We start from the raw sequence: 57,671 nt of genomic DNA, 5'->3' as shown, positions 1-57,671 counted from the left end.
GTTAGATGAGGAAGTTAACCAATTCCAAATGGAAAGCTTTTTCCACGTGGAACCAGGTGATAACTTGATAAGCAAACTACAAGTAGAAGTTGTGCTACGTGATGGTGTTGTAGAAGAAATTCGCGGCGATATTTAAATTTGATTTAAATTTGTCCAAAGTCTAATTGTCCTTGGTTCTTACCAATGATTCATGACTAGTACAATTGTTACAAGGCGCAAGTGTTAATCACATAAGCTTTTTGTGTCTTTTTAACAGTTGGATGATTTCCAAGCCCGCTGCACTAGTGACAAATAACTACTGACAGGTTTGGGTTGGCTGTTTTGTGCTGACGCTACTTCCAGGTATACATTGTACCTGGGAGCCAGCCCAAACAATTTGCCACACACGAGGCGAGTTCATCAAAAGCGATCGCCCAAAGGTTGCTAGTTCCACTCGATATTTAACTGCTTTGAGAGAATTGTTTGCTGGCTCTATTTGTGTAATCGTCACAAATGCTTGATTTGGCAGCGGATAAAATACTTCAACCCTGCGAGTTGCTCGCGTTGAGCCCACCTCATCAAAGGCATTAAGGGCAAGATTAGCAGGATCGCTGCCTTGCAGAGGAGAGTTGATTTTTTCTAGAGGTACAGGATTATAATTGGCTCGCTCCGGGTTGACAATCTCCTCTGTTAGGTTCACATCGGAAAACTGCGGCGGTTGTCCATTGCTCGTATCAGAAACCGCTTCAGTCGTTTGACGCTGGGTGATGTAAACACCAGTGGCAGCGGTGGCAAATATACTAACTACCACAATCAGAAACCACTTCAACTTTGGCGACATAAAATTTAACAGTTAATTGAAACAGGCTAAATATCAATTTTGAATTTTAGATTGAGGTAGCGTCCTTCATCTTCTTGCTTTTGAGTGGAATTCAAAATTTGATCAGCCGTGATCAGCAATACAAACTTATAGACCTTGTGGTCTTAATATAGTTCCTCGCATCTAGGTAAATTAGGGGTAAGGATGTAGGGGTGTCAGGGTATCAGGAAAAATAAGAATGTCATTTACTATTTTCTTTTCAAAATTTAAAAATTATTGCCCTACATCCTACACCTTTGTTCCTCGATACCCTCCCCCGAAGGGAGCTAGGTCAAGATACAATGCAATCTGACACTAGCTGTAAAAGTCCATTAATTCTCGATTCACCAAACCACCCATATGAGCATTTACGAAGTATTTATGCCGGCGCTAAGTTCCACCATGACCGAAGGTAAAATCGTCTCCTGGGTAAAATCACCTGGAGACAAAGTGGAAAAAGGCGAAACAGTGGTGGTTGTCGAGTCAGATAAGGCAGATATGGATGTGGAATCCTTTTATGAAGGATATGTTGCCACAATCCTTGTGCAAGCTGGTGAAACAGCCTCCGTTGGAGCTGCGATCGCCTTGTTAGCAGAAACCGAAGCTGAAATCGAAACTGCGATCCAACAAGCCAATTCTGGAAGTAGTCCTGCTCAACAACAAGCAACTGCTGCCACTTCTGGAAAAATAGCAGAAACAACCACAGTCGCAACCCCTGCTGCTTCTCAAAACGGAACGAGCCGTACAAATGGGCGGCTTGTAGCTTCACCCCGCGCCCGCAAGTTAGCCAAGGAACTGAAAGTTGATTTGAGTGGCATTTCTGGTAGTGGTCCCTACGGTCGCATTGTCGCCGAAGATGTAGAAGCAGCTGCTGGAAAATCTAGCAAACAACCTGCCACAGTTACCCCAGTGGCATCTCCACAACCAGCACCAACTATTACCCCAGTTGCACCTACACCTACAAAAGTTGCTCCAGCACCAGCACCCGCGCCAGTCACCACCGCAGTTCCGGGTCAAATAGTGCCTTTAACGACCTTGCAAAATGCCGTAGCGCGGAACATGGTAGCCAGCCTTTCCGTGCCTGTAATTCATATAGGTTACACAATTACCACAGATGCGCTAGACAAGCTTTATAAACAGATTAAGTCTAAAGGCGTGACGATGACAGCGCTACTTGCAAAAGCGGTAGCGGTGACGTTGCAAAAACATCCCCTGCTTAATGCCAGTTACTCAGAACAAGGAATTGTCTACCACTCTAATATTAATGTTGCCGTGGCAGTGGCAATGGATGATGGAGGATTGATCACACCAGTGTTGCAGAATGCAGACAATATGGATATATATTCTCTGTCGCGCGATTGGAAGTCCTTAGTTGAGCGCGCCAGAGCCAAAAAGCTGCAACCAGAAGAGTACAACAGCGGCACCTTTACAGTAACAAACTTGGGAATGTTCGGCGTAGATAGATTTGATGCAATTCTACCACCCGGACAAGGTTCGATTTTGGCAATTGGGGCATCTCGTCCGCAAGTCGTCGCCACAGCCGATGGTCTATTTGGCGTCAAGCAACAGATGCAGGTCAATATTACCTGTGACCACCGGATTATTTACGGTGCTCATGCGGCGGCGTTCTTGCAGGATTTAGCGAAGTTGATTGAGACAGATGCTCAATCTTTGACGCTGTAGCCTTCCTTCATCAGCTTTAGCAGCTTGAGACTTGGAGTCATGATGCTCCAAGTCTTTTTATCTGCAGCGGACAATGACTCAATTACTCCCTTCCCGGTCTAAGATAACCTATAATAATTTACTCCTGTCTCTGTGTCCTCTCTTGCCTCGTGCGGTTAAAAAATAGGTATTCTTCTGACGCGAAGGGTTGGTGTTTGACCAAGAACTCATTCGTCAGCTTTTTAGGAGAGAAGACATGAGAGAATCTGTGATCTATCAAGAAATTCTCCAAGAAGGGAGAGAGAAAGGAAGGCAATCAGAACTGAGGCTAGTTATGCGTCAACTAACTCGTCGGCTTGGCACTGTTACCCCTGAGTTACAGTCTCAAATTCAGGAGTTGTCGCTTGCACAGTTGGAGGACTTGGGTGAAGCTTTGCTAGATTTTACAACTGAGGCTGATTTGGTTAATTGGCTTAATAGATTGGGAAGTTAGATTGTAGTTTATCCTCACTTCCTAGCCAGCACAAAAAATGTTGTAATATCCAGCAAAACACCTTGCTCTGTTGCTAAAACTTCAACTTCTTTTGCATATTCAGCCTTAATTTCTTCCATTTTCTCGGTTGATAATTCCAACAATGGATTCTTGGGGTGAAGCCAGCCACCATTCCACCACTTTTTCGCATCATCAACGCTAAGATATTTACCTAACTGTTCAGTTTTAACTTCGATATTTTGAAACCCAGGCTGTTGTAACAGCTTTTCACACCTTTGGGGTGTACCAAGTGGTTCATGGATATTTGGTAGTGAAACTCCATATTTAGCGCAGGCTTTAATAATTACGGGTGTCATAAAAGAAGTTTCCCCCCAAGCATGAAAAGCAACAATTCCACCGGGTTTAAGCCAGCGATACCATTTGTGAAAAATTGCAGGAATATCAGTAAACAATACAATCGCTGAAGAACAAAAGATTGCATCAAAGCTATTCTCGTCAAAATTGATATATTCTGCATCTGCCTCAATTAATTCGATATTTTTTAACCCTGCTGCTTCTATCTTTTGTTGTGCTTGATTCAAAAAAACTGACGCAATATCTACACCGATAACTTTGCCTTCATTCCCCACGATTTCAGCGGCAGCTATAGCGACAATACCCGTGCCAGTGGCGACATCTAATATTTTTTGTCCTTTTTGTAGTTGAGCTAATTCGACTAAAGGAATAGCGCGTCTATAGGCTAATTCACTACTGTCATAGTCAGTTCTATTATTGTAAAAATCAGCTACTTGCTGTTTGTAATCGTCGAGCTTTGGTTTATCTGGCATTTAAATTATTCTCCTATTTTATGTTCTTATTTTTTATACTTATTTATCTTCACAAATTATTTCGTAGTGAGCGCTTAAGCGCTTACTACAAACCTCTCACTTGTAAGCAGTTACGAAAAAAGTCATATTTTCATACCAAATACCTTCCTCGGTTGTCATCGCCTCAATTTGTTGACGGTACTCGGCTTTCAATTCTTCCATTTGCTTTGATGACACCTGTGACAAGGGATTTTCTCTAGGATGAAACCATCCTCCATTCCATTCTCTCGCTTGCTCAAGGCTACGGTAAAAACCAAGTTGTTGAGACTTCACTTCAATATCTTGAAACCCAGCTTCTTTTAGCATATTTTGACACTTTTGGGGAGTACCTGTTGGCTCGTTGATGTTGACAATAGAAATACCATATTTGGCACAAGTTGCAATGATGAGTGGTGCTTCACAAGATTCCTGAGAGCAACAAGAAAATCCCAAAACTCCCCCTTTCTTGAGAAAACGATACCACTTGTGTAGAGTAGCAGGAATATCTGTGAAATAAACTATCGCTGTGGAACAAAGAATTACATCAAAACTCTCATCATCAAAGTCTATATACTCTGCGTCTGCTTCAATTAGCTCGATATTTTGTAAGCCTAATTCCTCAATTTTATGTTGTGCTTGCTTGAGCATTCCTGAAGAAAAATCCACTCCAATTACTTTTCCTTCAGAGCCGAGAATTTGTGCAGCCGCAATAGCAATGATACCTGTGCCAGTTGCCAAATCTAATACTTTTTGTCCCTTTTGTAGAGGAACTAGCTCTAGTAGCGGAACAGCGCGACGAATGGTGTAATCGTTGTCGTAGCTTGTTCTGCTGTTAAAGAAATCAATGACTTCTTTTTTGTATTGTTGCTCGTATTGGCTGTTATGCATAAGATTTTTATTGCCCGAATTGCATGGTTTTGGACAAAGACCCAGGTAACTGATGGCAAGCCAACTTGAACAAGCAAGCGCACCAAGGGTTTTCGTTAGTCGGCTTTAACAAAGTGTTAGGTTGCGCTTTCGCCACTGTTTAAGGTTTCGGTTTCTGGTTTTCGACCCAGGATATACCAGCTAGTGAGTTCATCCCACACTCCTTGTTCGGTTTGGAGTGCCTCTAATTTTGCCTCAAATTCAGCTTTAGCTTTTACTAACTGCTCTGAGGAAAGCTTTGAGGAGAGATTTCGATATTTTGCAAGGGGTGGACGAGAAATTCCTTCCCATGTTGCTTTTGCCTGTTCTAAATTAATGTAGTTACCATGCTGCTCAGTCTTGATTTCTATCACTTCAAAGCCAGCGTCCACGAATAGACTTTGACACATTTCAAGTGTGCCGATTCGATTACTAGCCTCTAGCAAAACACCGTACTTTTCAAAGACCTCCCGCAAAACAACGTATCCGACATACGTAGTATCCGCAGGTGTATGAATGCCAATTACCCCACCAGGTTTGAGAAATAAATGCCAAATATGCAATGTGGCTTCTTTGTCCTCTATCCAAAGAAATGTATTTGCACACAAAATTTGGTCAAAACTATTGGCAGAAAAATTGAGCGATTCAGCATCGGCTAGTAGAAACTTAACATTGCTTAGACCTAATGCTTCAACCTTACATCTCGCCAACTCCAACATTCCGCTAGAAATATCTACACCAATAACTCGACCACCATCTCCAACGATTCGAGCTGCTTCAATTGCAAGGTGACCTGTACCCGTTCCAATATCCAAAATATGCTGTCCGGAACTGACGTGGGAATATTCAAGGAGATGTTGACAAATTCGCAAATGCCACTCGCTATCATCATAAGTTTGGCTTCTGCGGTTGTATAAATCTGCTATTCCCTGTTTGTAATCATTTAAGTCAAGTTGTTTGGTCATTAGGGTTTCTCTCACCAAGAGTCGTTATACCAATTCAAAATTCAAAATTCAAAATTTAAAATTAAGAAAGTCAGATGCCATCTAAATTTTAAGGTTTGCATCTGTTGCTTGATTTTGGCGAATTGGTATTAGTTCATCGCTAGCCTGAGGATAAGTTGCGAGTAAGCCTCTTGTCTTCTGAAAACTTGCGCTCTTTAATGTTGAAATCTTGCAAACTAGCAAAATTACAGTTCGTAATAAGCGCTCTTCGCCCTTACTAAAAACTATCTTCAGTTTTAGAAAGCCGACTTACAATATTTCTCTGTATGCCTTGGGTGTAATTCCTACCAGCTTGCGAAACAAAGCTGTAAAATTGCTTTGGCTAGAACAGCCAACGTAAAGGGCAATTTCAACAATAGGTAACTGAGTATAAGTGAGTAAAAATTTGGCACGCTCGATGCGACGTTGAATTATATATTGATGTGGAGTCAGCCCCATTGAGCGTTTGAACCAACGACAGAATGAATAGGAACTCATGTTCACCAGCACAGCCAATTCTGGCAGAGTTAAATCCAGTGCTAGGTTGTCATAAATATAATCGATTACCTGTCGCAGTTGTCGCTCAGAAAGATTAAGCTCAGGTGGAATGAGTTGCGGTGATACAGAATAGGTTTTGAGGAGATGAGCTGCAACAGCTGTAGCAACGGATTCACCGTAAAGTTTACCAGATGGACATCCTGCTTCCAGTTCCGCTTTCAGCGCCATTCCCAGGTGAAAAATTTGCGGGTCGCTTACTCCCCGGTGTGGTATGAGTTCAACATCAACCACATCATCTGCTACTCTCTTAAATAGACTGGAATTGACAGACACCAGAAGAAATTCGACATCCTGATACCAGCGAGCTTGTGTCTGAAAGCCTTTTGGAGTGATACCAATTTCACCTCTTCTCATCTGGGCGCTGTGTAACCGTCCGCCTGCTAGTCGCCAGTCAATTTGATATTCATGACCAAGCATGATACTGATGCTGTGCTGCTGCAAGCAAAGCTCTGGAGTCTCAGCGGGTGGTAAATGATGATATTCAACCACAATACCGTCCCAGTTTGTTCTGATACTAGACAAAATTGGTGGCTTGCAGGCGATCGGAACAAGTTTTCCGCTTGCCAGATTAATGGCTGAGAGTCGTTCAGATTTCATGCTACTTTTTGACTTTGCAGCTACTACAAAAAAATGCTCCTAAGATGCACATTTTATAACCCTTATATAGCAAGCATTTCACAAAGCTAATAAAAATGTGCTTCTTTCAAAAGTTGCGAGGAGGCTTAATACTTTTGACTTCTTACCTTATGGTTTTGACTTCCCCCTCGTGGGGCGCTCGCATCACACAAAGCACAAAAGCCCAGCTTTTTTGTATTCCAAGTGACAAAAGGTCACTGGGCTTTTGTTGCTAATGGCTCATTGCTAATTGCTGTACTGCCATGAACCATTAACTATTAGCAACTAACAGACGGCTTTGTCGATTCAGCTTGAACTACTAGAATTCAGGCGTAAGTCGGAAAATCAGTGTAGCCTTCTTTGTCAAAAGAATACCAGATACTTGGATCGGGTGGTGGATTTAGAGGCCAGCCATTGGTAAAACGCTCAACTAAATCCGGATTGCTAATTATGGGTCGCCCAAAGGCAATCAAATCAGCACTACCATCCTTGATTGCGGCTTCGGCGGTTTCTTGTGTATAGCCACAGTTACCTATAAGCGGACCTGTAAACACAGAGCGAAATTCAGCCAACGTCATCGGCTCTCCCAACTCGTGAAAGCCAAATCCTAGTCCATCTACTATATGCAAGTAAGCTAGACCGTAAGCATTCAACTGCTGGGCGACATAAAGAAAGGTTTCCCGGAAATCTGGTGAACCCATGTCATTATAATTGCCATTTGGAGACAGCTTCACTCCTACTCGGTTAGCAGGCCATACAGTCAAGATAGCCTCCACAATTTCTTTGAGAAAACGATAGCGATTCTCAAGGCTACCACCATATTGGTCTGTCCGATGGTTGGTCTTAGATTGCAGAAACTGATCGATTAAATAGCCGTTAGCTGCATGAATTTCCACTCCATCAAAACCAGCATCTTTTGCGCGCTGGGCTGCGCGACGATAATCCTCCACCACTAGAGGGATTTCGTTCGTCTCTAAGGCTCGGGGAGTTTCGTAGGGTTGTTTGCCAATCGGAGTGTGAATGTAATCTCCATTCAGCTTCACAGCAGAAGCGGAAACCGGTAGTTGACCATTTTCCTGAAAACTACTGTGACTAGCTCGCCCCATATGCCAAAGCTGTAGAAAAAACGGCGTCATGCGAGTATGCACTGCATCCACAACCTGCTTCCAGGCTTGCGCTTGTTCGTCTGAATAAATACCAGGGCTATTTACCCAACCATTAGCCTGTTTCGAGATTACGGTAGCTTCCGCAATCATCAAACCTACTGTTGCCCGTTGAGCGTAATACTCCGCCATCAGGGCGTTGGGTATACGCTCCTTGCCTGCGCGAGCTCGAGTCAGGGGAGCCATTACCACTCTGTTTTTGAGGGTCAACCCTCCCAAATCAAAAGGGCTAAGCAGGGTTGTAGAGAGGGTTTGAGTAGTCATTCAAGTTTTCGCTATGAACTTATGGAATCATGTACTAAGATAAGTCTGCCACCAATGATTTGCATTTCACATAAAGCACAAAGACCCAGCTTTTTTGTATTCCCGCTGACAGGCTGACTCAACAGTACAGCATCTCCTTTAGGCAGAGGTTTCCCGAAAGCAGTGACGTTATCCTCAAATCTATATCGAACAGTGTATGGGCGGAAGTACCCGGCAAAATAGCTAAGAACTGGGGTATTAAAATGGCTATTAAAGAATTTTTAAACAAAATCTCTGACACAATCTGGGAAATTCCGGTTTCCTATAAACAAGGGATGCGCGTTCCCGCCCGAATTTATGCAACAGAAAAGTTAATTGAGGATTTGGACGAAGCTGTTTATGACCAAGTAACCAACGTAGCGACACTTCCAGGGATAACCAAGTATGCCTTATGTATGCCTGACGGACACTTTGGTTATGGTTTTCCCATCGGTGGCGTGGCGGCGATGGATATAGAGGAAGGGGGAGTCATTTCTCCTGGCGGTATCGGTTTCGATATCAATTGCGGTATGCGCTTGTTGGTCACCAACCTGACTTACGATGAAGTGAAACCCGATATCAAAAAGCTTGTAGAGAAGCTTTATCAAAGAGTTCCCGCCGGGGTAGGAAGCACTGGTTTTGTGAAACTTTCACGGAATGATTTTCGCGAAGTGGCTGAAGGGGGCGCACAATGGTGTATCCGCAATGGCTATGGTTGGGAAGAAGATTTGGCACTGATGGAAGAAAACGGATGTCTTAAAGGTGCTGACTCTTCCAAAATTAGTGAAAAGGCGATTGACCGAGGGTTTAACCAAATCGGCACTTTGGGGTCTGGTAACCATTATCTAGAAATTCAAGTTGCTCGACCAGAAAACATTTTTGATAAGGAATTAGCCGCGAGTATGGGAATTACCATGCCAAATCAGGTGGTGGTGATGTTCCACTGCGGTAGTCGAGGTTTTGGTCATCAAGTCGCAACTGACTATCTGCAAGCCTTTTTGAGAGTTATGGAAAGTAAATACGGCATCAAAATTCTCGACCGAGAATTAGCCTGTGCGCCTTTCAACTCTCCTGAAGGTCAGGCATATTTTTCGGCGATGAAGTGCGGTATTAATATGTCTTTTGCCAATCGTCAAGTCATCTTGCACCGCGTCCGGGAGGTGTTTTCGGAAATTTTTGGATACTCGGCAGAGGAATTGGGTATGCGGATGGTTTATGATGTGGCACACAATACCGCGAAATTAGAGCGTCATATTATAGATGGCAAAGAGCGATCGCTCCTTGTACACCGTAAGGGTGCAACTCGCGCCTTCGGTCCTGGGATGGGAGATGTTCCTGAACGGTATAAGAGTATTGGTCAGCCGGTAATTATTGGCGGTAGTATGGAAACCGGCTCATATTTATTAGTCGGTGTACCCAGCGGTGATCAGACTTTCTTCAGCACTGCTCATGGTAGTGGACGCACAATGAGTCGGGCAAAAGCACGAAAAACCTATCGTGGGGAAACCCTCAAGAAAGATATGGAAAGTCGGGGCATTTATGTCCGCAGTAACTCTTACCAAGGATTGGCGGAGGAAGCCGGTGCAGCATACAAGAATGTAGATGATGTTATCGAAGCGGCTGAGTTAGCTGGGATTAGCAAACGCGTGGTACGCTTCACTCCGATTGGGAATATTAAGGGGTAGGTTATGCTGAGCAAGGAGGTCCTGCTTGAACACTAAGGTATCATTCTGGCTTATTCCCTCGGCAGAAGACAAAGCATTTTTCCAAAAAATTATAGATACTCTTGCACAAGAGTATGACGCTCCAACTTTCACCCCTCATGTCACTATCTACTCTGGTGAATACGCCCTCGATGAATCTCCTTCTGAACTTATAGAAAAGGCAACACAGAAAGTTCAAAGTTTTAGTTTAAAAGTCGATAAGCTCTTATATACAGAGGAATTTACTAAGACTCTCTTCGTACAATTTCACCAGAATTCAATTCTTACTAGGATATCAGAAACCATACGTTGCAGTTCACAAAAACAATCTAACTTTGCTCTTAATCCCCACTTGAGCTTAATTTACAAACATTTAAGTGAGGAAATAAAGAAAGATTTAACAACTTCGATTCGTCTGCCAAATTCTGAAGTGTTTTTTGATGAAGTTCAAGCTATTGCGACTTCGGAGGAAGTACAAAACCGAAATGATGTTGAAAGCTGGACAGTCAGTTGTACAAGAAAACTTCAATCTTAGAACAAAAATAGAGAACAAATAAGTTATGGCAGTACGCACACCACTTACAGTGATTACAGGACCGTTAGGAAGCGGCAAAACAACGCTGCTGCGTCACATCCTCGAAACTGTCCCCAAAAAAATCGCGATTTTAATGAACGAATTTGGCGAAATAGCGATTGATGCCAAAATCATTCAAGGCAAAAATGTCGAGATGGCGGATCTGGGTGGCGGTTGCGTGTGTTGTTCTCTGCTGGGCGAGTTTGAAGCTGCTGTCAATGAAATTATTGATACAGTTGATCCAGACCAGATGGTGGTGGAAACAACCGGAGTTGCAGAACCAGATGCACTGGTTTTTGATATTCAAGAAAGTTTACAAAGAGTGCGGCTGGATGGGGTAGTTACAGTTATTGACGCTGATGCAATGGTGAAATATCCGTCTGTAGGTCATACAACTCGGATACAAATTGAAGCAGCAGATACCATCCTCCTAAACAAGGTAGATTTAGTTTCTGAAAGCGAGTTGCAAGCAATAGAAAAAAAGTTAAATTCCATTAACGAAATTGCTTCGATTTTACATAGTGTGCGGGGTAAAGTAGATCCGGATTTGCTTTTTGGTATCGGGCGCGATCGCGTGCAACCACCACCGCACCACGTTCACCAACTGGAATTTGATTCGTTTAGCTACACAACTTCTGCTACTTTGAATCGTCAATGTTTTGCGGAATTTGCTGATAGTTTGGAAATAGACGTATTTCGGGCAAAAGGATTTGTTCGCTTTTCTGAAGGAATTTATCTGTTTAATTTTGTGGCTGGTCGTTGGGAATTGGAACCATTTGAACAAGACGCGACGGAACTGGTTTTTATTGGTAAACAGTTGAACGAACGAAAAGCAGAAATTCTCGGTCGGTTAAAGAAGTGTGAGCAGTAGATCCCCCCAACCCCCCTTTTTAAGGGGGGCTATGAGAGAACAGATATGTAGATTTACTTAAAGAAATTGTTATTTATGTCATATGAATTTTTGGAAGATGTTGCCACCGCTGATATTGCCTTTCGCGCTTGGGGAAAGGATTTACAGGAGGTTTTCAAAGCTGCGGGCGATGCAACAATTAACACTATGATTGAAGATTTGGACTCGATAGAACTTAAGGAAACGCGCACCTTTAGTTTAGAAGATGACCAATTAGACCTTTTGCTGTTCAATTTTTTGCAAGAATTAGTTTACTACAAAGACAGCGAACTCCTGCTGCTGCGATCGCAGCAAATTGAGTTTGAGGAGAAAGAAGGAAAACACTACCTAACCGCTGTACTCCAAGGAGAAAAGCTGGATCGCGATCGCCACGAACAACGGGTAGATGTCAAAGCTGTGACTTTACACCTTTTCCAATTGGAAAAAACGAATGACGGTTGGACGGCTATGGTAATTCTTGATATTTAGACCAACTTTATAAATGACCTCTAAAAGCAAGATTTGACCCCTTTTGGCAAGAATTGACGAGACAGCCCCAACAGTTGTGTCCTAAATTTAGAAGTCGCAATGGAGATTAATACTCAGTCGCTCCTTGCAAGGGCTATTAAAAACCAGGAGACATCATGGGAAACTTATCAGGAAAAGTGGCGATCATTACAGGCGCATCTGTTGGCATTGGCAGAGCCGTTGCTCAACGCCTAGCCAAGGAAGGCGCATCCGTTGTCATAACCTATGCCCACAAGGCAGATGAAGCAGAGGAACTTGTTGGCGAAATCCATAACTTGGGTGGACAAGCACTTGCCCTCCAAACCGACTTCACAAAACTGGCTGACATTCGCCAACTGTTTACCAAGACGATTGAGCAGTTTAACAGACTCGATATTCTCGTAATTAGTGGTAGCGCACCGAGAGTTGTAAAACCTGTTGCTGAAGTTACGGAACAAGAGTTTGATTATGTCTTCGCCTTTAATGCCAAAGGCAACTTCTTTGCAATGCAGGAAGCGGCAAAACACATGGCGCAGGGCGGACGAATTGTCACGTTCTCAACCCCCTACACAGTGCAACCGCAACCGAATTTAGCTGTTACAGCCGGTAGTAAAGCGGCGATTGAGCAGTTTACGTTTGCGTTGGCAAAAGAGTTAGGCGAGCGTGGTATTACTGTGAATTCCGTCATGCCTGGACCAACAACAACGGAAAACTTCAAAGGCACAATTTCATCTGAAGATCAAGCACAGTTGGCGCAGATGTCGCCGCTGCGACGATTGGCAGAACCGGGCGAGGTTGCAGATGTAGTGATGTTTTTGGTCAGTGATAAGGCAAGCTATGTGACTGGGCACAACCTTCATGCTACAGGTGGTTTACCCTAGTGCTGGCTCATTGCTTAAGTAAACTATTTTATCTTCCCCAAAAGCGTAGTTATGGAATCATCTGTAGTTCTGATTAATGTATTCTCTGTGCCACAAGGCAGCGAAGAGCAGTTCATCCAAGTCTGGACTGAAGCGCTCGAATTCATGAAGAATGAACCAGGTTTTATCGACGCAAAACTTCATCGCAGCCTTGATCCAAATGCGCGATTCCAATTTATTAATGTTGCCCATTGGGAGAGTTCAGAAGCCTGGAAAACCGCATTTTCAAAACCTCAACTCAAAGCGCTCGGCTCTCAAGCAGTGTTTGAACAAAATCCTGCGCTTTACACCGTTGCGGTACAAACCTAATCTGCCAAGGAACAGAGAAAAGTCGAGCGGTGCCGATCACAGATTGCTCTACAGGTTGCTTTGGTACTTCTTAGGTGTTGTGCCTGTGAACTGTCGAAATGCTTTTGAGAAGTGACGCTGGTTTGCAAAACCGCATTCCAGGGCAATATCGGCAATAGCTACTCCCTGTTTCAACAACTCCTTTGCCCGTTCGATTCGCTGCTGCATGAGGTATCGGTAGGGAGCAATGCCCATTGATTGCTTGAATAGACGGCAGAAGTAGTACTGGCTCATGCCAAGTTCATTTGCGATCGCCTCCAATCCCAACTTTCGATTGAGGTTGTCGTTGATATAGTCAATCGCCTGTCGCAGCTTGTATGGAGGCAGACCATCTGAGTAAGCTGCAATGCGTGGGGTACAGGTGGAGTACTTTCGTAATAGATGAAGCGCCAGCATTGTTTTGAGTTGATCCACATATAAACTGCCCCAAGTGCTTTGAGATTCCAATTCCTGCCTCAACCCTTGCAAAACTCCGCAAATTAGGGAGTCTCGTACTGTAGCAAAGTGAGGGATGAGTTCGATACAATCTGGATTGACGATTTCCTGTCCTACTTTTGCCAAGAATGTAGGTTCGAGTGCTACAAACATGAACTGAGCTTCTTGTTGCCACTGGCAATAATGGAGTGTGCCAGCAGGAATGATGCAAGTGTCACCTGAGGTTCGGAATTCTTGCTGAAAGCGTCCCTCTATCCATCGTTCTGATAGGAAAGAGCAGAGGGCAGAAACAAGAATATGCATCGTGTTACGATGCTCGGCAGTACCATGTTCGGGCTGCTGATGAAGCTCAAAACGGATGTCTGTCCATGTGACGTTGGAACTCGATAGCAATGCTGGCTTGGGAAATAGCAAATTTGACGCTTTCTCCTGTCTGAAATTAATCAGTTGAATCCGTTCGTTGGGCATTTCTCCCGTCCCTTCTTTCTCACCTTTTGCTCTTTAATTTTCTCCAAGAACTGGTCTACTACAAAGACAGCGAACAATTGCTGCTGCTAAGGGCACAGCAAATTGAGTTTGAACACAAAGATAGCAAACACCAGCTAACCGCAATTACTCAAGGAGAAACGCTTGAGGGCGATCGCCACCAACAACGAGTAGATGTCAAAGCTGTTACACTACACCCTTTCCAATTAGAAAAAATGAATGACGGTTGGACAGCGATGGTCATTCTTGATATTTAACTGATGGGGAGTTTGAGGGGCTATAAATCCCGCACTATAACGGTACTCCGTGAGCGTGCACCCCACCCGTGCGATCGCTAACCCTCCCCAAGGCATTGGGGAAGGTTAGCGAGGGGTGTATTCTATGCAGATGCAATTAAAGCATATCTAGATCGAACTCTGCCCAAACAGCTGCGTGGTCAGATGCTGCGGTTGAACGGTCTTTTACTGTTGGGAAGGACTGTTCTCGTCCATTTGTTAATTGAGAAAGATTGAACATACCACGCCGTTCAACAGAAGCTTTGACTAAAGCTTCTCTCAACGGCTGGGATACAAGTAAATAATCAATTTGATCTAGCTGCTTACCAAAGGCGTGCGTCCATCTATCTGCTGTATCGGGAAACCATATTTCCAAAACATCATAAAGATTTTCTGTATTAAGTAGTTTCGCAAGTGTAGAACTGTTAGGTGTATCATTTAAATCACCAGCAACAACGACTAAGTCTTGAGATAAATCAAAGTTGGATACAATTTCACTGACGCGATTTGCCTGCTCTTGACGCCGTGGTGCGCTGTCATTTCTTTTACTTTTTAAGTGATTGCATAAGATAGTGAGCTTTCTGTCACCAGGAAGCAGAACTTCCACTTCAAGACAGTCTCGATCAAAAAGAGGTTCACCACGGGAGTCTTTATCGAAGATGTGAGTTCTGATATTTCCAATCGGGAACCGACTTAACAAACCAACATCAATTCCCCGCTTGTCGTTACCGTCAATCGCCATTGAATATTCAAAACGAGAATTGAGAAATTCGTCGGAAAACTCTTTGAGTATTAGACGGTTCTCAATTTCCACAAGGCACTGCACATCTGCTGCAATTTCATTGATGACCCTTGCCGTATTAGACCGGGTTTCCTCGGAAAATTTAGCACGCTTAAAAACTATACGACCGTCCCACGAGTCTACTCCGTTTGCTCTCACCCCGACAATTGCACCTGAGTCGCGATCGCGTTCAAATAAACTTCCCCTATCTTCCGCGATTTCAATATATTCTTCTAAACTTTTAAACAGAGAGAAAATTTTCTGCTTATTGTAAGCTTCTTGTTCTAGTTGACGTTGCAGTTCAGCAAGGTCATTTAGTAGCTTTTGATTCTCTACACCGTCCTTAATATCAAAGATGGCGGCACGATCAAAGAGATTCTGTGCGTTGAAAGTAGCGATACGTAAAGGACTACTCATACGAATGAAAGCTTACAATGAATGACGTTAAATAAGTAACATAAATGTGATCTATTTGACAGAAAAATTAGATTAATTTCATTTTCTACAAAAATCCTCGTCCATGAGCGGGACGAGGAGCTTCAAATTACTACAAACTACCAACGATATGCGGTTAGCTTGCTCCGACAGAAGCCCGACACTGTACCTGGGACAGGTCAGTGTTGGGATGAATGGCTTTCTCGGTGAGGAGTCCCACTCCCGACCAATAGCGGCTACCACTCGTTAAGGGAGTGGAGTGGGCGACTCTTCGCCAATCTCTGTGTTTGTTTGCTACAATGTATATGGTTTGCTTCACCCGTATTGGTGTCTGATAAGCCTCTGTCCAGTAGCCGAAGCGATTATTGGTAAGCGACTCCGTTGCACAGCATAGAAGTAAGTAGGCACATCTTGATTAATGCAAATTACCGATTGGTTTGTCCGATAGCGCAAATAAGCCAGCATCTCATCCAGGACAGTAAAATTTGTAGGGTACAAGGTAAGAAATTCTAGTCTGCGGTAGGGCATTCCGTGGACTTAAAACAAAGCTCAGCGCCTCCTAAGCAATAGCTGGATTGGCTGAGAAGCCCACACTGTACTGCTTGCAGTCAGTGTGGGAGTATGTCACCCAACCAGTTCCTTCACCTTGTTGATGATGCCTTCAGGGTCGATTCCCTGATGGGGGAACTGTTCCCATAAACCGCCACAGCCTTCTCTGTGAGTGCCGAGGTGGGCGAACTTTGGTGTCAGTCCGCGCTCAAGTAACCAAGTACCAAAGCGGCTACCCAATCCCGTACGGCGGTTAAATGATTCAACGACCAATACAAAGGGCGCTTTACCAACCTTCGCGAGCGTTTCTTCGTCAATGACGTTGAGTGTTGGCTTATTGATTAAGCCGACGTCAATTCCTTGCTGTTTGAGGCGTTCTACGGCATCCAGCGCGCGGTATAATGCCTCACCAAAGCTAACGATGTAACCAGCAGTGCCTTCACGCACCACTTCATCTTTGCCAGGAACAAAGGTGTAACCTTCGCCGTAGAGGTTTTTACCATTGACATCAACAATGTTTGGAGTCTTGGAACGGGTGGAGAAAATAAACCGTAGTCCTGGATCAAAGAAAATTGCTTCAACGCAAGCTTTCATTTGCGCGGCGTCTGCGGGGAAGTACAACCGCGTTTCGTAACCGTCATCCAACCCGTTATCGGCAAACATATTGTTTATACCGAAGTGACAGGTATTATCCGCCATGTCATCTACGCCAGAGTGAGAGAAGTGACACAGGACGTTGGAGTAGTTCAGCCGCGCCATCGTGATTTCTGAAATGCACATTTCCAAGAAGGCGCTGAAGGTGCCGAAGATCCCTTGCTTGCCTTTTTCCATGCCAAATCCGGCCGCGGCAGAGAAATTACCTCTCTCCATAATGCCAGAACTGATGAAGATTTCTGGATAGGCGTCATGAATCTTCTTCAGTCCGCAAGAGCCTTCGAGGTCACTATCGATACATATTACCTTTTCCTTGCGCTCTGTTTCACTCATGCGGCTGAGGACGGATACCACCGCATCACCAAACACGTTGCGGTTAGAATCCCATTTGTCACCGGAACCTGTGAAGGTGTAGTTATTCTTGGGCTTTTGAATGCTCTTGAGATATCTGACGGCATCGGTGAGTCCACGCTTTTCCAAGTAGGCGATCGCCTTGTCCACTGGGATAACATCATGACCATGCGTTGAACCTTCTATGCCTTCAATCCCTACAGCCATTTTCCGCTTGTTAACCAAGGCGACGGGTCCGTTAGTCGTTACTGCTTGACTGATCCGACGATACAAATCATCCAAGTCCTCGCCATCTCCCTCATTGACATTCAGCCCGTGACCTGCCAGTGTTTTGGCAACGCTGAAACCTGGCAGATAATCAGAAGGATGTCCGGCGATCGTAACATCATTATCATCGATAATCAGCTTCACATTCAGATTCTTGGCAACCGCCAAACGTGCTGCTTCTGCATCATTGCCTTCCTGCTGCGAACCATCAGATCCAAGGCAGATAACCACCTTATTCGGATTTGCCAGTGCCACACCATTAATGTAGGGCCATACATGTCCCAGCCGTCCAGAACTGAACTTCACTCCGGGCGTCAGTCCGAGTTCAGGATGTCCAGGCAGTTTTGCACCAGCTTCGCGGTAATGAACAAGACTCTCAGCAGATAACTCACCGTGCAAGACAGCCATGAGGTATTGCGTGGCAACGCGGTGTCCCGCCTCATCAAAGAAAATCGGCACGAATTTATCTGGTGCGCCCCGAAAAAATGCATCGAGGATGACTACCTCTGGCACTGTGTCGTAAGCACCACCGGTGTGACCGCCCAGACCTTTGGCAGCACCTGTAGCGGTGAAGAAAACGATCGCATCGCGGCACAGCTCAATGTTAGCTTTTAGTGTCTCCCGCTGCTCCCAAGTGAGGTTCGGATTGGTAGGGTCTAGTGCCAGTGGCTTGTATGCACCAAGGTTAATAGAAAAGCTAGCTGTAGCAATAGTCATGGCTGATATTCCTGTATGTAAATCATTAACACGGGAGAGAACCGTCCTCTTTGACGGTACACTGCAACGGGAATCTATATTGTTATGGTGGATTGCAATCAACTCACCGCACGTTTATTTTCTTACCCAGTTTTCCCAAGAGAGTTTTTATCCTCACATCGTTATTTGCATCAGAACTGTAGCCATTGTTAGCCGTCTTTAGACAGCTTGAAATGGCATGAAACGCTGCACTTTCGACTCTATTGAATGGCAACGATTATAGATAAGTATAAATGCTTATGGACATAATGAGCAAGATAAATGTTGAAGATTAAGACATTTGTGCTGTTGAACACAGCAGTAAGGGTGCTGCTTGTGCTGCTCGAAAAACCCTTTGTTGCTTATGGCCCAATTGCCTGCGACTGTAATATCAAATGTGGCATCCGAGGAAAGGACGACAAACTCAAAGTTTCCCTCCTTTGCTTAATGTCCCCTTCACGAAGTCCATACCTTAAGTCCAAACTACAGTCAATCAGGTTAAGTGACTGATTTTAAGAATTTCTTATAAAGATTTTACGAAAAAATATAAAAGCTTCATGAAGTTCGGAACAAATTGATCTTATGGGTAGAAAAAGATGTAAATAATATTAAAGGTGCATAACGACTCAAATGATTAGAGCTTTTAAGGCTTGATGTGAGTCAGACGATGTAAGTTAGAATGAAGGATGTTTTTTGACAGTATCAGGTGAGAAGTTAAAAAACTTGCTTGCCCAGAGTAAATCGACTGAATAGCGGGTATCTACCGCCAGCCAAAGCTTAAAAAGCTTTTTAAGAGCTGGAATTCTAACGCCATGTAAAGACGCTTACTGTTGCTTCGTCAAGTGTCTCTACAGCTAACCCGTAATCACAAGAATTTACTATGTACAACCAAACGTTTCGGGCTTTCACTAGCATGAGCCCAGTTTTCATTGATTCTGAACTAGCAGAGATCGCTTTCGTGAGTAAAGGCGTTACACCAAAAGCCAAGGTGATTGTCCTCGACACTACAGAGAACAAAAACGCACAAATTACCAAAGTCTTCAATCCACATCTCAATATCTCTAGGGTCCCTATCTCCCACCAACAATCGGAAAGTCTGCAATTAGGGAGAACCTAACGAGGGCAAACAAAACCTAAATAAAAACCACACTGTCTCTTAACAAGAGTAGGTAAGAGCATCAACTAGAGATGGTAATACCGAGCTTTATGGTGGCTTTGGCTATGCTAAGGGCGACTAGAGCCGCCTTTAAGCAGGCCTTAGCACGAGCTAAGTAGTGGTCTGTCGCATTAGTTTTGATAGGAACGCACGTGAGCGATTTATCGCTCAATTGCCTTGGGCTAAAGCCCTTACTACGAAATTTCACAACCTATCAAAACTAATGACATGAAACACTAGTACTCCACCAGACAAACTTTGTGGGTTTGTAGTGAGCGATTTATCGCTCAAGCAAGCACTCTTCCTGCTTACTAAATACACCTCAGGCTTTGCCTTGGCGGACTACTAGAGCTGAGACCGCAACTATCTGTGATGCATATAATCGGCACGAGTCTATGTGTGCAACTCATATGATCATGACCTGATAGGCATGGTCAGAAGCTTGTTGCCCATCGGTACTTCATCGAGCGTGATCGCTACTTTACCTATCTCTAGACCACTTTGTTGGTCATTGTTCATGAGTTATTGGTCAAGACAAACAACAAACAAGGATTGATTCAACATGAGTACTATTACCGTTTCGTCTACTGCTGACAATGGAGCTGGTTCTCTTAGAGATGCGATCGCTCAGGCACAATCAGGCGATACCATTCAATTTGACCCCAGCCTTGCCGATAAAACCATTACCCTCACTTCAGATCAACTCACAATTAACAAAGACCTGACAATTGATGGTGCAGGTGCTAGTGGTCTAACCATTAGTGGCAATAATGCGCACCGGATTTTTGATGTACCAGAAGGTGGCTCCACTTTTACTTTGCGAAATTTGACCCTTGCCGATGGAAAAGCCACTGGTGACTGGGAAGATGGTGCTGGAGGCGCAATTCGCACAGTTAGTAGTGATAAGCGCACTACTCTCAACGTAGAGAACAGCAAATTTGTGAATAACAGCGCTTCGGGCGCAGGAGGAGGCGCAATTTGGGGAGGCTTTAACACCGCTAACACCATCACTGGCAGTGTATTTGAGGGGAACGACAGTACTGCTGGTAAATCGGAACGTGGTGGCGGTGCAGTTGCTGTCAACACTAACAGTACTCTGACGGTGAAAGATAGTGACTTCACTAATAACAAGGGAACTAATGGCGGTGCAATCAACACTGTATTGAGCACACTCACAGTAGAAGACTCTACTTTCCGCAATAATGACTCAACAGCCGGAGGTCCAATAGGTCCTCACACCATAGGTTATGGTGGTGCCATCTATACTGATGGCGCGAATGCCTCTGGACCAAATTACGATTATGGTCCAGTCGGAGGCACAATTACCATTCGTAATAGCGAAATTGAGGGTAACAAAGCTGCTGGACAAGGGGGAGGACTGTTTCTGTATGCTTATCCCCCAGACAAAGTGATTGTTGAAAATTCCAACATTAGCAAAAATGAGGTGATTGCGGACTCTCGAGGCGATTCACTAGGCGGCGGTCTGCGAATTGGTAATGGTGAGTTTACTGTCAACAACACCACCTTCAGCGAGAATCGGGCACTCCAGCAAGGTGGTGGTTTATGGGTAGGAGAAGAAGCGCCAGGTACCATTAGCAAAAGTACATTCACTGGTAATCGAGCCGAGAGTGCTGACGGCGAAGGTGGTCAGGGTGGAGCAATCACTTTAGCCAATTACTCCAATCCTGTCACTATTGACGGTACGAGCGTTGCTGACAACTACGCTGGTTTTCAAGGTGGAGGTATTTCCGGAGGTGGCTCATCCACCACTGTCAAAGACTCAACCTTCGCAAATAACGTTGCAGGTAACGATTGGAACATCAAGAACCAAGTTACTGATCAACTCAGCGATGGTGGAGGAAATACCCAATGGCCAGGCAAAAATGCGAATGATCCCAGTGATTTGAATGTCACGGCATCTATTAATATTGCAGAGCCTAATGGCAGTGATTCGCAAAACATTGTCGCAAGAGCAGCAAATGCTGTAAGTATTGATGGCAATGACTCCACCCTTGGTGCGGGGAATAACCTCATCCCAGCAGCTACCAGTGACAATAGCTTAATTAACGGTACTTCTGCAGACACCACAGGCAACAGCTCTAACAACAGTACCGTGAGTAGTCTGTTTCCTGGAAACACCATAGATAACAGCGCCAATGGTAGCGATACCCCTGTAGATATTAGTGGAAATCCCACGAACACTGATTCAGATGGTGGTCTTACCCCAGTCCTTAGTGGTAGCGATAGCCAGCTGTGTGGTAATATCACTTTGGACGATAATCTCTACAACAGTTTTAAGGAACAAATCACACAAGGTAACGGGCTTGACGGCTTCACACTAACTCCTGGTCAAATTTCTGAGTTGAATCCTAATTTCAACTCTGGAAAAGACTACACCGGCATCAGCTTGTTAGATGGTTTAAATCCAGGTCAATCGTCAGCTAACAAGCCAGGCGGCGATAGTTGGAATCTGGACAACACTCAGCGTCAGTCACTGCCAAACTTACAAGGAACCAACACTTCGACGCTTGTGAGTAACCCCCAATCTGGGTCTGGACAACTTTACCCGGTTCAAGCCCTGTAAGCGTATTGCGTATTGGGTGAATCATCTATATGATGATTAGCACCCAATACTGACGGGTACTACAGATGGCTAATCTCATCACTTGCGAGCGTTTTCGGATTCTTCAGGTTTGACAGAAGTCTGGTTTTGTCAAACCTGATTTCTAAAATATTCTCACTTGTGAGCTAATACAAAAAATATCGGAGCATCACACCAAGCGCCTTGTTCTGTCATGGGTAGCGCCTGAACTTCTGATATATATTCAGATCTGCATTGCTCTAATTGATCTGGTGCAAGCTGAAAGACTTGATAGCCAAAAACATTTTTAGAGTTCATTTTCCATAACTCCTCAGCAGTTTTAGCATCAGGAGTGAAATACCAACCAAACTGCTCTTGTGTGACTTCAATATTTTGAAAACCCGCCTCTTGTAACACGTTGTGGCATCTCTCAACTGTACCAAGCGGTTCATTTGGGTTGGGAACTTTTACACCATATCTTTGGGCAACTTCACGAAACAAAACTGATGGAGGAAAAGCTGTTTTCGCCCAAGCATTAAACGCCAAAATACCACTAGCTTTGAGAAAGCGATGCCATTGCCGCAAAGCGGTGGGAATATCAGTTAAATAACAGATAGCCAAAGAGCATAAGAGAACATCAAAACTATTATCATCAAAAGTTAAATTCTCTGCATCTGCTTCTTGAAAATCAACATTTTTCAAACCCTCTGTCGCCAGTTTTTGTTTTGCATGGGTAAGCATTCCTGAGGAAATATCCACACCGATGACTTGACCTGCATCGCCAACTATTTTGGCAGCATTAAGAGCGACTATACCTGTACCTGTTGCAATATCTAGAATTGTTTGTCCACTTTGGAGTTGGGCGAATTCAATCAGGCGGTTCGCGACAGGAGCATAAAACCTACCTTGGTCGTAATTCGTTCGAGAATTGAAGTCAGTTAGTAATTGCTGCTTATATTTTTTTATATCTGCTTTTTGTAGCATTGGAACAATTTCCCAAATTGTTTTTCTGTCTAACTGGTATGTAACTCCTGAAACGCTGATTTTTATAACTGAGAGGTCATTTATAAAGTAAATATTAAGTAGGATGTGTTACGGCTATATAAAGATTTGGAAGTTTGAGAGAGTCAGAACTTGCCGTAACGCATCGCATTTGGTGCTGCGTTAAAGCAACGCATAACTCACTCTACAATTTAAGGTTTACTTTATAAATCAGTTCTGATAATCTTTTTTCAACAAAGAAAATATTCTCAAGTCATGAAACTGACCCTTCCAGTAACCATATTCTCTAAGAATGCCTTCCTCTAGAAACCCTAATTTTTGCAACAACTTAATAGATGCTGTGTTTTCCAGCATCACCATCGCCTCAATTCGATTCAATTCGATCGCTTGAAATCCAAACTCAATGACAGCAAAGAGTGCTTCTGTCATAATACCTTGTCGCCAATGGGCTTTTGCAAGCTCATAACCAAGTTCTCCCAAAAAAGGATTCTTGTAGCGATAACCGCAAGAGCCAATGATGACATTTCTCGATTTTTGGCTCGTTTAAGGGCTGTCTGGATATTTCGCACTTCTTCATCTAGGCGCAACTTGCTTGTATCTTTGGAATTGGCAGATAAAATTAAGATTTTTTTAAAAGTCATATTTAGAAATTCAAAAATGTGGAAGTATTATAAAATACTTGAGAGTTATAACGTGTTAATCTGAAATGTCAATTTTCAAGGAGAATTTGATTGGGAATAGCTTATGAGCCAGCAAGAGCATTCCGATAAAAATTTGCTACCCATACCTAAGCCAATGATTCAGCAGCAGGTAGAAAATACTACTTTGGGTGGCGGGATGCAGGCTGCAATAGGTGATAATATCCAAATTCAGGGTGACAGCAACGTTGTCACTTTTAATAAGACTGAAATTTTGCAAATTTCTGTTGATGAGATTAAAACCCGTGAATTTATAGAAACTTCTCCGTACAAAGGTTTAAAGAAATTTGAACCAGAAGATAAAGACCTGTTTTTTGGCCGTGACCAATTTCTTACAAGTTTAGTAAATGAGCTAGAACAAACTAACCTAGTTTTACTTTTGGGTGCTAGTGGTAGTGGTAAATCATCGGTAGTGCGTGCAGGTTTGGTTCCCTGGCTTTCCAGAAAATACGGAACGCGATTAGTTAACCTGATATTTACCCCTGACCAAGACCCGTTTGAATCTTTATATGCTAGTTTACTTAGTAAAAATACGCAAAATCAAGCCCAAATCGCCCGTGAGGCTAAAGCTGACACATTAACTCAAGTAGTAACAAGGCTAAAGCAAGCTGATGATTATTGGTTCATCTTTATTGACCAGTTTGAGGAACTATTTACTACCAGTGAATCAGAAAAACGCGATCGCTTTATCGCCAGTTTGCTACAACTAGCCAAAGCCAAGCTGCCTTCAGTCAAAATCATAGCAACGATGCGGGCTGATTTTCTTGACAAGTTAAGCCCCTATCCAGCATTGGTGAAAGCTACAGACAAGCATCGTCCGCTGATTGCAGAAATGCAACTGGATGAGTTGCGTTTGGCGATAGAACAACCTGCTGCTCATCATGGAGTCGTTTTTGAAACAGGGCTAGTTGAGGAAATTATTAAAGATGTGCAGGGGCAAGCAGGTTATTTGCCTTTATTGCAGTACACGCTGAATCTACTATGGGAAACGGAAGCAAAAATTGGTAGTATTAATGACCGCACATTGAATATCAGTACCTATCGGAAGTTGGGCGGAGTCAGAGGTGCGCTTCAGCAACGGGTGGATAAAATTTATGAGGATTTATCAGCACAGGAAAAAATTGCTACTCAGAGAATCTTCCTCAAACTGGTTGATGTTGGTGGGGATGAAGGCTCTGGTACTGAGTGGAAGCCAGTTCGCAGACGGGCGCTTCGTTCTGAGTTTAACGATGAGCTTGAACAAGGTGTGCTGGTTAAGTTGATTAATAATAATTTGTTAGTGAGTGATCGCCCCTTGCAATCCCAGCAATCTACCATAGAAATTGCCCATGAAACGCTGCTTACTTCATGGACAACGTTGAATACTTGGATAAAAGAAAATCGTAACAGCATAGCGCTTCGTAACCGATTAAATGATGATGTGGAACGCTGGGAAGCTTCTAAAGCTGAAGATGAACTGTGGGCTGGCTCGAAGTTAGAGAAAGTTCTGGAACTTCGAGGAGATGCAACTTTTAATCAAGTTTTCGGTGGGTTTGGCAAGACGGCGAACCAGTTTATTGATGCTAGTTTGGGATTGCGGGATCGACAATTGCGAAAAGCAAGGATTGTGGCTGTTGTTGGTGTAACTCTAGCTGTATTCGCAGGAACAACTGCTATTTTTGCTGGCTATCAGCTACGACAAGCAGCACAACGACGTATGGAGCAGTATGCATCAGCAGCTGAAGCCTTGTTAACTAACAACCCTACAGAAGGTCTAGTATATGCAATCAGCGCTTTTGGCTTGAGTCATTCTCCCTTCATCAGCTTCAGGGATGCGAAAACTCCTAAATCAGTTCAAAAAAGTCTGTTTAACGCTCTCCTGTCTAGTCGCGAGGAAAATATCCTGCGCGTCCCTAAAGCTGAAATTAGCTCTGTAGCACTTAGTCCTGATGGACAGTACATTGTAACTGGCAGTAATGACGGCACAGTGCGACTGTGGAATTTAAAAGGAAATATTATTAAACGCATCCAAGTGCCAGAAGCTCAAGCTCATCCTGAAGTGCCCGCCAGCATAAGCGTAGCGTTTAGTCCAAACAACCAACATATCATGGTTGGTGATGTGGATAGTACGGTATGGCTGTTGGACTTAAAAGGAAATCTTAGAGAAGGGCCATTTAAACCTCCCAAAAAAAGCATGACACCTACATTCAGTCCAGACGGACAACATGCTATCAGTTATGATCGAAGTACGCCATATATATGGAATCTACGAGGAAGCTCTGTTGGTATGCTACCTCAAAATCCCAAAAGTTTAGTCTGGGAACTTTTTACAGTCGAGGGGGAGGGAGAAGGATATTTTGCATTTAGTAGAGATGGCAAGCAAGTTATTGGTGGACTATTTGGCAGTATAAATTTATGGGAATTAGACGGTAGTTCTGCCAGAAAATCCTTGCCACTACCAGAAAAAGATGGGATTAGTTCAGCAGCGATTAGTCCTAATGGGCAAACTATTGTTGCCGGAACAGTAGATGGTAGAGTTCGGCTATTGAACCAGAAAGGTCAATATATTTCAGGTCCATCTCAAGGACATACAGAACAGGTTACATCCGTTGAATTTAGTCCTAATGGGCAACGTATTGCTAGTGCAAGTCAAGATGGCACAATTCAGATCTGGAATGCACAACCCCTGTGGGATTCAGCACCTCTGCGACCAACTAGTAAACTAATGCGAATCCCAACCACAGCAGTTACCTCTGTAAAATTCACTCTCGACGGAAAACATTTTGTCAGTTTTAGTGAAGATAACATTGTTAGGGTGTGGAATGCCCAAGATGATTTAATAACCGGGGAGAAATTACAACCATTGGGATCTGATTCTCGGTTCAGCGTACCTTCAGGAATTACAAGCCTACGAGCTGTAGCATTTAGTTCAGATGGAAAACACATCATAGCTAGGGGAGTCGGAAACTGGGGTGGTGTAGTAGCAACGAATTTAGTTTGGAATTTGCAAGGTGAACAAGTTGGTGCGGAGCAGAACATCAATGCAATTACTAATGCTCAAACAAATTCTGTTGCTGATCCGAGTACAAAGCTTGACTTTAGCCCAGACGGGAAGAAAATTGTGAGTATTTCCGGTGATGATTTAAGCGTCCGTATGTATGAAGTTGCATTGGATTCCTGGCTTGAAACCGCCTGTAATCGCCTACGCTATCACCCTATTCTCACCAAACCTGCAACCGATGTTGCTAAAGAAGCCAGGACGACCTGTGAACGATATGTCTGGTCCAACAATCAATCCTTTGCAACTCGGGCTTCTGAAGTTTCTGCTTCTCCCCAAGTTGAAGAACCAGCCAAACTACCTAAACTGCCAGAAGTGACCCCTACTTCCGTAGCGTCTCAACCACCCCCTACACCAGCACAGACGACACCTTCTCCCACAGTTTCTCAATCACCATCTACATCAACCAGCTCGTACAAATTCGAGTTTCCTCAAGCGTCCTGCGGTGATAAATCAGCAGACCCTGACACTGCATTCTTTCCCGTATTCATTGATGATAGAACTGTGGAAGAGGTTCGCAGCAAATACTGTGCAGATGCGTATTCTGTTTCCAACAGACAGAAGACGGGTAAACCTTCTGTACAAGTTGCTAGCTTTAGCGATCGCCAAAAAGCAGAAGCCTTTGCCAGAGAAGTCGGCGGAGAAGTTGGTGAACCCCACTCCTTAAAGCAGCCGTAGAACCTGCATCACTAAATTATACCGTAAAGGGACTTACGGATAGGGCGATCGCATTGGTACTACTGGATAAAGTCGTGATCGCTGAGGTGTGAAAAGAGTGATCGCCTATTTCCCAGAACACAGCGATTACCATCTGTGCGATCGCAATGGTAATGACAAATAAATGTAAGCAATTGATACTTCCTGACGTCAATGCCAAATTGTGATTAAAATGGCTAATGTATCAAGCTGTTAACTCCCAGTAATGCCCCAAGCTTACGATTGGAAAAGGTTTTGGTGTCCAAGGTCAGGTAAGATTAATCTGACAGGCTTTGGTTATTTATATGACCCAGATACAGACTTTGGGCGTTATTTCAATCCAGATTTAGTTACATTCGATGCGATCGCTCATATACCCTGCTTGACATTACTAGGGGAACCAGGAATTGGCAAGAGCTTCGCTATTGAAGCAGAACAAAAAATAATTGATGCCAAAATCAAAGAAGAAGGTTCTCAAGTACTCAGGTTAAATCTTCGTGAATACAGCAGCGAAGACAGATTAGTTCGCAGGCTTTTTGAAAATCCTATTTTTGATGCTTGGATACGGGGAAATCATCGGGTTTATATTTTTCTCGATAGTTTAGACGAGTGTCTGCTGAGAATTAATAACTTAGCAGGATTATTAGCAGGCGAGTTGTCTAATTACTCAGATCATATAGAACGCTTATATTTTCGCATTACTTGTAGAACTGCTGATTGGCCTAATAGCCTTGAACAAGATTTGACAAAACTTTGGGGAAAAGAGGCTGTAGGAGTTTACGAGTTAGCCCCCTTACGTCGGGTAGATATTGCTTCGGCTGCACAAGCAGAAGGTTTAGACGAGAATGCCTTTTTTCAAGCCATTGAACAACAAGAAGTTGCACCACTAGCGATTAAACCGATTACACTCAAATTTTTGCTGAATACGTACCACAAAAACGGTAGCTTACCTACCCAGCAAACAGAACTATATTTACAAGGTTGTCGATTGTTATGCGAAGAAACTAACCAAAATCGCCGTGATGCTCGGCTCACTGGTAACTTAACTGCTGACCAAAGAATGGTTATTGCGGCTCGTATTGCAGCTGTAACAGTCTTCTGCAATCGATATGCTGTTTGGATGAACATAGATCAGGGTGATGTTCCACAAGAAGATGTTGTAATACGCGAGTTAATGAGTGGAACAGAATTTGCTTTGGGAGACGGATTTTCTGTCACAGAAGAAGCTGTTAGAGAAGCATTATCTACAGCATTATTTTCTTCTCGTGGCTCTCATCGCATGGGATGGGCACACCAAACTTATGCAGAGTTTCTTGCAGCTTGGTATTTGCAACACCGTCAATTAACTTTAGAGCAAATGATGAGCTTAATAGTTCATCCTGGGGATTCTGATAGCAAATTGGTTCCCCAACTTCATGAAACAGCAGCTTGGTTATCGAGTATGAATCAAGAAGTTTTTCAGGAGGTGATGAAGACAAACCCAGATATTTTATTAAACAGCAGCGTTGCTACTGCCGACGATACAGTTAAAGCAAATTTGGTTAAGTCTTTGTTAAAACTTTATGATGAAGATAAATTAGTTTACGAGCCTAGATTTGGAGCTTATATCCATCTTAAAGATCAAAACTTAGCGGCACAACTTCAAGCGTATATTTGTGATATAACTAAGAACGAAACAGCGCGATATGTAGCAATAGAAATTGCACAACAATGTAAGGTTAAATCTCTTCAAGAAGACTTGGTAAATGTTGCCCTTGCCCCCGAACAAGCTTATTGGCTTAGGGTCAATGCGGCAGATACTATCTGTCAAATTGGTGATGAAGAAACGAAGGCAAGATTAAAACCATTAGCATTTGGCGAAGTTGGGGATGATACTGAAGACGAGCTTAGGGGTTATGGTCTTCGTGCTGTTTATCCCAATAATTTAACTACAGTAGAATTGTTTAATATAATTACGCAGCCGAAGAAAAATACTAGGGGCGGAACCTATCAAGATTTTGTAGCGAAAGAAGTTGCACTACAAATGAAATTAGATGATTTACCAGTCGCTTTAGCATGGGTTGAAAAACAACCCAGAAGATATAATCAACATTACCCTTTCAATCGACTGTCAGATACAATAATACTTAAAGCTTGGGAATATATCGATAATCCAGATATACTCAAACTGTTCGCCAGTGTGGTTTATTTTAGATTAAAAAATCATGAAACAATAATAGATAACCATTCTTATAACAATCAACAATCAACTTTTGAAGATGCTTTAATAAAAAATGAAGATAAACGTCGCCAAATCCTAGAAATAATAGTTCAGATTATCTCCGAAGCAGATACGGAAGAAAATATATTGACTTTAAGCTATAGGTTTCCAATAATAGATAAAGATTTTGTATGGTTTTTGGGAAAAGTTAGAGAATCTAAAACTGATGCAATTCAGGAAAATTGGTCAAAACTAACATTGCGTCTTTTCAAAAGATATGACCCAGAACAAGTCAATTTAATACTTACAGCTTGTCAAGATATTCCCATATTAAAAATACAATTTGCAGGACTAATTGACCCCGTTGAATTGGGTTCTCTACAAGCAGAGGAAGCAAGAACATATTACCTCGAAGACTTGAAACGGCAGCAAAGTCATAATCAACAGCTTTTAGATCCACTTCCAAAAGAAAGAATTATCAAACTTTTAGATCAGTTTGAATCTGGGAATATCGATTCATAGTGTCTTCTATGTCAAGAGATGACACTGATGCCAGATAGTCAATACTATGATGATGTGCTTTTGTGTAAATCTGATTTAACAACCCTTCCTGGTTGGAAAGAAGCTGAATCATTAATAAAAGCAAGAATCGTAGAAGCAGCAAAAGTATATATAGATAAAGGAAATCCAGAAACTCATAAATGGCTGGGAACAAATACTTTTTATTACTCTGCAATAGCTGGTTATAAAGCCATACGGTTAATTCTAGAAGAAGATCCAGAGCATATATCTACCATCCCTGCTCATATTTGGCAAAAATGGGCATCACTTATACTTGACTATCCCAAAGAAGGTGATGAGAAAAGCCAAAATATTCATCAAGAAATTTTAAGCATTACATATCAAAATGCACCAGATGAAATAATTAATACCTTGATGCTTTTGATTGACCAGGAAAATCAGGAACATGGATGTATTTTTATTCATCGTACAGTAGAAAAATGTTGGAACGAAAAGTTAGCAAGTGCTATTTTTGAGAAAGTGCAGGATAAAAATTTAAGACATCAAAGTTTTGATACTCTCCTTGAGGAGCTTATAAAACACAAAGTTGATAGCGCTAAAATTTTTGCAGAATCGCTACTTTCTTTACCAATTCCTAAAGATGGGGAAGTAAGAGCCAAAGCACTTGCTGCAGCAAAAGCCTTGATAAATTATGCAGATGATGCAGGCTGGTTGGTTGTTTGGTCTGCAATTCAACAAGACCTAGAATTTGGTCGAGAGGTTATTGGGTCATTATCCTTTCTTCTCTCATACGAAGGCAGTTTAGAAAAAAGATTAAAAGAAGAATATATAGCAGATTTATATATTTTTCTTGTCAAGCAATATCCTTCTGTTGAAAAATTCCCAGAAGACGGTCCTTCATCTGAAGAACTTCAAGGGGTAAAAGCGAATGTAATGACATCAAATAATGATATCCTACTCTGGAGAAATTATATTCCACAACGTCTAAAAAACCGTGGTACACCCAAAGCTTGTGAGGCAATTCGGCGAATCATAAGTGAATTACCAGAGCAAAAGGATAAATTGAAGCAGTTTTTATTAGAAGCTGAGGCTTTAACTCGTCGTAATACCTGGATTCCACCACAACCATCAATAATAATTGAACTAGCAAAAAGTAGGCACTGTAAAGAGGTACAGCCTCTAATCAACTATAGAATTATACAAAATATCCAAGATAGCACTGTTCACGGTAGTGTGCAGGCATTACAAGGAGATAATAGCCAACAAATTATAGAGAATGTAAATGCAGAACCCCAAGAAAAATAGCTAAGACAGCAAGATATTCGGCAAAATTTTCAAAGTAATTAGGACTTACGCATTGACAAAATTCCTCTTCTTGTAGCATTGAAACAATTTCCCAAATTCTTTTTCTGTCTCACTGGTATGTCACTCCTGAGAGGCTAAGTTTTATAACTGATAATCTTTTTTCAACAAAGAAAATATTCTCAAGTCATGAAATTGACCCTTCCAGTAACCATATTCTCTAAGAATACCTTCCTCTAGAAATCCTAATTTTTGCAACAACTTAACAGATGCTGTGTTTTCCAGCATCACCATCGCCTCAATTCGATTCAATGCGATCGCTTGAAATCCAAACTCAATGACAGCAAAGAGTGCTTCTGTCATAATACCTTGTCGCCAATAAGCTCTTGCAAGCTCATAGCCAATTTCTCCCAAAAAAGAGTTCTTGTAGCGATAACCGCAAGAGCCAATGATGACATTATCGTTTTTTCTAGCTATTCCCCAACGAATTCCCTGTTTACTTTGGAAACGTTCTGACCTACGATGAATCAAACCTTTCACTTGTTCGATACTTGTAGGAGGTTCTAGATCGTGATATTTAGTTACGTCTTCATTAGCAAAAACCTGAAAAATGGCTTCTGCATCAGACAAATTGGTTGCCCTCAATATGAGATTTTTGGTTTCTAGTTGCGGAAATTGGCTCTTTGCACTATCAGAGATCATCCTACATTTTGCTCCTCGTTAAAATTGCGATCGCGTAGCGTGTCCCGAGGACGAGCGCGGGCGCTCTGCGCCATCGCCTTTTTTTTATCAATCATTTATCAAAAATCATAACTTCTCCTTAAAATTTTTGAAAAACTAGGATGGGCAATGCTCACCCCATGATTTAACCCTTCACGCAAACAACTTGCTTCAAAGTTGCTACAACTTCGACTAAATCCGCTTGATTCTCCATAACTTCTTCTATCGGTTTGTAAGCGCTTGGAATTTCATCCAAAACGCCTGTATCTTTACGGCACTCTACGCCCTTTGTTTGCTCAATCAAATCATCTAGTGTATAGACATTTTTTGCCTTCGCACGAGACAGTAAACGTCCTGCACCGTGGGAGCAACTGCAAAAACTATTAGCACTACCTTTACCCTTAACAATGTAGGATTTAGCCCCCATTGAACCGGGAATAATGCCATAGTCTTCTTCTGTTGCACGGACTGCACCTTTACGAGTGACGTAGACATCCTCGCCAAAATGGACTTCTTTTTCAGCGTAATTGTGATGGCAATTCACTTCTAATAAAGGCTTAATTGCTTTACCACCTGCCAAATGCTTTTCGACAATGCGCTGGAAACGTGCCATCATCACCTCACGATTGAAACGCGCATAATTCTGTGCCCACTGCAAATCATGCCAGTATGCCTGGAATTCTGGCGTACCAGCCACAAAATGAGCTAAATCAGGATCAGGCAATTTATTACCCGCCATTTTTGCTAATTCTTTAGCTGTGTTAATGTGGCACTGTGCTAATTTATTGCCGATGTTGCGGGAACCAGAATGCAGCATCAGCCAAACTTGGTTCTCTGTATCGAGGCAAACCTCGATGAAATGATTCAATTTGTTACTAATTGCTTGTTAAGCTTGCTAAGTCTCCACAGTCTAAGTTCAATACTGTTTCGACTTCTGCCTAACACTTTCATCGAACACTCAACCGAATGGGTAGTAATAAATTCATCTTCTTCAGGTGTCCAAAACTTTCTATTGTTCACCTGCTTCATACCAGGAGGACGTCTCCAACTCAGCACTTCACTAGCCTTGATTTGCTTTCTAGATAACGCTAGACAACCATCATAGTACAAGTGCCTTGCTAATATCTGAGCGTCTTCTTTGTAAACCACTATGTTGTAAATGTTATCTCTAACATTCCTATTAGAGGTCTTAGCTTTACCAGTAATCTGGTTAATTAATTCTACATACTCAACAGTAATGTATGAACTAGACGTAACCAGAGATAGAAAGGGAAACCCTTTTGAGGTAAGTCCAAGTGAACCATCCCCATCTATTAAACCTCTAAAGTAATCCACTTTAGAGAAGGTACAACTAGGCGGTTTAATTAACTCTGACTTCCTACCACTCGGTAGACCCCACAACTCAAGAACATCTCGAAATTCTTTATCGTAAACTCTCCAAATAACTGATGTGTGATTCTGACTAAAGTTAGTTTTACGCACACGCTCAGTAATGGATGAATTAAACGGTATCAAGCTCTTGAATGCCCACAGTATGTCCTCATCTTTTTTGTTGACCTCTATACTTACACGACCTCTATCGCGAGTGTTTTGGTACAGATGTCCATCAGTTTGAATGAAGCCAAATAAGTAGGCGTAATGGGGATTATCGAGGTTGATATTTGTGGTTTCCATTACTCCACAATATCACACATGAAAGTTGCAATCGACCAAGTCATTTCTGCTTAGTTCTATACCTTCCTATTCGGTATAGTTCGGAGCACACCTTCATCCTAATTAACTAGGATGCCCAAGTCCCTCTGCTCTCTACGGGGTGTTTTACCACTTCCCTCGGTGTTAGCAATCTCAGCCTTCACCGATTTGGACGAGTTTTGATTACTGTATTGCTACAGTAAGGGGCAATTCTTTACCCCCTCCCAGAGAACCCATTTGCTTCATCGCTTTAGCTTGTAAATCTTGCACCCCTTGATGCAAGTCTTTGAAATCACTCCACCGTTGCCAGTTGGTGGCACTTTTTTCAACGTCTTTATTTTCGTTGAAACCTGTAGGAATTGCTGCTTCAATATCCAAGCGGATTTTCTTCAGCTTACCTTCTAGTTGCTCACTATTAAATGGTGTTTTAATAGCACATACACCGCAACCAATATCCACGCCGACAGCAGCGGGAATAATTGCTTCTTTTGTCGCAATCACAGAACCCACTAAGGCACCTTTACCCAAGTGGACATCTGGCATCAAAGCTACATGCTTAAACACAAATGGCAGTGATGCTACATTCTTCGCCATCTTAGTTTCTTCTGGTCCCAAGGAGTGATTTGCCCAAGACAGAACGGGTGATGGTGTTGAAATTTTTAACTCTTCGTAGGGCATAATTATTTGTATGTTGGATTTTAGATTTGACTCGTCCGAATCGAGTTTTTACATGAGCTAGTTACAGCAATTTCAATTTTTCATAGTCTTTCATTTTTTTTGTCCTTATTAATAAACGTATGCTTATAAAGTGACGATGCCCACCAGAACCAGATAAGGGTGGGCATCACCTACTGCTACTCCCAGCAGGTAGCAATAGATGTATTACAATTGTAATATATAAAATCTATTAATGTCCACTCTTCCGCTAGATGAAGCGTACTAGTTTGAAGAGATATATTAAAATTTGTAAATAAAATCACACTACCTTAAAAAACCCAATAAACTCAAATATAATCCCATGGCAGTTCGTCAAGATACAATCTGGGAACGTTTTCTATCCCCTGTAATGCGTTTGCTTATTGATGAAGAGTCTTTGCGGCGATATGCCGAGAGTGTTGATTGGGAAACAGAAAGCAGCCGCTTTCGACGCGGTGATGTGGCAATTCCAGCATACTACAGCAGTCAAAACTTTCATGGAATTGAGCGTGGATATCTCAATTCTGGTGCGGTGGTTAGTTACGATCCGATTACACAATACCTTCTCGCGCCTAATGAAACTTTGGTACGTCAGGCTTTAATTGATAACATCAAAGTACAGCCGCGACGAATTCTTGATTTGGGGTGCGGTACAGGTTCCACAACTTTGATGTTAAAGCAGGCTTTTCCTGAAGCAGAAGTCGTCGGCTTGGACTTATCGCCTTATCAGTCTTTTCTTCTCTTACTTTTTCAGTACCCTCTGCCGTCCTGTTAATAACAGCTAATATGAACTTGACATATAAGATGTTGTTTGACAGATTATTATGGCTGACAATACATCATTATTAATATCTTTCTATACAAGATGGCTTTAGTAAAATTAATGTATAAATAAAAACATTTTTTAATAAAAATTAATTGTCTTATATTTGACTTCTACATGGAATTCCTGCTAAGCGCCACTCTACGATTTCCTTATAGTTACCGAACCCCTCAGGACATTCCAGTTTCTCCTCCAGCCGTGATTGGGCTTTAGCCCACAGCCCTGAGTCCTTACGGACACGCTACGCGAACGGGCAATCGCATTTCTGGTGTAATCTTGGGAGTTGCTCCAGGTGATGTTTTCACTTTTAATAATTTCCAAGCGCCCCCCTTGCCAAGACTTTTGTAAGCACCGTGTTACGGTTGAGCTATCTCTACCTAGTCTCTGGCTCAATTGTTGATGCTGTGTCACTGGTCCTGTTTTGACCCACCACAGAAGAAGCAATCGTTCTTTTTCCGCAGATGCCCGAGCCTTGCTGAGACTTTTGGACAAATACTAGCACTTTCCAATATTTCTAGATTGAAAGGGCGTGCTATTGTTTGCTTTTGGTCTTTAGTCTTTCCCATTCTCTATTCTAGAGTTCTATGCAGCTTCACATAGAATTGGTATAAGCGTTAGCTCTAGTTAACTATGATACCCATTTTTTTGACTTATATAAATTCTGCTAAATTCTGCTAAATTAGGTAATATATCAGAATTGAGCAGCAATTGTATATTTAACTTGAATATTGCCTAGTTGAAAAAATAACCATCTCAGCCGTCTGCCAAAACTAGCAAATAATGATATGTAAAAGCTGAAGCAACTCTTTGGTAAGCTAGTTATTTACACGAGAGTCCCACAGCAAAGCATAAAAATAACTTTTCTTCACTCCCTATTCCCTCTTTTCAAAGCAGAAGATGTGTAATCTTGGATCAAATGAATGTTAGGAACAACCCTCCGAGGGCGCTACCAAATCATTAAACAATTAGGAGAAGGATGGTTTGCTGAGACTTATCTGGCTAAAGATAAGGATTTACCTTGTAGTCCTTATTGCGTTGTCAAGCGGCTCAAACCCAAGTTTACCGATCCGTTTCTTTTAGAGACGGCTAGACGTTTATTCGAGCAGGAAGCGCAAGTTCTTTACCAATTAGGCAACCACGAGCAAATACCACGACTTTTGGCTCATTTTCAGGAAAATGAAGATTTTTATTTAGTTCAGGAATTTATAGAAGGTAATGTTATTAGCCTAGAACTAAAAACAGGTAGAAAATGGAGTGAAGAAGAGCTAATAAGTTTTTTAGAGGACGTATTAAATATACTCAAGTATGTCCATCAACAAAATGTTATTCATCGGGATATTAAACCTGCAAATTTAATCAGACGTACTAGCGATGGTAAGTTAGTTTTAATTGATTTTGGAGCAGTGAAACAAATCAGTGCCTTGGCTGCCAACTCGCAAGGAAAGACAATTGCTATTGGTACTCCTGCTTATATGCCATGTGAACAAAATAGTGGTCAACCAAAATTTAATAGTGATATTTATGCTGTCGGGTTAATTGCTATCCAAGCTCTTACAGGCATTTTGCCTGATCACCTACCGAGACATCCCGATACTAATACAATTCTTTGGCGAAGTCTGATAAATATTAAAGATATTAAACCTCATTTAATAAATATTTTAGACAGAATGGTAAGCTATGACTTCCGCGAACGCTACCAATCTGCAAGTGAAGCGTTACAAGCAATTGCAGATATCAAGAGTACTAAAAAGTGGAGACTAAGCAAAAAATTTGCAATACCAGTAGTGCTACTTGCTAGCATTTTATTCATAGCAGTGTTGCCAATTCCACATATCAGACAAATATTCAACCCACAAAAGCAATATTCATCAGCAGATACAGAATTCTCTATGTATGAGAATCCTACCTATGGCGTGAGGATAAAATATCCGCAATCTTGGAAAATTCAACAAATAGGAGATCCATTTACAGGAGATGTAGTTAAATTTTGGCCAAGCCCAACAATTAGCAGCAAAAAATTGACAGCAGAGGTAAATATCAATGTTGAAAATTTGAAAGAACCTACTTCTTTAATGGAATATACAAATTTATCTGTTAATGAAATAGTCCAATTTCTGGCTAATGCTAGAATTCATGATTCCCATCCTACGAAACTATCAAATTTACCCGCTCATGAAGTGATTTATAGTGGCAAAGAAGAAGGATCTAATATTAAAAGGAGGGCAATTTGGACTTTAAAAAATAATCAAGTCTATATAATTACCTATACAGCAGAAGAAAGTGAATATGATAAATATTTACAAATAGCCCAAGCAATGATTAATTCGTTAAAAATTTATTAGTCTTTGAGAGCAATTCAAGTTGATATAACTACCTAAACAAAATTAATTGGCGTATCGCTAGAGAAAGTGCCACTTTGTGCGAAGTAGCTGGAAAAATTGATGTAGCTGACTTTTAGCTGTTGTCTCTCTAATCAGAATACTTTTCTATTTTAACTGCTTTTTGGTTTGTAGTTCTCTAATTCTTTGAATAGAGTCTTGGTAATATTCGCTTTTTCTTTGTTGTTGATATAAATTAGCTGCTTTTTGAAAATCTATAATAGCTTTTTTATTATCTCCTAGATCACGATGAATCAGACCACGATTGTAGTAAGCTTCTGCAAATTCTGGACTGATACTAATTATCTTGCTGTAATCGGCAAGGGCACCTTGATCATCTTGCAGTCTGCGACGGACAAAAGCTCTGCCAAAATAGGCAGAGGCGAAGTCTGGTTGGATGCCGATCGCCATGTTATAATCCAAAGCTGCTTTTTTATACTCCTGGAGTTGTCTATAGGCAAAACCCCGTCTGGAGTAAGCAAGAGCATTGTTCGGTTGGAGTTTAATAGCCTCGTCTAAATCAGCGATCGCTCTTTTATAATCTTTGAGACCAATGTAGGAATCACCCCGATTTAAGTAAGCAAGAGCATAGTCTGCTTTGAGGTTAATTGCTTGATTTAAATCAGATAGTCCTCTTTGATAGTCTTGGAGTTCATTTCTGAGCGCTCCTCGGTTTAAGTAAGCTACTACATAATTAGGATTAAGGCTAATAGCTTTACTATAATCTTTAATAGCTTCCTGATTTCTTTGCAGGAGATCCTGAGTTAAACCCCGGTTCATGTAAGCAACAGGACTATTGGGAGTTAGGCGAACTACTTGGTTTAAATCCTCAAATGCTGCTTGATAATTCTTGAGGTCGTAGTAAGCGATAGCCCTTTGAAAGTAAGCATCAGGATGACTCGGATTAATCTGTAAAGCTTCTTCATAGGCGGCAATAGCTGCTTGATAGTCTCCTTTTTGAGCTTTAGCTCCACCTAAGCTAATCAAACTTTCGGCACTTGCTTGTTGTTTGCCAGTTCGCGCTGCAGTTCTGGTTGGTTGCTGGCGGTTGGTTGTTGGTGGTTTTTGGGTAGTTGGTTGTTGAGTAGTAGTTGGTTTTTGGGTAGTTGGTTGTTGGGTGATTGTTGGCGTTCTCAAATTACCTTTGCCAGCTACAAATATATTGATAGGAATTCCCAATCGCAAAACAGTCCCTGTGGAACCATCGGGAGCCGTAGCTCGCCCATTAATACCCACTACCAAACCATTTTCATCTAGTAAAGGACCACCACTCATCCCTGGTATTGCCTCGTTGTCATAAACTAGGGCATAACCTTCATCTGGTTTTTGCAAACGACTGCGAATGTCTCCCTTAGTAAACTGGTAACTGGGTTGATCCAAACCTGGTACCTTAGCCCAACCCACTGCATAAACAGTCATTCCCTCTGTTAATTGATCAGAGTTACCAAACTTGGCAGTACTGTAATTTTTTTGACTTATGAACTCTAATACTGCCAAATCCAAACCGGGCAATTCTTGGCTATAGTAAACTGGATAGCGATCGCCATCTGGGGCGAGAATTTCGTATCTCCCATCTTTGTACACAACATGGCGATTGGTGAGAACAAAATATCTATCCCCTTTGCGTTCAAAAATTATCCCCGAGCCAAGACCTTCTCCATCTATGCGAATGGTAAATTGTTTAGCAATATCACTAACCTGTTTGGGAGATAATGCTACGGCGAATTGAGGCTGTATGAATACGATGGCTGCACCAAATAACGCTGCTGGAAGAGCATAAGAACACTTCATCGAAAATTCTTGGGTCTCTTACCCCGTCCTTCGTTTGACGGCTTTACAATTAATTAGCAACGCGCCACGAGTTGTAAGACAAAAACTTACAATCTATAGGTAACGCATTTTGAGTCAATCTTTTGCCCGAATTAATATCGTGTAAGCTAATGGTCTGGTAGAACTGGTTGCTGCTTTTGCACTAGCTTGCGATCGCATTTATGCGTGAATGAAAATCTGGAGTTACAATCTGTCAAAGATGGTAACACTAATTCCACAAACGTTTCAATCGGAATACCCCAGCTATATTTACTCATTCGTTTTCGTAGGGATGCTTCTGGCTCGGTTCCATCTTGATAAGTATAAGGCTCGCCCCAAAGAGGTTCCGCATGTATTCCATTAATAGCCACTACCTTTCCTTGCTGATTTAGTAGGGGTCCCCCACTCATACCTTTTTGAATATCATTGGTATACCCAATACGATAGCCACCTTCTAAGGCTTTGTCTAAGACCCAGGAAACTTTACCTGCTTTGAAAACAAAACCTACATCCTGGGTTCCCTCAACATTAAATGGAAATCCGGCGGCAAACACTTGATTCCCCACACTCAAATTTAATGCCGAGCCAAGGGATGCTACATCATATCTGGTACTAGGACTGTAAAACTGTAAAATCGCTAAATCCTTGCTCTTCAAAGAAGTCGCATCCAATGTCTGTGCTTGATTGGGAAGTTTAGCTTTATACACGCGACCATCGGGCGTTTGAATTCTATAGGGAGGATCTCCCGAAATAAGTACGTGGGCATTAGTCACCACAGTATAAACAGAACCTTGTTCTTTGATCAGAATCCCAGAACCTAAAAAGCCTCCCGCAAGTACCTTAACTGTAATAGACTGAGCTAAATGCTGTAGTTCCTTTGTCGAACCTTGACTTGAGGGTTGTTCAACTATAACTTTAGAACTTAGTGGTGCTAATACTGGCAACAAAATTGATAAACCCCCAATACAGGCAACCATAATTAATAAGCGCCAACTCATGTTGGTTTACCTGACGATTTCCTCAACATTCCCATATCGGTTGTCCAGATGGGCATTGTCCTAATTCTTTTTCCTCACCGATCAGCTTTTGTACATCAAGATAGGAGGCATTATCGACATTGGAAATCACGTTGTTATTGTTATCTGTGAGTTCAATCATTCTGCCACCACCAGCAACCGATTTATTCAGCAACCGATATAGAATAAGCTGGGGGTTTGTTCCTGGTTTAAGAGTGACTAATACCCCATCAGGCAAACAAGGTCCACCACTGTAACTGGCAACACACAACACAGGTTGACGCTTGAGTTCTCCCGCCCTGATAAACTTCAGTGTGCCGTTTTCATAGAATCGATTAAACCGCTCAGATATTGCCTCACAGCGTTGCCAAGGTGTCCAAGGTGGCGGGAAAGCCATATCAACCCAGCTAATTATTGGTTTATTGCCCCTATCGGTGTTAACGAGAGTTGCTGGATTACCCCTGCTCATACCACAGAAAAATTTACTTGTTTGAGCATAGCTGGGTTGAACATTAATTGCAGTAGAACTTAGTGTGATTGCTATTGCACTTAGGACTTGGACAAATAAAGTGAATTTCATGTTCATTTCACCCCTGATGTCAAAATATTAAAATATAATTATTTTTAATATGATAAGCATAATTTTAATTTCAGTATATATTCAGAGCTATTACTATTATTTTATAAAAAGCATTCGTTTTTGTTAATTTTCTTAATAAAACTTGTCAACTGGAGTTTAGTGGGTCATGAACTTGCAGTTCAGCACTTAATCATACTGACTGAGTTTGACTGATTCAGTCAGTTTAGAACATTCCCACCGCTTTTGCGAGAGGAATGTTCTTTTTCTGAGATAAAGCAGCATTAAATTAAATAACGTTCAGTTACAGCGCATTCACCTATTTTTTTACAAACAGGCTCTAAAAGCGGAAAGTAGTGCGGATAGTACCTACAAAAATCGTATTGTTATCAGCAATATGCCCTGGATTGGTGACAACGAAAAAGCCAGGTGTAATCGAGAGGTTATTGTTGACTTTGAAGCGGTAAAACAACTCGAAGTGGAGCGAAGTAGCTTGATCCTTGCGTCCAAACTGATCTATAGTGCCTCCAGGTCGAGGGGGGTTATCTCGGAGAGACAGTCGGCGATCGTTATCAGTAACTACGACGTTTTCTTCCCCTCTTACCACCTGTTCAGAAAAAGGTACAGCCTGACCTGGGGTTGTCGGTCCAGCATCAACTAATTTGGGCGGCATACCAAACAGAAAAGCTAACAAATCTCCTTCACGCCCAAAAGGATCGGAAAGACCGAGAGAAAATAAGTAAGTCACCGTGTTGCCAAAGGGTTTCTTTCCAGCCTCTCTCACATTAGGTGTGAAGGGATCGTCTCCTTCAAACTCAGGAATCTCCTCTAGGAAGTTAGTAAAAGTCCAACCTCCCCAAGCACCAAAGGTCAGATTCTTTGCCAAACGCCATTGTAATGTTGCACCAATAGCATGGGTTTGAGCAGGGAAATCTCTAAGCTCTACTCCAAGCCCTGGATCGGCATCAGGGTCGTTATTATTAAAGGGGCTTCTTTGATCGGGAAGTCTTCCCCCAGACCATAACCCAGTCGTTTCCGCGTTAACGCTGCCAGTGTAAGTTCCCAGTACACCATTACTCGTGTAGGCATTTACATAAGTTAATCCAGTGATGACATTGTCAAATGGCGTTGCTACCAGCTGCACTCCCAGAACACTACGGTCTGCTCCGATAATTCCTCCATTCGGATCTCCACTATTTCCAGTGCCATAAGCCACTTGGAAGCGCACTTTATCGGACAGCAGCCAGTCAAAACCCACGCCCGCATCCAATACGCTACCAATTTGGAAGATGGGATTAAGTTGACCAAAGCGGGAAATCGAGCCTCTACCTATATCAAAATAGGGAGAGTTAGCTGAGAGTATGCTACTTAAGCTGAACCCATAAGGAATCACACTAAAGACAACGCGATCGCCAAAGGCAGGAAACCGATACTCCAGCACGTCTAGTATCACCTGGTTATCTAAGTCTGCTTGGTAAGAAAGCCGGGACATGTAAGTATTCAGTGACCCAGGATTCGTAAAGCCACCATTATCAAAATTGCCTGTTACTAAATAAGTGCGCAAGCGGTCTTTACCAGTAAATGAGGTCTCTAATCCCAAGCGTGTCAGGTGAGCCAGAACAGTATTAGTTTGTGGGTTACGGGGATTTGAACAGTCAACAGCTCTAGCTCCATAAACATTTGGTTCTGGCAAGCTTCTACATCCCCCTGGTGGATCGCCTCCAAATGCAGCTGCTAGTCCAAAGATTACCTCTCCCCCTAACACTGTTGTCGTCGAAAATTGATTCGCTTCTATTTCTGCTGTGCGAGCTTCAAGAGTATCAACACGACCTCGCAAGGTAGCTAATTCAGCAGCAAACTCTTCTTGTAGTTTCTGCAGTGTTACTAAATCCTCTTTACGGACATTATTTTCTGTACCAGCAGCAATTATTTGATTAATTTTGTCTAAGGCTGCATTTAATCCCGCCGCAAACTCGTAGCGTGTCATAGCACGATTTCCCCGGAAGGTTCCATTTGGATAACCAGCAATTACGCCATACCGTTCTACGAGAGATTGCAATGCTTCAAATGCCCAGTCAGAGGGTTGCACATCCGATAATTGAGATACGGATGTCACTTGACCGATGCTGTCTTGTGGAGTATTTTCTTCATCTTTTAGCTGGGAAACATTAGTCACCCGATCTATTGATTTTTTATCTGATGTGACTGGTTCTTTTTCACTTAATTGAGCTACATTTGTTTGTGTAAATATTTGTAATGTTTCTTCTTCTATTATTGGTTGTTCAACAGCTTCTGCCGCAGCTATAGATAAACTCAAGAAAAATGCTGAAGCACCACTTAAAAGTAAATATTTGATTCCTGTCATTTTCTTAAACTCTCACACTACAAAATAGTCATCAGAAAAACTGATCACCAGCATTTATCACAAGTTGAAAAAAAAAGGGTCAAAAACTGCCAAAATGCAGGATGGCTAAGATTTTTAGCAAAGAACTTCCAAGGAATAAATTACTCAACAAAAATCAATAGTCTACACTGAAACAATAATTTTAATAATTATTGCTAACTGAGTATTTTATTTATTGGATGTGCCCAATTTAAAAATATGACCCCAAAATCAAAAGATTTTATCCCAGAACAATTTTAATTTGAACAAGTAGAGTCCGCAAGAGTTATATAGCAATCCTAAATCATTCGTAAAATTCTCTCTTCTCTCTTTTCTTGGTGTCCTAGCCTACTGCACGCCGCTGCGCGTCTAAGGCGACTAAAGCCCTCCGGGCATGCGCCTTCGGCGTAGGGCGGTAGCCTGCGGTATGCCGCTACGTGTCTACGTTTAAAAAATAATTTTTTACAATTCATTTACAATTGCTATAGTGAATTTTCAGGGTGGCTTAAACCGTGGTCAAGCTTAACTCCATAACTTCATGTTTACTGCCTGATTTTAACTTCATGTTTACTGCCTGATTTTTAAATACCTATCCTTGAAAGCCCAGCCTCCCCCGCTCCAAAAGCTTTCTTTACACTTCTTGACTGCTGCTGTTCTTGTTGGGGTAGTGTGGCTGTTGTTGCCACCAGGGGCAAACTAAACAGTATAGTTTAGCTAGGCGACAAACAAAGTTTTGAATTTTGTTGAGAAGTCGGAACTTGACCCATATTTGTGACAATTCGATGCTTTAAAAATATAAAATAATACACAAGTTTGCCAAAAAAATCTACTCTAGCAATTATCTACAGTCAGTTAACAACAACCTATATTAAGTCAAACGTTCCAACTTTGTTTATTCTTCAGAAAAATAATTTTTTGCCATCCCCTAACTAATTTCCTTGGGTGGTAGCCAGTTGAACGACCTAGTTGACTTTGTAGTTTGGCTGCATGATAACTTTCCACAAAGTTAAGAAATACTGATTTTTGTTGTTGTTTACTTTGTGGATGAGATAACTAAACCTATATTTAACGCTCAATAAGCTGCTGAATAATGAAAACTCATTATTAACCCTCTCTTAAGAAACCTTGCGATTTCTTAGGAGAGGGTTAATTGGGTAGTTAAAGACAAAAAGAACGGAAATGCTGTTCGTACAAGTATCAAAGTACAATAGCTTAGAGGTGATCAACTATGAGATTTTACAGGCATTTAGCTACTGTTGTACTAACAATAGCTATAGTAATAGCGATCGCATTTATTCATACATTTGCTTTTGCACTTCCAGAACACGAAGTCGATGCAATTGCGTCCCAAACTACCGTATTAATTGCACCAGCCTTACAAGAAGGGGATATAAAGGCACGCAGGGAGTGGGATCCAGGTTCTGGGGTGGTTGTAGCACGAAAAGGTAAAACTTATTACGCACTCACAGCACTCCATCTTGTGCAAACTAAAGGGTTTTATGGAGTACGCACGAGTGACGGAAAAGTACACTTCTTAGAACATAACGAAGATAATCGCACCATTCAAGCTTTAGGTAGGGAAGAGGGGGAACTAAGAACAAAAGTTAAAGGTTTTGATTTAGCGCTAGTCAAATTTGAGAGTGAACACGACTATCCTGTTGCTCCTTTGGGAAATTCTGAGAAACTTAGAAGCAAAGATGTATTATATGTTTCTGGTTGGCCTGTACCCCAAAATCAAACTTCTCGCCGAGAACGGGTTACAGAAGTCACATCATTAAATCAAATTAATTCTCAACCTCATTCTGAAGGCGGCTATAGTTTAGCTTACAACATTCAAACCCGTCAGGGTATGGATGGAGGTCCGGTATTTAGTCAAGATGGACAAGTTGTTGCTATTCACCGAAGCGATCGCTCAAATGAACATGGATATTGTCTTGAGCGAAAACTGAGCGGAAATAATAGTTGTGGTGTGCAAATAAGCCATATCTTACAAGCGATCGAAGCAGAGGATATGCGCTTGAGTTTTGAGCGCGGCTCGATAGCACCAAAAGTAATTGCACAGGGAATAGCAAATAAATCAACAGCGGATGTAATTGCAAATGTTTACAAGTTGTTTACCTTTGATTTAGATGCAATGTTGAGAAATAAGCCTTCTTTGGGATGTGGCAGTCTATTACTAGGGGATAAATGTCCAAGCAGGCGGATATAGAAAGTATATTCTGTGTAATGCCCACCAGAACAAGAGTTGGGTGGGCATCACCTACTGCTACTCCCAGCAGGTAGCAATAGTTATAGTACAAATGTAATACAAAAAATCTATCAATGTCCACTCTTTCGCTAGATGAAGCGTGGTAGTGTGAAGAAATATATTAAAATTTGTAAATAAAATCACACTAGCTTAAAAAACTCAGTGTAGTCAAAAACTATCCTATGGCAGTTCGTGAAGATACTATTTGGGAACGTTTTCTCTCCCCTGTAATGCGTTTGCTTATCGATGAAGAGGGGTTACGGCGATATGCGAAGAGTGTTGATTGGGAAAAAGAAAGCAGCCGCTTTAGACGCGGTGATGTAACAATTCCCACATACTACAGCAGCCAAAACTTTCATGGAATTGAGCGTGGATATCTCAATTCTGGTGCGGCGGTTAGTTACGATCCGATTACGCAATACGTTCTCGCGCCTAATGAAACCATAGTACGTCAGGCTTTAATTGATAACATCAAGGTACAACCGCGACGAATTCTTGATTTAGGGTGCGGTACAGGTTCGACAACTTTGATGTTAAAGCAGGCTTTTCCCCAAGCAGAAGTCGTCGGCTTGGACTTATCGCCTTATATGTTGGTACGTGCTTCCCACAAAGCTAATAGTGCTGGTTTAGACATTGTCTGGCGACATGGAAATGCAGAAAAGACAAGTTTACCGGATGCTTCTTTTGACTTGGTAACGGCTTCTTTGTTATTCCATGAAACACCAACAGCAGTATCTCAAGCAATTTTACGAGAGTGTTTCCGGTTGCTGGTGGCGGGTGGACAAGTGTTGATTCTGGATGGAAATCAAAAGACTCTGCGTCAGTTAGACTGGCTGAATAATGTTTTTGAGGAGCCGTACATTCGCGAATATACTGCTGGAAGTGTGGATGCGTGGATGGGTGCAGCAGGATTTGAAGCGGTGCAAACCCAGGATGTATGGTGGATAAATCAAGTTACAAGTGGGGTGAAACCAATTTCATCTAAGGATGTTAGTATTCAAACAAATGTACGGCGTTACACTCCTGCACAGGTAGACAACAAAGTGGATAATGAAGATTTGCAGGGCTTTCCATCACCAGCTTTTGACACAACAGCATGAGTTTAAAGGCAGTTTTATTTGATTTCAATGGTGTCATCATTAATGATGAATCAATCCACGAGCGACTGATAGAGCAACTTCTGCTTGAGGAAAACCTCACCCTCAAGCGTGGTGAGTTGCGCCAAGTTTGTCTGGGACGGAGCGATCGCGCTTGTCTACAAGAGTTGCTAGCTAGTCGCGGGCGTGTGGTTAATGATAGCTATTTAACTCAGTTGCTTAAGCGCAAAGCACAAGGGTATGCTCTGGAACTAGAAAAAATCGAAAAACTGCCTTTGTACCTTGGTTTAGATGACTTGATATCTCAGGTGCATTCCCGTAATCTCAAACTAGGGATAGTCAGTGGTGCTATCCGCAAAGAAATAGAGGTAGTACTTGATCGCGCTCAACTGGCTGAACATTTTCAAGTTGTTGTCGCAGGTGATGACATTACCAGCAGTAAACCAGAACCAGATGGTTATTTGCTTGCTGTGGAACGTCTCAACCAGGAATATCCTGATTTAAATCTTCAACCACATGAGTGTCTAGCAATTGAAGATACTTTTGCGGGTATCCAAGCTGCAAAAAAAGCGGGTATGCAAGTGGTTGGTGTCGCGAATACTTACCCATTCCATATGCTTCAACGTCAAGCAAACTGGACAGTGGATGATTTCACTGACTTGGAACTGGAACGGGTACAGGAAGTTTTTTCTCAAAAAGAATTGCAACGTACTACAGGTGAATGATACTATAATAAATTGGGTGTCTTTAACCGGGGAATTAGCTCAGTTGGTAGAGTGCTGCGATCGCACCGCAGAGGTCACGAGTTCGAATCTCGTATTCTCCATGTGTACATTAAATAATTATTGTCAGTTTTAAAGAATTATTGTCCATTTTTACGAAGTTCAGGGACATTAGTTACGTATTTTCGTGACTTTCAGCAATCAAATCAGTTTTAAAGAATTGTTGTCCAGAGTTGAAACCAGTTTTAAAGAATTCTTGTCCAAAATCAACTTGTAAAACTCGGCTAAATATATGTTCTCTAATTTAATAGATTACAGCAAGCCCAAGGCTCTTGAATTACAAGAGTAGCTTTAAAGCGCTTTATTTGCAGTCTAACGCACTGCCAGAGGCGATCGCCCAATTTTTAGCCATTCTGTTTACAGTTGCACCTCATCACTCTTGCTGCCCCTATGCCGCTATCAACTCCCGAAAGGCTAGTTTTTTTTCCTATTGAAAGTTTAACTGTTACTACCGATAATAGTAATGCTCTGTCATGCAGTATATAGTCTTAAACTCAAAAAATTATAGTTGCTTGCTATGACCAGACCGCAAATTGTCGTCAGAATTCCCCCAGACCTTTTAGAAAAGCTCAATAATTACACTGAGCAGACTGGTGCATCTAAGACTGAGGTGGTGATTGGAGCTTTAGCGCATTATCTCGGGTATGTAGAACATTTGCCACTGACTCAAAGGATAGCGGAACTCGAAGCGCGGATGGTAACTCTGGAAGCTTTAGTCAAAGCTGATTAAATCGAAAGCAGTTTCATACAGTTGATTTTATGTCAGAAGAAATCTCAACCCCAGAAAAAATCTGGATCATTGTCGAAGAAACATCCCAAACAGAGACGACGACTGGTTCCAGAAGCGGTCGTGATACAGGAGGAAGACTGGGAGAAACGAGGGAAGTCGAAATCACTGAAGAAGCCGTTAGCACTAAACACAGAGCAGTAGAAGTCGCCAAACTCAAAGAGGAAATGCAAGGATTTCTGCAAGCAATGAAAGAAATACTCGAGGAAGCTGAGCAACCTAGTGCCAAAATTCAGCTTGACGAAGTCCAGCTATCAGTGGAAATCAATGGAGAAGGAAAAGTCAGCTTATTTGGCGTTGGTGGAAAAGCTGGAGGTAAAGGCGCTATGACTTTTAAGTTTAAGCGGAAATAATCGCACCTAAATATAAAATGGGTAAGAACTGGGCAATTGTTATTGGGATCAACAATTACGATAACCTCCAACCACTCAAGTATGCCAAGCGAGATGCTGAAGTGATGGCTGCGTGGTTTAAGGAGGAAGCTCAGTTTGAGAAAATTTTCCTTTTTACAGAAGACTCTCCCCCCATTCCAAACAATCCACCAATACCAACCCAACCGACCTTTGGTCGCCTACGGCGATTTTTGCAAACACAGTTTGAGAACACTGAAAAAACCTTGTTAAAGCCAGGGGATAACCTCTGGTTCTTTTTTGCAGGTCATGGTAGGCGTTTTGCAGACCAAGATTATCTCATGCTTCCAGACAGCAACCCAGCAGAGGTAGAAAATACAGCGATTTCTGTTGACTACGTAACACAACGACTACGCCGTAGTGGAGCAGATAACGTCGTGTTGTTTTTGGATGCGTGTCGGGATCAAGGCGATCGCATGGGATTGGGAATTGGTGAAGAAAGACATCAAGGAGTCATCACCTTTTATTCCTGCACTGCTAATCAGCAGTCTTGGGAAATTGAGGAATTACAACATGGCTCATTTACCCATACATTGTTACAAGGACTGCGACTACAGGGAGAAGCTAATTGTGCCACAGTAGAGCGTCTAGAACAATATTTGCGTTACCAAGTCCCCCAGTTGAATGTTCGCTATGGTAAGCCCGCACAAAATCCTTACTTACGGGCAGAACCGCCCTACAAGATGTACTTTATTTTACTAGAGCAAGCTGCCAGACTCAAGGATGTAGAGCCATTAAAGTTCCAGGCATCTCTAGCTGAAAATAAAGGTGATTTGTTATTAGCCAAACAATTATGGGTGAGAGTTTTGGCAGTATCGCGTGGTGATTGGGATGCAGTTGATGGTCTTGAAAGGATTGCCCTACGTCAACGAGCAAGTTCTGAACCTATAATCTCAATCTCTAAGCCTGTCACTTCATCGCCAAGCGGAGATAGGTCAGTAACTTCTGAACCAACCCAAGAATCACAAATTGCTCAACAGGAGGCGCACCGCCAGAATTTAGTTCGCTACAAACAAGAGTTTACCAAAGCTATTGAGGGAGAATTTCCCCTGAGTGAGGTGACTCGTAGTCAACTCAAACAGTTGCAGCAATCTTTGCAACTCAAGGATGAAGAAATATCGCAGGTTGAACAGCCACTGGTTACTCAAAAGCAAGCGGAATACAAAAAACGACAAGAAGAAGAGAGAATAAGGCAGCAACAAGAAGCAGAGAGATTACGGCGACAGCAGCAAGCAGAACAGCTCAAGCAACAGGAGGCAGAAAGACTCCGACAGCAACAAGAAGCAGAAAATCGGCAGAAGTCACAGCAGTATGAGCAGGAAAGTAATCCTTCCTCCCCACAACAAGCCACAACTATTACAACTCCATTGCGAATAAGCCGAAAACGGTTTTTGCAGTTCGCTGGCTTGGGAGGTGCAGGCTTAGTCACAGCAGTGGTAGGTCGTGAGATTTTTAAGGGTCAATCACTAATTGAAACCGTGACGATGGATGAAAAGGAGCAAGTAGTTAAACGCGAGCTCATTAAGCAAGCCAAGTTCTTTAAGGAGGACTTGGGTAATAACGTAACTCTAGAGATGGTTGAGATTCCTGCTGGTTCTTTTAAGATGGGTTCACCACCAGGGGAACAGGGTCGCAGCCAAAACGAAGGACCGCAGCATACGGTCAACGTACCTTCTTTTTTTATGGGGAAGTTTGAAGTCACTCAGGAACAGTATCAGCCAGTGATGGGTAAAAACCCATCCAAATTTGAGGGAGCAAAACGTCCTGTAGAGACAGTATCTTGGAATGATGCAGTGGAGTTTTGCAAAAAACTCAGCCAAAAGACAGGACGCACCTATAGATTGCCCAGTGAAGCAGAATGGGAATACGCAGCTCGCGCAGGCACAACTACACCGTTTCATTTTGGTGAGACGGTGACAACTGAGTTAGCCAACTATGACGGAAATTACACTTATGCTTCTGCACCAAAAGGCAAATATCGAGAACAAACGACAGAAGTAGGAAGTTTTCCCCCTAACGCCTTTGGTTTATACGATATGCACGGGAATGTTTGGGAGTGGTCTGCTGATACCTGGCATGACAGCTATGAACGAGCGCCTGTTGATGGCAAGGCATGGATTGATAATAATAATCCATTCCGAGTGCTGCGGGGCGGTTCCTGGAACTTCAGTCCTGGGAACTGCCGTTCTGCGTCTCGCAACCACTTCAACGTCCGCGACGTCCACTACAACTTTATTGGTTTTCGTGTTGTCTGCGCGTTCGGGAGGACTTCTTAGCCCTTGACACTTTTGCGCTTTTACCCTCTACTCTTCTTTCCTTTACTCTTTGCAAGCGTAGCGGAGCGGAGCGATCTAAATTTATTTTTTTACAAATTTAATAGCATAAACACAAGCAAGCTTTGATTTCTTCCCATCGGCAACGGTAGAGGCATACAAGATATTAAATCGTTGTTGACGCGATCGGCGAAGCCGCGTCCTTCGGGCGATCGCTTTCATCCTAAATCCTCATAATTTGTAAACTGTAGTAGCCCAAAACGACAGTTTTTGTTTACTGCTGTAGCCATTATATGAGTGATAAGGGTAATAAAGAAACAAAAATATATATTTATGTTGCAGATGTGATATCTGTTGCCTGGAATCAAGATAGAGGAAAACTTTTAAAGCGATTGCGTGGAAAAAAATCGCGACAGAAACTGGTTGATGAAATTGCTGCCAAAGGAGGCGAATGCTCGCATCAGAATCTCAAGAAACTAGAGTATGGGGAGTCTGAAAGTGTTTCTCTTAAAGTCTTAGAAGCTATTTGCACCGCTTTAGAAATATCCCTAAATGATTTCCTCAGCACTGTTGAAGTTACCAGCTAAAACTGTCGATTCGCTTTTGCTTGTATTTGTATACTATAGTAGCTAATATGAAGAATGAAATCAAAAAGGCAATCGCAATCTCTTCTCGGAGGGCGATCGCCTATATTATCTATCCTGCTAGCCCTCAACCTCAGCGCCCAGGATTTGGAGCCATCAAGGGTAGCGGCGAAATATTGGGAGACGTGATTGCTCTAGTAATCCCTCAAACGTCTGAATCACGGATTAGACAGATTCAAGGATGACACGGAGTCAGAATCTGTGTCATCTTGTAATCCGTGAACATCTGTGATACGGATTAGACAGATTCAAGGATGACATGGAGTTAAAATCTGCGTCATCTTGTAATCGGTGAAAATCTGTGATGCGGATTAGACAGATTCAAGGATGACACGGAGTTAGAATCTGTGTCATCTTGTGATTGATCAAAATCCGTGATTTAGAAAATGAGTAGCTTAAAATACGCTGACATCACCCAAAAAATTATTGGAGCCTCCTTTGAAGTCCATAAATTTTTAGGCAACGGCTTCCAAGAAGTTATCTACCAACGCGCTCTAAGCTACGAGATGCGTCAAGCAAGACTAGAATTTGCCCGCGAAATAGAACAGCACATTTACTATAAAAACCTACTCGAACCTATCGGTACACGCAGAGCCGACTTTGTAGTTGAAAACAAAATACTCGTAGAACTAAAAGCCGTCATCCAACTCGAAGATGTTCACCTAGCCCAAGCCCTCAACTATTTAAAAGCCTATAGATTAGAAGTTGGATTACTGATAAACTTTGGTAGCAAAAGCCTAACCTTCAAAAGGCTTGTAATGTAGAACACGGATTAGACGGATTAAAGGATGACACGGAAAAAACTTACTTGCACAGCAAAGAATCTCATGAATAACCTGTCTACTTCATCTTAATCATCTGTGTAATCTCGTAATCCGTATCAATCCGTGATTCAGACAATGGGGGAAATGTGATATTTAAGATTTACTTTATCACTAATAATAGGCAGTGGACTAACCCTTCAACTCCCCAAACTTGGGACTCCACCACCCTTTAGCAGTGGTAAAATAAGCGACATCCTTATGTTTTTGGTCATTTCGAGATTTAGAATCGGAACAGCGAAGCATTGTCTTACTCTGTCCGTCTTTCGTGTAACTGTACTCTTCCAGAGGTTTCTTACACACTGGACATGGATATGTCGTTATATTGACTGGAGTTTTTGCGGAATTTGCTGATTTGGTTGCTTGAGAACGAGGTGCTTCCCAAGTCTTAGTGCGATCGCTCCAAAACAGGACAGTATCTTCACACCCGCTGAGACATTTGAGAAAGTATTTCTTTGTAACCTTACTGCTGGGAATTTTCGCTAAGTAGTTCTTACACTGAGGGCAACGAGTTCTGGAAGTCTGAAATTTGCGTTCAGCGACAGGAGATGCTTTCGCCCCATTTGATGAACTGACAACTGAACTGACAACGACAGTTTTTGCTTTTGCCAAAGCTGGTGCAAAATAATTCTGGTTCCAATTTGTCAGGTAGTGCTGCCAAGGCTGTTTCCCTGAAGCAATTGCGTCTAAGGCATCCTCCATCTTTGCAGTGAATTCTGTTTGCAACAAATCTGGTAATGCTTTCTGCAAAAAAGCATCGACTTCCATACCTAAAGTTGTCGGCTGTAGGTTTTCTTTTGTGAGCTGGACATAACTTCGTTTCTTAAGCGTCGCAATTGTGGGAGAATAAGTACTAGGACGACCAATGCCTTTACGCTCCATCAGTTGTACGAGTTTTGGTTCGCTGTAGCGGGGTGGCGGCTGGGTCTTTTTCTTCTCGTGACCTGCATTCTCCAAAGTCAGCATTTGCCCTTGTTGCAAGTTTGGCAGCATTGTATCCTTGCTGAGGTTCGACCAGTACCGGGCATAACCGTAAAACTCTATGACTTGTCCTCTCGCTTGCCAGAGAATTTGACCAGACTGAGTGATGACGAGAGTTTTCCGGAGTTGGGCTGGGCGACATTGGGAGGCGATCGCCCGTTTCCAAATCAACACATATAAGTTAAACTCGTCTGTAGAAAGTTGTACTCGCAATTCAGTTGAAGGACGAAACACATCCGTTGGTCGAATTGCCTCATGAGCTTCCTGAGCCGTTTTATTGCTACGATGTTTGGCAACAGAAGGCGGCACATTCTCTGGGTCATTCTGCTCTAACCACTTGCGGGCACTCGCGCAGAACTCTGGACTCAGCATAACTGAATCTGTTCGCATATATGTAATTAACCCCGCCTCATACAACTTTTGAGCCACCTGCATAGTTTTTTCAGGAGCAAATTTCAACCTCGAACCAGCAGCTTGCTGAAGAGTAGAAGTGATAAAGGGTGGAGGTGGTTGGCGGTTGGCGATTTTCCCCTCGTATTGGACAACTTGGTGAGGATAGCGTTTCGCTTCCTCAACTAAGCGTGTTGCTTCTGCTTCCGAAAGAACGCGAGTAGACTCGGTGACTTCTGTGCTGTTAACTGCCGCGTCATCATGAACTTCAGCTTCCTGTGGTGCTTCCGACGGAGTACCCACCTTACCTTTGTAGAAAGCGCGGAATCCTTCCGCATAATCAACCCAGACACTCCAATAATCTTGCGGCACAAAAGACTGAATTTCCCTCTCGCGCTGGCAAATCAGGTGCAGGGTAGCACTTTGAACTCGTCCGACACTCTTCGCGCCATTATTCAACGCCCAAACCAGCGGGCTTCCCTTGTAACCGACAAGCTTGTCAAGACAATCGCGACACAATCCTGCTCCCACTAAGTTGAGGTCAAGTTCTCTGGGATTGGCGATCGCACTTTTCACCGCAGACTCTGTAATCTCCGTGTAGACGACTCGTTTCGGTTGCTTCAAACCCAAAGCTTCCTTGAGATGCCAAGCGATCGTTTCGCCCTCTCGATCTGGATCAGTGGCTAAGACAACTTCATTAACCTGGCGAACCGCAGCCTTAAGTTGTTGAATCGTTTCCTTTGCTTGCTGGTTGCGAGCTACATAGCGACATTGTACACTGCTGCCATCCAAGGTAAAACCCAGCGAATCCTCACCTTCATCGCTAAGTTCTCGAATGTGACCACAACTAGCACGAACAATCCACTCCGAACCCAGAATTTGACTGAGCTTTTTGACTTTACCGGGGGATTCGACCACTAGAAGGCGTTTAGGCATGGCACCTTATTTTGGGATGCAATCTACACAGTAGGTTCTTAGTTTTTTATACTACACTTGTTTTGACTTTCGTTATGTGTTTGATTGGTTAAATCTGTAGTAAGGACTTCAGTCCTTCTTTTCGTGGAAGAGGAGTAAAGTCCTCACTACAAACTTAGTAAGGTTATTTAATCGGACATGATATAAATCATTACGAGTTACTAATTTGTTTAGCCAGCCAAACCCGAAAGTGAGAATGATATAAGCTGTAAGTGGTTTCTTTGCCGACGCCCTGGTGTAGGAACTCAAGCCAATTTTCTAGAATTTCCGCCACATCATATTCATCTTCATCAATTATTTGGGTAATCGCTTTTGCTGACATTCCTCCGGTTTCCGCAGAAGTCAGGACACTAAGCACTTTCAACGCAACATCAGACAAACCCTCACCTTTTATCTTCTGCCAATGCTGCTGGTAATATGCTTCTAAACCTGAGGGAATTCTATCAAATTGGTAGGGTGCCGAGTAAAAACCCCCAGTAATGGCATTCAAAATATGGTGCAGATACATAAAATTATTTTCGCTTTCCGTAGTGAGGCGTGCAATCAATTCTTCCTCACGTATATGTGAACTATCCCCACTTTCTACTCCCCTCTCTGCTTGCGGAGAGGGGCTGGGGGTGAGGTACTGCCGAATGTATGCTTGCACATCTTCCCGGTTTTGTTCTGGATACTCCGATAAATCAAGAATTTGCGACGGTGCTTCAATTAACAAACCAGATTTTTCTCTTTTGAAAGGACGGCGTGTGAGAATAAAATAGACCCCATCCGGCAGATATCTGGGAAGATAAAACAGATTTGTACCTAGAGGTTGGACGCTACGGTCAATCGCGTCTAAGGCATCAATAGCAATTATTAAGCGTTGATGGGGTTCTAGGCGATAAGCCGGAGGCTTGACGCTCCGCGTATCGCTAATTTTCTGGAGTAGCAGCGAAAGAAACCAACTTCCCTCTGTGGCGTTGTCGGGTATTGGGTGTAAAGACGTTTCATGAAACGTCTCTACAAGGTTAGTACACACAGTTGTGAGAAATTCCTCAGCCCGATTTTTGCCCTCAACTTGGGCATTGTAATAAACAACATTACTGTTTTCCGTCGCATACTTGGCGAGGATAGCACTTTTGCCGCTACCGGGTACACCAACAATGGTGAAGTAACCCCGCTTGTGACGGTGAAGAAATTCGCTGATAGCGCTGAAGACAAAAGGGCGATTGCTAAAATTTTGGCTTTTTTCGAGAATGACTTGTTGAAATTGGGTTGGGTAGGAGGCGGAATTGATGGGGGCTTGGGAAGGTGGGGTTTTCATGGTTACGCCTCCATGCCTTCTAGCCGGAGGAAATGCAAGCGCCCGGATGCTTCACCTGCCACAATTGTTACGCCATCTGGGGCAACAGCGCAGCATTTGATTTCAGTTTCTCCTGTGAAACTAGCAATTTCTTTCCTAGACTGCAAATCCCAGACTTTAATTGTTTTGTCATGCGAACCAGAAATCACGTACTTGCCATCCGGCGTGACGGCGACTGCATTCACCGAGTCAGTATGACCGCCGAGAGTAAACTTTACTTTACCAGAGTGCAAATCCCAGACTTTAAGTGTTGAGTCAAGCGAACCAGAAATCACGTATTTACCATCCAGCGTGACGGCGACTGCATTCACCGAGTCAGTATGACCGCCGAGGGTAAACTTTTCTTCACCAGAGTGCAAATCCCAGACTTTGAGTGTAGAGTCAAACGAACCAGAAATCACGTACTTGCTATCCGGGGTGACGGCGACTGCATTCACCGAGTCAATATGACCGTCGAGAGTAAACTTTACTTTACCAGAGTGCAAATCCCAGACTTTAAGTGTTGAGTCGTCACGCGAAGCAGAAATCACGTACTTGCTATCCGGGGTAACGGCACCTGCATTCACCCTGCGATTATGATCGCTGAGGGTAAAAAATTTTCTTAGAATATTTATTTGTTTTATTCGGTGCCAAAAAAATATTAGGTTCCAAAAAAAAGGGAAAAACCGTCTCTCCGGTTGCAAATCCCAAACTTTGATTGTAGAGTTATTGGAACCAGAAATCACGTATTTGCCATCACTGGTAACGACGACTGCATTCACTCGGCGACTATGACCGCCGAGAGTAAACTTTACTTTACCAGAGTGCAAATCCCAGACTTTAAGTGTTGCAGCAGAACCAGAAATCACATACTTGCCATCTGGGGTGACAGCGACTGCATTCACCGAGCGACTATGACCGCCGAGAGTAAACTTTACTTTATCAGAGTGCAAATCCCAGACTTTGAGTGTTGAGTCACCCGAAGCAGAAATCACGTACTTGCCATCGCTGGTGACGGCGACTGCATTCACCCAGTCAGTATGACCGCTGAGGGTAAAAAATTTTCTTAGAGTATTTATTTGTTTTATTAGGTTCCAAAAAAAAGGGAAAAACCGTCTCTCCGGTTGCAAATCCCAGACTTTGAGTGTAGAGTCACGCGAACCAGAAATCACGTACTTGCAATCTGGGGTGACGGCGACTGCATTCACCGAGTCACTATGACCGCGCAGAGTAAACTTTACTTTACGAGATTCCAAATCCCAGACTTTGAGTATAGAGCCATGCGAATCAGAAATCACATACTTGCCATCGCTGGTGACGGCGACTGCATCCAATGAGGCATAATGATCGCGCAGAGTAAACTTTACTTTACGAGATTCCAAATCCCAGACTTTGAGTGTAGA

At 42.5% G+C, this 57,671-nt stretch carries 49 protein-coding genes, 1 tRNA gene and 3 pseudogenes (1 of these 53 running past the window's edge); 27 read left to right on the top strand and 26 right to left on the bottom strand.

Going from position 1 to position 57,671, the window contains the following annotated elements:
* On the top strand, nucleotides 1–136 hold the 3' end of the coding sequence (locus tag ACM0OZ_RS29770) for a YlqD family protein (protein WP_414586456.1). Its footprint begins 317 nt before the window's first position; the window shows 136 of its 453 coding nt (coding positions 318–453); its start codon lies beyond the left edge, outside the window; its stop codon occupies nucleotides 134–136.
* Between the two features lie 159 nt (nucleotides 137–295).
* Here the strand turns inward: ACM0OZ_RS29770 and ACM0OZ_RS29765 are convergent, their stop codons facing one another.
* Nucleotides 296–820, bottom strand: coding sequence for a hypothetical protein (locus ACM0OZ_RS29765; RefSeq protein WP_414586447.1), 525 nt, complete (start codon nucleotides 818–820; stop codon nucleotides 296–298).
* Nucleotides 821–1,198: 378 nt separating this feature from the next.
* Here ACM0OZ_RS29765 and ACM0OZ_RS29760 point away from each other — a divergent pair, with 378 nt between their 5' ends.
* The gene (locus tag ACM0OZ_RS29760) at nucleotides 1,199–2,521 is read left to right on the top strand and encodes a dihydrolipoamide acetyltransferase family protein (RefSeq protein WP_414586446.1); all 1,323 of its coding nucleotides are present in this window, start codon (nucleotides 1,199–1,201) and stop codon (nucleotides 2,519–2,521) included.
* 235 nt (nucleotides 2,522–2,756) lie between these two features.
* Nucleotides 2,757–2,993: a DUF4351 domain-containing protein gene (locus tag ACM0OZ_RS29755; protein ID WP_414586445.1), complete on the top strand. Its 237-nt coding sequence runs from the start codon at nucleotides 2,757–2,759 to the stop codon at nucleotides 2,991–2,993.
* A gap of 14 nt (nucleotides 2,994–3,007) precedes the next feature.
* Here ACM0OZ_RS29755 and ACM0OZ_RS29750 read toward each other — a convergent pair whose 3' ends face one another.
* From ACM0OZ_RS29750 to ACM0OZ_RS29730, 5 genes are all read right to left on the bottom strand, one after another.
* The gene (locus ACM0OZ_RS29750; RefSeq protein ID WP_414586444.1) at nucleotides 3,008–3,820 is read right to left on the bottom strand and encodes a class I SAM-dependent methyltransferase; all 813 of its coding nucleotides are present in this window, start codon (nucleotides 3,818–3,820) and stop codon (nucleotides 3,008–3,010) included.
* A 96-nt stretch (nucleotides 3,821–3,916) separates the two neighbouring features.
* Nucleotides 3,917–4,726 carry a class I SAM-dependent methyltransferase gene (locus tag ACM0OZ_RS29745; RefSeq protein ID WP_414586443.1) on the bottom strand — a complete coding sequence of 270 codons (810 nt, stop codon included), beginning with the start codon at nucleotides 4,724–4,726 and terminating at the stop codon, nucleotides 3,917–3,919.
* A 116-nt stretch (nucleotides 4,727–4,842) separates the two neighbouring features.
* Entirely contained in the window at nucleotides 4,843–5,709 is an 867-nt protein-coding gene (locus ACM0OZ_RS29740; RefSeq protein WP_414586442.1) for a class I SAM-dependent methyltransferase, read from the bottom strand.
* 288 nt (nucleotides 5,710–5,997) lie between these two features.
* Nucleotides 5,998–6,882, bottom strand: a complete 885-nt coding sequence (locus tag ACM0OZ_RS29735; protein ID WP_414586441.1) for a helix-turn-helix domain-containing protein — start codon at nucleotides 6,880–6,882, stop codon at nucleotides 5,998–6,000.
* Nucleotides 6,883–7,226: 344 nt separating this feature from the next.
* On the bottom strand, nucleotides 7,227–8,327 hold the full coding sequence (locus tag ACM0OZ_RS29730) for an alkene reductase (RefSeq protein WP_414586439.1): 1,101 nt from the start codon (nucleotides 8,325–8,327) through the stop codon (nucleotides 7,227–7,229).
* 242 nt (nucleotides 8,328–8,569) lie between these two features.
* On the opposite strand from ACM0OZ_RS29730, the gene ACM0OZ_RS29725 reads away from it, so the two are divergent.
* The 6 genes from ACM0OZ_RS29725 (at nucleotide 8,570) to ACM0OZ_RS29700 (ending at nucleotide 13,247) form a co-directional block, all read left to right on the top strand.
* Nucleotides 8,570–10,030 carry an RtcB family protein gene (locus ACM0OZ_RS29725; RefSeq protein WP_414586438.1) on the top strand — a complete coding sequence of 487 codons (1,461 nt, stop codon included), beginning with the start codon at nucleotides 8,570–8,572 and terminating at the stop codon, nucleotides 10,028–10,030.
* A gap of 25 nt (nucleotides 10,031–10,055) precedes the next feature.
* The gene (locus ACM0OZ_RS29720; RefSeq protein ID WP_414586437.1) at nucleotides 10,056–10,583 is read left to right on the top strand and encodes a hypothetical protein; all 528 of its coding nucleotides are present in this window, start codon (nucleotides 10,056–10,058) and stop codon (nucleotides 10,581–10,583) included.
* 25 nt (nucleotides 10,584–10,608) lie between these two features.
* Nucleotides 10,609–11,493, top strand: coding sequence for a CobW family GTP-binding protein (locus ACM0OZ_RS29715; RefSeq protein WP_414586436.1), 885 nt, complete (start codon nucleotides 10,609–10,611; stop codon nucleotides 11,491–11,493).
* 75 nt (nucleotides 11,494–11,568) lie between these two features.
* Nucleotides 11,569–12,000 (top strand): archease, encoded by a 432-nt coding sequence (locus tag ACM0OZ_RS29710; protein ID WP_414586435.1) that lies wholly within the window; start codon nucleotides 11,569–11,571, stop codon nucleotides 11,998–12,000.
* A gap of 155 nt (nucleotides 12,001–12,155) precedes the next feature.
* Entirely contained in the window at nucleotides 12,156–12,899 is a 744-nt protein-coding gene (locus ACM0OZ_RS29705) for an SDR family oxidoreductase (RefSeq protein ID WP_414586433.1), read from the top strand.
* Between the two features lie 51 nt (nucleotides 12,900–12,950).
* Complete coding sequence (locus ACM0OZ_RS29700; RefSeq protein WP_414586432.1) at nucleotides 12,951–13,247, top strand: antibiotic biosynthesis monooxygenase family protein; 297 nt, start codon at nucleotides 12,951–12,953, stop codon at nucleotides 13,245–13,247.
* 48 nt (nucleotides 13,248–13,295) lie between these two features.
* Here ACM0OZ_RS29700 and ACM0OZ_RS29695 read toward each other — a convergent pair whose 3' ends face one another.
* Nucleotides 13,296–14,189 (bottom strand): helix-turn-helix domain-containing protein, encoded by an 894-nt coding sequence (locus tag ACM0OZ_RS29695; RefSeq protein ID WP_414586431.1) that lies wholly within the window; start codon nucleotides 14,187–14,189, stop codon nucleotides 13,296–13,298.
* A gap of 26 nt (nucleotides 14,190–14,215) precedes the next feature.
* Here ACM0OZ_RS29695 and ACM0OZ_RS29690 point away from each other — a divergent pair, with 26 nt between their 5' ends.
* On the top strand, nucleotides 14,216–14,464 hold the full coding sequence (locus ACM0OZ_RS29690; protein ID WP_414586430.1) for an archease: 249 nt from the start codon (nucleotides 14,216–14,218) through the stop codon (nucleotides 14,462–14,464).
* A gap of 136 nt (nucleotides 14,465–14,600) precedes the next feature.
* Here ACM0OZ_RS29690 and ACM0OZ_RS29685 read toward each other — a convergent pair whose 3' ends face one another.
* The 3 genes from ACM0OZ_RS29685 to ACM0OZ_RS29675 form a co-directional block, all read right to left on the bottom strand.
* The gene (locus ACM0OZ_RS29685; RefSeq protein ID WP_414586429.1) at nucleotides 14,601–15,680 is read right to left on the bottom strand and encodes an endonuclease/exonuclease/phosphatase family protein; all 1,080 of its coding nucleotides are present in this window, start codon (nucleotides 15,678–15,680) and stop codon (nucleotides 14,601–14,603) included.
* A gap of 154 nt (nucleotides 15,681–15,834) precedes the next feature.
* Nucleotides 15,835–16,017, bottom strand: coding sequence for a hypothetical protein (locus ACM0OZ_RS29680; RefSeq protein ID WP_414586428.1), 183 nt, complete (start codon nucleotides 16,015–16,017; stop codon nucleotides 15,835–15,837).
* Nucleotides 16,018–16,322: 305 nt separating this feature from the next.
* Nucleotides 16,323–18,236, bottom strand: coding sequence for a transketolase C-terminal domain-containing protein (locus tag ACM0OZ_RS29675; RefSeq protein ID WP_414586427.1), 1,914 nt, complete (start codon nucleotides 18,234–18,236; stop codon nucleotides 16,323–16,325).
* Nucleotides 18,237–19,134: 898 nt separating this feature from the next.
* On the opposite strand from ACM0OZ_RS29675, the gene ACM0OZ_RS29670 reads away from it, so the two are divergent.
* A complete protein-coding gene (locus ACM0OZ_RS29670) occupies nucleotides 19,135–19,371 on the top strand; it encodes a DUF4347 domain-containing protein (RefSeq protein WP_414586426.1) in 237 nt (78 codons plus the stop codon).
* Nucleotides 19,372–19,972: 601 nt separating this feature from the next.
* A complete protein-coding gene (locus tag ACM0OZ_RS29665; RefSeq protein ID WP_414586425.1) occupies nucleotides 19,973–21,994 on the top strand; it encodes a beta strand repeat-containing protein in 2,022 nt (673 codons plus the stop codon).
* A 153-nt stretch (nucleotides 21,995–22,147) separates the two neighbouring features.
* On the opposite strand, the gene ACM0OZ_RS29660 is transcribed toward ACM0OZ_RS29665, so the two are convergent.
* The 3 genes from ACM0OZ_RS29660 to ACM0OZ_RS29650 all read right to left on the bottom strand — a co-directional run bounded on the left by ACM0OZ_RS29660 (nucleotide 22,148) and on the right by ACM0OZ_RS29650 (nucleotide 23,634).
* Entirely contained in the window at nucleotides 22,148–22,975 is an 828-nt protein-coding gene (locus ACM0OZ_RS29660) for a class I SAM-dependent methyltransferase (RefSeq protein ID WP_414586424.1), read from the bottom strand.
* Nucleotides 22,976–23,203: 228 nt separating this feature from the next.
* The gene (locus tag ACM0OZ_RS29655) at nucleotides 23,204–23,473 is read right to left on the bottom strand and encodes a GNAT family N-acetyltransferase (protein ID WP_414586423.1); all 270 of its coding nucleotides are present in this window, start codon (nucleotides 23,471–23,473) and stop codon (nucleotides 23,204–23,206) included.
* Nucleotides 23,419–23,634 (bottom strand): hypothetical protein, encoded by a 216-nt coding sequence (locus ACM0OZ_RS29650; RefSeq protein ID WP_414586459.1) that lies wholly within the window; start codon nucleotides 23,632–23,634, stop codon nucleotides 23,419–23,421. The genes ACM0OZ_RS29655 and ACM0OZ_RS29650 overlap by 55 nt, the downstream gene beginning before the upstream one ends.
* Before the next feature lie 103 nt (nucleotides 23,635–23,737).
* Here ACM0OZ_RS29650 and ACM0OZ_RS29645 point away from each other — a divergent pair, with 103 nt between their 5' ends.
* On the top strand, nucleotides 23,738–27,406 hold the full coding sequence (locus tag ACM0OZ_RS29645; protein ID WP_414586422.1) for an NACHT domain-containing protein: 3,669 nt from the start codon (nucleotides 23,738–23,740) through the stop codon (nucleotides 27,404–27,406).
* 16 nt (nucleotides 27,407–27,422) lie between these two features.
* Here the strand turns inward: ACM0OZ_RS29645 and ACM0OZ_RS29640 are convergent, their stop codons facing one another.
* Nucleotides 27,423–27,605 (bottom strand): hypothetical protein, encoded by a 183-nt coding sequence (locus ACM0OZ_RS29640; protein WP_414586421.1) that lies wholly within the window; start codon nucleotides 27,603–27,605, stop codon nucleotides 27,423–27,425.
* A 201-nt stretch (nucleotides 27,606–27,806) separates the two neighbouring features.
* Between ACM0OZ_RS29640 and ACM0OZ_RS29635 the strand changes: the two genes are divergently transcribed.
* Together ACM0OZ_RS29635 and ACM0OZ_RS29630 are read left to right on the top strand one after the other, a co-directional pair.
* Nucleotides 27,807–30,146 (top strand): NACHT domain-containing protein, encoded by a 2,340-nt coding sequence (locus ACM0OZ_RS29635; protein WP_414586420.1) that lies wholly within the window; start codon nucleotides 27,807–27,809, stop codon nucleotides 30,144–30,146.
* Nucleotides 30,147–30,173: 27 nt separating this feature from the next.
* Nucleotides 30,174–31,451, top strand: a complete 1,278-nt coding sequence (locus ACM0OZ_RS29630; protein ID WP_414586419.1) for a hypothetical protein — start codon at nucleotides 30,174–30,176, stop codon at nucleotides 31,449–31,451.
* Between the two features lie 141 nt (nucleotides 31,452–31,592).
* Here ACM0OZ_RS29630 and ACM0OZ_RS29625 read toward each other — a convergent pair whose 3' ends face one another.
* The 4 genes and pseudogenes from ACM0OZ_RS29625 to ACM0OZ_RS29610 all read right to left on the bottom strand — a co-directional run.
* A complete protein-coding gene (locus tag ACM0OZ_RS29625; protein WP_414586418.1) occupies nucleotides 31,593–32,150 on the bottom strand; it encodes a GNAT family N-acetyltransferase in 558 nt (185 codons plus the stop codon).
* Between the two features lie 163 nt (nucleotides 32,151–32,313).
* A pseudogene (locus ACM0OZ_RS29620) lies at nucleotides 32,314–33,033 on the bottom strand (RtcB family protein); the annotation flags it as partial.
* Entirely contained in the window at nucleotides 33,033–33,842 is an 810-nt protein-coding gene (locus tag ACM0OZ_RS29615; protein ID WP_414586417.1) for a hypothetical protein, read from the bottom strand. The gene ACM0OZ_RS29615 and the pseudogene ACM0OZ_RS29620, both read right to left, overlap by 1 nt.
* Nucleotides 33,843–34,076: 234 nt before the next feature.
* Nucleotides 34,077–34,538 (bottom strand): annotated as a pseudogene (locus ACM0OZ_RS29610) (RtcB family protein); the annotation flags it as partial.
* Nucleotides 34,539–34,878: 340 nt separating this feature from the next.
* Here ACM0OZ_RS29610 and ACM0OZ_RS29605 point away from each other — a divergent pair.
* A pseudogene (locus ACM0OZ_RS29605) lies at nucleotides 34,879–35,283 on the top strand (class I SAM-dependent methyltransferase); the annotation flags it as partial.
* A 1,016-nt stretch (nucleotides 35,284–36,299) separates the two neighbouring features.
* Nucleotides 36,300–37,721, top strand: a complete 1,422-nt coding sequence (locus ACM0OZ_RS29600) for a protein kinase domain-containing protein (protein WP_414586416.1) — start codon at nucleotides 36,300–36,302, stop codon at nucleotides 37,719–37,721.
* A 144-nt stretch (nucleotides 37,722–37,865) separates the two neighbouring features.
* Here the strand turns inward: ACM0OZ_RS29600 and ACM0OZ_RS29595 are convergent, their stop codons facing one another.
* The 4 genes from ACM0OZ_RS29595 to ACM0OZ_RS29580 form a co-directional block, all read right to left on the bottom strand.
* Nucleotides 37,866–39,548 carry a tetratricopeptide repeat protein gene (locus tag ACM0OZ_RS29595; protein ID WP_414586415.1) on the bottom strand — a complete coding sequence of 561 codons (1,683 nt, stop codon included), beginning with the start codon at nucleotides 39,546–39,548 and terminating at the stop codon, nucleotides 37,866–37,868.
* 146 nt (nucleotides 39,549–39,694) lie between these two features.
* Nucleotides 39,695–40,564 carry a S1 family peptidase gene (locus tag ACM0OZ_RS29590; RefSeq protein WP_414586414.1) on the bottom strand — a complete coding sequence of 290 codons (870 nt, stop codon included), beginning with the start codon at nucleotides 40,562–40,564 and terminating at the stop codon, nucleotides 39,695–39,697.
* Between the two features lie 22 nt (nucleotides 40,565–40,586).
* A complete protein-coding gene (locus tag ACM0OZ_RS29585; RefSeq protein WP_414586413.1) occupies nucleotides 40,587–41,162 on the bottom strand; it encodes a COP23 domain-containing protein in 576 nt (191 codons plus the stop codon).
* A gap of 337 nt (nucleotides 41,163–41,499) precedes the next feature.
* Nucleotides 41,500–43,524, bottom strand: coding sequence for an iron uptake porin (locus ACM0OZ_RS29580; protein WP_414586412.1), 2,025 nt, complete (start codon nucleotides 43,522–43,524; stop codon nucleotides 41,500–41,502).
* Nucleotides 43,525–44,770: 1,246 nt separating this feature from the next.
* Here ACM0OZ_RS29580 and ACM0OZ_RS29575 point away from each other — a divergent pair.
* From ACM0OZ_RS29575 to ACM0OZ_RS29545, 7 genes are all read left to right on the top strand, one after another.
* Nucleotides 44,771–45,751: a S1 family peptidase gene (locus ACM0OZ_RS29575; protein ID WP_414586411.1), complete on the top strand. Its 981-nt coding sequence runs from the start codon at nucleotides 44,771–44,773 to the stop codon at nucleotides 45,749–45,751.
* Nucleotides 45,752–45,972: 221 nt separating this feature from the next.
* On the top strand, nucleotides 45,973–46,890 hold the full coding sequence (locus tag ACM0OZ_RS29570; protein ID WP_414586410.1) for a class I SAM-dependent methyltransferase: 918 nt from the start codon (nucleotides 45,973–45,975) through the stop codon (nucleotides 46,888–46,890).
* Nucleotides 46,887–47,612, top strand: a complete 726-nt coding sequence (locus ACM0OZ_RS29565; RefSeq protein WP_414586409.1) for an HAD family hydrolase — start codon at nucleotides 46,887–46,889, stop codon at nucleotides 47,610–47,612. Before ACM0OZ_RS29570 ends, ACM0OZ_RS29565 begins: the two co-directional genes overlap by 4 nt.
* A 28-nt stretch (nucleotides 47,613–47,640) precedes the next feature.
* A tRNA-Ala gene (locus ACM0OZ_RS29560) sits at nucleotides 47,641–47,713 on the top strand.
* A gap of 473 nt (nucleotides 47,714–48,186) precedes the next feature.
* A complete protein-coding gene (locus tag ACM0OZ_RS29555) occupies nucleotides 48,187–48,399 on the top strand; it encodes a DNA-binding domain-containing protein (protein ID WP_414586408.1) in 213 nt (70 codons plus the stop codon).
* A 29-nt stretch (nucleotides 48,400–48,428) separates the two neighbouring features.
* Nucleotides 48,429–48,809 (top strand): hypothetical protein, encoded by a 381-nt coding sequence (locus ACM0OZ_RS29550; RefSeq protein WP_414586407.1) that lies wholly within the window; start codon nucleotides 48,429–48,431, stop codon nucleotides 48,807–48,809.
* Between the two features lie 17 nt (nucleotides 48,810–48,826).
* Nucleotides 48,827–51,142 (top strand): SUMF1/EgtB/PvdO family nonheme iron enzyme, encoded by a 2,316-nt coding sequence (locus tag ACM0OZ_RS29545; protein ID WP_414586406.1) that lies wholly within the window; start codon nucleotides 48,827–48,829, stop codon nucleotides 51,140–51,142.
* A gap of 81 nt (nucleotides 51,143–51,223) precedes the next feature.
* On the opposite strand, the gene ACM0OZ_RS29540 is transcribed toward ACM0OZ_RS29545, so the two are convergent.
* Nucleotides 51,224–51,361, bottom strand: a complete 138-nt coding sequence (locus ACM0OZ_RS29540) for a hypothetical protein (protein WP_414586405.1) — start codon at nucleotides 51,359–51,361, stop codon at nucleotides 51,224–51,226.
* Between the two features lie 71 nt (nucleotides 51,362–51,432).
* Here ACM0OZ_RS29540 and ACM0OZ_RS29535 point away from each other — a divergent pair, with 71 nt between their 5' ends.
* The 3 genes from ACM0OZ_RS29535 to ACM0OZ_RS29525 all read left to right on the top strand — a co-directional run bounded on the left by ACM0OZ_RS29535 (nucleotide 51,433) and on the right by ACM0OZ_RS29525 (nucleotide 52,547).
* Nucleotides 51,433–51,726, top strand: a complete 294-nt coding sequence (locus ACM0OZ_RS29535) for a helix-turn-helix domain-containing protein (RefSeq protein ID WP_414586404.1) — start codon at nucleotides 51,433–51,435, stop codon at nucleotides 51,724–51,726.
* 47 nt (nucleotides 51,727–51,773) lie between these two features.
* Nucleotides 51,774–51,968, top strand: coding sequence for a hypothetical protein (locus ACM0OZ_RS29530; RefSeq protein ID WP_414586403.1), 195 nt, complete (start codon nucleotides 51,774–51,776; stop codon nucleotides 51,966–51,968).
* Nucleotides 51,969–52,169: 201 nt separating this feature from the next.
* Nucleotides 52,170–52,547 (top strand): GxxExxY protein, encoded by a 378-nt coding sequence (locus ACM0OZ_RS29525; protein WP_041041002.1) that lies wholly within the window; start codon nucleotides 52,170–52,172, stop codon nucleotides 52,545–52,547.
* A gap of 189 nt (nucleotides 52,548–52,736) precedes the next feature.
* On the opposite strand, the gene topA is transcribed toward ACM0OZ_RS29525, so the two are convergent.
* The 3 genes from topA to ACM0OZ_RS29510 form a co-directional block, all read right to left on the bottom strand.
* A complete protein-coding gene (topA, locus tag ACM0OZ_RS29520; RefSeq protein ID WP_414586402.1) occupies nucleotides 52,737–54,911 on the bottom strand; it encodes a type I DNA topoisomerase in 2,175 nt (724 codons plus the stop codon).
* 190 nt (nucleotides 54,912–55,101) lie between these two features.
* Nucleotides 55,102–56,250, bottom strand: coding sequence for an ATP-binding protein (locus tag ACM0OZ_RS29515; RefSeq protein ID WP_414586401.1), 1,149 nt, complete (start codon nucleotides 56,248–56,250; stop codon nucleotides 55,102–55,104).
* 2 nt (nucleotides 56,251–56,252) lie between these two features.
* The coding region (locus ACM0OZ_RS29510; RefSeq protein WP_414586400.1) for a WD40 repeat domain-containing protein at nucleotides 56,253–57,671 on the bottom strand (1,419 nt) is incomplete at its 5' end.

It is taken from the genome of Scytonema sp. PCC 10023 (genome assembly GCF_963920835.1).
Lineage (GTDB): Bacteria > Cyanobacteriota > Cyanobacteriia > Cyanobacteriales > Nostocaceae > Kalymmatonema.
Note: the sequence above shows the minus strand (reverse complement) of the source record. Positions and strands in the feature narration are given on the sequence as shown.

Bases quoted from the DNA above. Each gene is read 5' to 3' on its own strand.
- ACM0OZ_RS29705 (WP_414586433.1), top strand. From the start codon at position 12,156: ATGGGAAACTTATCAGGAAAAGTGGCGATCATTACAGGCGCATCTGTT.
- ACM0OZ_RS29675 (WP_414586427.1), bottom strand. From the start codon at position 18,236: ATGACTATTGCTACAGCTAGCTTTTCTATTAACCTTGGTGCATACAAG.
- ACM0OZ_RS29740 (WP_414586442.1), bottom strand. From the start codon at position 5,709: ATGACCAAACAACTTGACTTAAATGATTACAAACAGGGAATAGCAGAT.
- ACM0OZ_RS29685 (WP_414586429.1), bottom strand. From the start codon at position 15,680: ATGAGTAGTCCTTTACGTATCGCTACTTTCAACGCACAGAATCTCTTT.
- ACM0OZ_RS29600 (WP_414586416.1), top strand. From the start codon at position 36,300: ATGTTAGGAACAACCCTCCGAGGGCGCTACCAAATCATTAAACAATTA.
- ACM0OZ_RS29760 (WP_414586446.1), top strand. From the start codon at position 1,199: ATGAGCATTTACGAAGTATTTATGCCGGCGCTAAGTTCCACCATGACC.
- ACM0OZ_RS29525 (WP_041041002.1), top strand. From the start codon at position 52,170: ATGAGTAGCTTAAAATACGCTGACATCACCCAAAAAATTATTGGAGCC.
- ACM0OZ_RS29765 (WP_414586447.1), bottom strand. From the start codon at position 820: ATGTCGCCAAAGTTGAAGTGGTTTCTGATTGTGGTAGTTAGTATATTT.
- ACM0OZ_RS29545 (WP_414586406.1), top strand. From the start codon at position 48,827: ATGGGTAAGAACTGGGCAATTGTTATTGGGATCAACAATTACGATAAC.
- ACM0OZ_RS29725 (WP_414586438.1), top strand. From the start codon at position 8,570: ATGGCTATTAAAGAATTTTTAAACAAAATCTCTGACACAATCTGGGAA.
- ACM0OZ_RS29565 (WP_414586409.1), top strand. From the start codon at position 46,887: ATGAGTTTAAAGGCAGTTTTATTTGATTTCAATGGTGTCATCATTAAT.
- ACM0OZ_RS29550 (WP_414586407.1), top strand. From the start codon at position 48,429: ATGTCAGAAGAAATCTCAACCCCAGAAAAAATCTGGATCATTGTCGAA.
- topA (WP_414586402.1), bottom strand. From the start codon at position 54,911: ATGCCTAAACGCCTTCTAGTGGTCGAATCCCCCGGTAAAGTCAAAAAG.
- ACM0OZ_RS29670 (WP_414586426.1), top strand. From the start codon at position 19,135: ATGTACAACCAAACGTTTCGGGCTTTCACTAGCATGAGCCCAGTTTTC.
- ACM0OZ_RS29745 (WP_414586443.1), bottom strand. From the start codon at position 4,726: ATGCATAACAGCCAATACGAGCAACAATACAAAAAAGAAGTCATTGAT.
- ACM0OZ_RS29530 (WP_414586403.1), top strand. From the start codon at position 51,774: ATGAAGAATGAAATCAAAAAGGCAATCGCAATCTCTTCTCGGAGGGCG.
- ACM0OZ_RS29585 (WP_414586413.1), bottom strand. From the start codon at position 41,162: ATGAAATTCACTTTATTTGTCCAAGTCCTAAGTGCAATAGCAATCACA.
- ACM0OZ_RS29540 (WP_414586405.1), bottom strand. From the start codon at position 51,361: ATGAAAGCGATCGCCCGAAGGACGCGGCTTCGCCGATCGCGTCAACAA.
- ACM0OZ_RS29570 (WP_414586410.1), top strand. From the start codon at position 45,973: ATGGCAGTTCGTGAAGATACTATTTGGGAACGTTTTCTCTCCCCTGTA.
- ACM0OZ_RS29750 (WP_414586444.1), bottom strand. From the start codon at position 3,820: ATGCCAGATAAACCAAAGCTCGACGATTACAAACAGCAAGTAGCTGAT.
- ACM0OZ_RS29755 (WP_414586445.1), top strand. From the start codon at position 2,757: ATGAGAGAATCTGTGATCTATCAAGAAATTCTCCAAGAAGGGAGAGAG.
- ACM0OZ_RS29700 (WP_414586432.1), top strand. From the start codon at position 12,951: ATGGAATCATCTGTAGTTCTGATTAATGTATTCTCTGTGCCACAAGGC.
- ACM0OZ_RS29595 (WP_414586415.1), bottom strand. From the start codon at position 39,548: ATGAAGTGTTCTTATGCTCTTCCAGCAGCGTTATTTGGTGCAGCCATC.
- ACM0OZ_RS29695 (WP_414586431.1), bottom strand. From the start codon at position 14,189: ATGCCCAACGAACGGATTCAACTGATTAATTTCAGACAGGAGAAAGCG.
- ACM0OZ_RS29660 (WP_414586424.1), bottom strand. From the start codon at position 22,975: ATGCTACAAAAAGCAGATATAAAAAAATATAAGCAGCAATTACTAACT.
- ACM0OZ_RS29535 (WP_414586404.1), top strand. From the start codon at position 51,433: ATGAGTGATAAGGGTAATAAAGAAACAAAAATATATATTTATGTTGCA.
- ACM0OZ_RS29645 (WP_414586422.1), top strand. From the start codon at position 23,738: ATGAGCCAGCAAGAGCATTCCGATAAAAATTTGCTACCCATACCTAAG.
- ACM0OZ_RS29625 (WP_414586418.1), bottom strand. From the start codon at position 32,150: ATGATCTCTGATAGTGCAAAGAGCCAATTTCCGCAACTAGAAACCAAA.
- ACM0OZ_RS29515 (WP_414586401.1), bottom strand. From the start codon at position 56,250: ATGAAAACCCCACCTTCCCAAGCCCCCATCAATTCCGCCTCCTACCCA.
- ACM0OZ_RS29735 (WP_414586441.1), bottom strand. From the start codon at position 6,882: ATGAAATCTGAACGACTCTCAGCCATTAATCTGGCAAGCGGAAAACTT.
- ACM0OZ_RS29555 (WP_414586408.1), top strand. From the start codon at position 48,187: ATGACCAGACCGCAAATTGTCGTCAGAATTCCCCCAGACCTTTTAGAA.
- ACM0OZ_RS29630 (WP_414586419.1), top strand. From the start codon at position 30,174: ATGCCAGATAGTCAATACTATGATGATGTGCTTTTGTGTAAATCTGAT.
- ACM0OZ_RS29665 (WP_414586425.1), top strand. From the start codon at position 19,973: ATGAGTACTATTACCGTTTCGTCTACTGCTGACAATGGAGCTGGTTCT.
- ACM0OZ_RS29590 (WP_414586414.1), bottom strand. From the start codon at position 40,564: ATGAGTTGGCGCTTATTAATTATGGTTGCCTGTATTGGGGGTTTATCA.
- ACM0OZ_RS29575 (WP_414586411.1), top strand. From the start codon at position 44,771: ATGAGATTTTACAGGCATTTAGCTACTGTTGTACTAACAATAGCTATA.
- ACM0OZ_RS29580 (WP_414586412.1), bottom strand. From the start codon at position 43,524: ATGACAGGAATCAAATATTTACTTTTAAGTGGTGCTTCAGCATTTTTC.
- ACM0OZ_RS29710 (WP_414586435.1), top strand. From the start codon at position 11,569: ATGTCATATGAATTTTTGGAAGATGTTGCCACCGCTGATATTGCCTTT.
- ACM0OZ_RS29615 (WP_414586417.1), bottom strand. From the start codon at position 33,842: ATGGAAACCACAAATATCAACCTCGATAATCCCCATTACGCCTACTTA.
- ACM0OZ_RS29715 (WP_414586436.1), top strand. From the start codon at position 10,609: ATGGCAGTACGCACACCACTTACAGTGATTACAGGACCGTTAGGAAGC.
- ACM0OZ_RS29730 (WP_414586439.1), bottom strand. From the start codon at position 8,327: ATGACTACTCAAACCCTCTCTACAACCCTGCTTAGCCCTTTTGATTTG.
- ACM0OZ_RS29650 (WP_414586459.1), bottom strand. From the start codon at position 23,634: ATGACTTTTAAAAAAATCTTAATTTTATCTGCCAATTCCAAAGATACA.